Consider the following 57,671-nt stretch of genomic DNA (forward strand, 5'->3'; position numbering starts at 1 on the left):
CTTGGCCTCCGACTTCACCGCGCCCGCCTCCGCGCGTGCCGGCCGCCACCGCGCCCGCCTCCGCGCGTGCCGGCCGCCACCGTGCCCGCCCTGGTACCGTCGCCGCGCGCGCCCTGGCCGCCGCCCGCTAAGCTGTTCGTGCCTGCCCACGCGCGCAGGGGCCTTTAGCTCAGTTGGTAGAGCGCCACGTTTACACCGTGGATGTCATCGGTTCGAGCCCGGTAGGGCCCACAGAGGCGGCGCCGCCCGCCCGGTCGAGCGCCACCCGCCGTCCCGTCCGCTGCACCGGAGTGGGAGGGTGGGGGGATGGGTGCGGAGCGGGTCGTCGTCGTGAGCGGGGCGAGTTCGGGGATCGGGGCCGTCGTGGCCGAGAAGGCCGCCGCGCGGGGCGACCGCGTCGCCGTCGTGGGGCGGGATGCCGGGCGCACGCGGAGCGTAGCCGCGAGGGTGGGCGGCGAGTCGTTCGTCGCCGACTTCGCGCGGCTCGACGAGGTGCGGGGGCTCGCAGAAGCGCTCACCGCCCGGTACGCGCAGATCGACGTGCTGCTCGCCAACGCCGGCGGGCTCGTCTCGAAGCGCGGGGTGACCGTCGACGGCCACGACCTCGGCTTCCAGGTGAATCACCTCGCGCCCTACCTGCTGACGCGCCTGATGCTGCCGGCGCTGCGGAGGGCCGCCGCCGAGGGGCGCGACGCCCGGGTCGTCGCGACGGCGAGTGCCGCGAACCGGTGGGGGCGCATCCGCTTCGACGACCTGGAGGGGCGGCGGCGGCCGTGGCTCGGCGGCTGGCTGCCGTACTGCACCGCGAAGCTGGCGGTGGTGCTGACGGCGAAGGAGCTGGCGCGGCGCGAGAGCGCCGTGCAGGCGTTCAGCGTGCATCCGGGGGCCGTGGTCACGTCGTTCGGCAGCGGCTCGATGCTCATCAGGGTGGGTACGGCGCTCACCGGCGGGCACTGGGGCACCACGCCCGAGGCCGGCGCCGCACCGCTCGACGCGCTGGTCTCCGACGGGCCGGTGCCCGCGCCGAGCGGCACCTACTTCGACGGGCTGAGGGCCGGCGGGCGCACTGCCAGGCAGGCCGACGACGCCGACGTCGCCCGGGAGCTCTGGGAGCGGTCGGCCGCGCTGGTCGGCCTGCCGATCGGCTAGACACGGGGCGGCGCAGAGCGCCCCGGTAGACTCGCAGACGTGCCGACCACGCTTGCCGATCTGAACGCCGCCGTCGAACGGCTGTGGCCCACCGAGTTCGCCGAGGGCTGGGACGCACCCGGCCTGATCAGCGGCGCCCCGGGCGACGAGGTGCGGCGCGTGCTGCTCGCGGTCGACGCCGTGTCCGACACCGTCGACGAGGCGCTCGAGACGAAGGCCGATGCGCTGCTCGTGCACCACCCGCTGCTGCTCCGCGGCGTCACGACCGTCGCCGAGACGGGCTACAAGGGCGCCCTCCTCGCGCGGCTGATCCGAGCGCGCTGCGGTCTCATCGCCGCCCACACCAACGCCGACATCGTCGACGACGGCACCTCGGCCGTCATCGCCACCAAGCTCGGCCTGGTCGACGTCGTGCCCATCGTCGACGGCGCGCGTGCGGGCACCGGTCTCGGCCGGGTGGGGCGGATGCCCGAACCCACCACCCTCGGCCGCCTGGCGTTAGCCCTCGGCGACGTGCTTCCCGCGACGGCCACGGGTGTGCGGGTCGCGGGCGACTACGACCAGCCCGTGTCGACCGTCTCCCTCTGCGGGGGAGCGGGCGACTCGCTGCTCGGCGATCCGGCCGTGCGTGCCTCAGACGTCTACATCACCTCCGACCTGCGGCACCACCCGGCCTCCGAGTCCCGCGAGCAGACGCTGAGCGGCAGCGGCAGCGGCAGCGGCAGCGGCGCCGGTACCGGGCCCGCCCTCGTCGACGTCTCGCACTGGGCCAGCGAGTGGCTCTGGCTCGAGACGGCCGCGGCACAGCTCGCCAAGGCGCTGCCCGACGTCGAGTTCGCTGTGAGCGAACTGCGCACCGACCCGTGGGACTTCGTGGTCACCCAGTGACCGCCACCCTCCCGACCACGGGCCCCAGACGAACCACAGACCCCAGACGAACCACAGACCCCAGACGATCCGCGAAGGACACCCGATGAAGGCTCCCGCCGCCGAACAGCTCAAGCTCCTCGACCTCCAGGCCGCCGACAACCAGGTGGCCCAGCTCGAGCACGCGCTGCGCACCCTGCCGCAGGAGAAGCGCCTCGCCGAGCTGCAGCGCGACTCCGCCGCCGCCCGCGCCGAGTACGCCTCGGTCAGCGGTGAGCTCGAGAGCGCCCAGAACGAGATCAGCCGCGTCGAGGCCGACATCCACACCGTCACGGCCCGCGAGAAGCGCGACAACGAGCGCCTGCAGGCGACCTCGTCCTCGAAGGATATCCAGGGCCTCGAGCGCGAACTGGAGTCGCTGCGCATCCGCCGCCTGACCCTCGAGGACACCGAGCTCGAGGTGATGGAGCGCGTCGAGGAGATCGAGGTGCGGCTCTCCGCCATCACCGCCCGCCGCGACGACATCGCGACCGAGGAGCGGATGCTCGCCGGCGCCCGCGACGAGCAGAAGCAGCGCATCCTGAAGCAGCTCGAGATCGCGCGCTCGGAGCGCGACGCGGTGGCCGGAGGCATCCTGCCCGAACTGCTCGCGCTGTACCAGAAGCTCCGCGAGCGCTACGGCGTCGGTGCGGCCCTGCTGCAGCGCCGGGTCTCGCTCGGCAGCAACGTCGAGCTGACCGGCACCGATCTGGCCGCGATCCGGGCTGCCGCACCCGACGACGTCGTGCTCGATCCCGAGAGCACGTGCATCCTGGTGCGCACCGACGAGTCGGGGCTGTAGGCCGAGCTCGACGAGCACCGGATGCCCGGCGGAGGTCACCCGCCGGTCTGAGGTGAATGGGCCGGCGATACGCCGGGTTCTGTAGGGAGCACGCTCCCTGACGGCCATCTATCTAGGAGCTGCGTCACCGCAGCCCTCGAGCGGTCTACCCGGAAGCTCCGCGAGCAGCCTCAACGCTTCCTGTCTGACCTTGCTCCGGGCGAGGTTTACCGAGCCGACCGTGTCACCACGGCCGCTGGTGGTCTCTTACGCCACCGTTTCACCCTTACCGCGGGCCGGAGCCCGTGGCGGTCTGCTTTCTGTGGCACTTTCTCGCGGGTTGCCCCGGGTGGGTGTTACCCACCGCCCTGCTCTGTGGAGCCCGGACGTTCCTCGGCGCCGTGCCGGACCGGAGGCCCGACGCGGCGACGCGACCGTCTGCCGGCCCATTCACGCTCTCGAGTGTAGCCGCCCGCCCGGAGGCGTCGTACTCCAGGAAGGAGGAGGTCCTACTCCAGGAAGGTCGTGCGCATCGTCGACAGGCTGGCCGCGCCCAGGATGCCCGCGTTGTTGCGCAGCGTTGCCGGAACGATCGGCGTGTCGAGCTTCAGCAGCGGCAGGAACTCCTCGTGGTGCTTCGAGACGCCGCCGCCCACGATGAAGCCGTCGGGGGAGAACAGGGCCTCGAGGCGCTCGTAGTAGACCTGCAGGCGCTCGGCCCACTTCTTCCAGCTGAGGTCCTCGCGCTCCTTGGCCGAGTACGCGGCCCTCGTCTCGTAGTCCACGCCGCCGATCTCGAGGTGGCCGAGCTCGGCGTTCGGGGTGAGCACGCCGTTGTAGATCAGCGCGGTGCCGATGCCGGTGCCGAGGGTGGTCAGGATGATCAGCCCGCTCTTGCCCTTCGCCGCGCCGTAGCGCACCTCCGCGAAGCCCGCGGCATCGGCGTCGTTGACGAAGGTGATGTCGCGGCCGAGCGTCTTCTCGAACAGCTTCTCGGCCTCGAAGCCGATCCACTTCTTCGACACGTTCGCCGCCGACATCGTGACGCCGTGGCGCACGACGGCCGGGAAGCAGATGCCCACGGTGGCCGACGCCGGAATATCGCCGAGCGACTCCATCAGGTCGGTGACCGTCTTGGCGATGTCGTCGGGCTTGCCGCCCTCAGGGGTGGCGAACTTTTTGCGGTCGGTGAGCAGCTCGCCCGTCGTCACGTCGACGATGGCGCCCTTGATGCCGGTTCCGCCGATGTCGATACCGACGGCGACGGTGTCGGGGGTGTTCGCGGTCACCGGTTCTCGTTCGCGTCGTCCTCGGCCCACTTGGCGCTGTTCGCGCGGAGGGTCTCGAGCGCGTGCTCGGCCTCTTCGTGGGTCTCGAACGGCCCGACGCGGTCGACGACCGAGGACTCGTAGCCCTTCTCGACCTGGCCGGTCTTCATGTTGTACCAGTACTGCGTCGACGGGTCGTCGCTCATCGTGTCCTCCGTGGGCTCGGTGTCCAGCTGTGCGTCAGTGTCCAGCTGTGTCAGGGGGAGTTTATTCGTAGCTGTGCTCGGGGCCCGGGTAGGCGCCCTCGGCGACGTCGCCGCGGAACGCGGTCACCGCCTCCGTCAGCGCACCCCGCAGGTCGGCGTACTGCTTGACGAACTTCGGCACGCGGCCGGTCGAGAAGCCGGCGAAGTCGGTCCAGACGAGCAGCTGGCCGTCGACGTGGGGGCCGGCGCCGACACCGATGGTGGGGATGCGCAGCCGCTCGGTGACGCGACGGGCGGCCTCGGCCGGCACCATCTCGAGCACCACGGCGAACGCCCCGGCCTCCTCGACCGCCAGCGCGTCGTCTATCAGGGCCGCCTCGCCCTCGCCCCGGCCCTGGATGATGTGGCCGCCCAGGCCGTGCTCGCTCTGCGGGGTGAAGCCGATGTGCGCCATCACCGGGATGCCCGCGTCGACGATGCGGCGGATCTTGTCGGCGCTGCGCACCCCGCCCTCGAGCTTCACGGCGTGGGCACGGGACTCCTTCATGAAGCGCACCGCGGTGTGCAGGGCCTCCTCGGCGCTGTTCTCGTAGGACCCGAACGGCATGTCGGCCACGACGAAGGCCCGGGAGACGGCGCCCGCCACACCCCGGGCGAGCGGGATGAGCTCGTCGACCGTGACGGGCACGGTGGTGTCGTAGCCGAGCACGTTGTTGCCCGCCGAGTCGCCGACCAGCAGGAAGTCGATGCCCGCCTCGTCGAAGATCTGCGCCGAGAGCATGTCGTAGCTGGTCAGCCCGGTGATGCGGATGCCCGAGTCCTTCGCCGTCTGGAAGTGGCGGGTGCGCACCCGCTTCGCAACGGGCTTCTCCGACGGCGTCGTCTGCTCTGGCATGTCATCAGTCTAGTTCCGCGGGTTCGGCGGACGGATGCGTTAGGTTGAGGGACACGTATCCCGAATGCGTGATCCTGCACCTGGCCGAAGGGGAGACGTGGGCCGTCGAATCACCGTTCCGATCGCGGCGGCCGCCGTTCTGGCCGCCTTCATCCTCTCGGGGCCGGTGCTCGGTCAGCCGCCGGCCGCCCAGGCCGCGACGATCGCCGAGCGCAGCTGCGAGGACGGCCTCCCCGACCGCGCCGTCTGCGGCACGCTGACCGTGCCCGAGACCCGCGGCGACCCGGCGAGCCGGGCGATCGACCTGCCGTACGTGGTCATCCCGGCCGAGACCCAGCCGCCGACCGGCACCCCCGTCGTCACGATGGCGGGCGGCCCCGGCCAGAGCTCCACCGCCATCGCCGAGGCCCTGGCGGCCGACCCGCGCATCGGCGGTGGCCGTGACATCGTCGCCCTCGCGCAGCGCGGCAGCCTCGAGTCGAGCGCACCGCTGGACTGCCCGGCCGCCTCGGCCGCCTACGTCGACACGTTCACCGACGACTCCAGCCCGGCGGCCGAGATGACGACGGTGGCCGCGGAGCTGAAGGAGTGCCTGACGGCCTTCGCCGAACAGGGCGGCAATGTCTCCGCCTACACCCGCACCGACACCGCGGCCGACCTGGTGGAGCTGCGCTCGGTGCTGGCCTACCCGACCTGGACGCTGTTCGGCGACTCGTGGTCGACGAAGGTGATGCAGTCGGTCGCGATGACCGACACCGCCGGCGTGGACGCCGTGGTGCTGAACGCGTTCAGCCCGATCGACCGCGACATCAAGGGCGACGCCTACGCGGCCCTCGAGAACGCGCTGCGCACCCTGTCCGAGCGCAGCGGCGGGGAGTACGCCGATCTGAACACCGATCTCGCCGACACCGCGGCGCTGTTCAGCGACGAGCCGGTGAACGGCCTGCTGACCAACCCGTTCACGAACCGGCAGCGGTACTACTCGCTGACCGGGTCCGACGCGGTCACCATCGTGCAGCAGGCCCTCTACGACCCCGAGACGGCCGCCGCCGTGCCCTACCTGCTGCAGCGACTCGCCGACGGCAAGACCGACGCGCTCAACACGATCGTCGATCCGGTGCTGATGAACCTCTCCCGCACGAGCCTCGCCCAGTACTGGGTGGAGGCCTGCCGCGACGAGCAGCCGTTCTGGTCGCCCGACCCGCTCGAGCCGGTCGCGGAGGGCTCCGACGAGGAGCCGACGCCGAAGCCGGTGCTCACCTACCTGACGGCCGCCGACCAGCTCTGCGGGCCGCTCGGGCTGTCGGCATCCGCGGGGGAGACCCGCACGATCGTGCCCCAGCAGCAGCCGGCGCTGATCTTCGGCAGCGACACCGACCCGCTCATCCCGCTCGCCGTCGTGCAGAGCGGCACGAGCTCGTTCCCGAACAGCCAGGTGGTGACCCTGCAGGGTGCGGGGCGGGCCGGCGTGATCGCCGACCCGTGCGGCATGGACCAGCTGGCCGCCTGGCTGGGCCAGCCCGGCACCCCGGTCGAGACGACCTGCTCCGATCTCGCCGAGGCGAACCCCGCCATCTCGGCCGACGACGTGCATCCGACCTCGCGCTTCGACTCGGTCGTCACGGCCGTCGAGCGCCAGGAGCCCTTCCAGCTGACCATCCCGCTTATCTTCGGCGGCTTCGCCGGGCTGTGGTTCCTCGGCTGGCTCATCACCGTGATCGTGCAGGCGCTGCGCCGGGAGTCGATCGGCCTGCTGATCGCCACCGGCATCGCGCCGGTCACGGGCGTGGCGTTCCTCGCGGCGCTCTGGGTGACGGTCTCGTCGGCGCTGGCGTCGAGCCCCGCGTTCACCCTGGTGGGCGTGCCGACGGTCACCCCGTGGCTCGGCATCCTGCTCGGGGTCGGCTTCCTCGGCATCATCCCGGTCTGGCGCCTCGGCGGCCGGGCGGCGGCGAGCCTGGCGGCGGCGGCCACCATCGTCTGGCTCGGGATGATCGTCTGGTTCGTCTGGGTGGCGGTTCTTCCCAGCTGACCCCGGCTAGAGAGCCGGCCGGTACGTGATCGGCAGGCGCCGGTCGCGGCCGAAGGCCGTGCGCGAGATCTTCGGGCCGATGGCGCTCTGCCGGCGCTTCCACTCGGCCCGGTCAACGAGCGTCGTGATGCGCTGCACCGTCGCCTCGTCGAAGCCCAGGCCGACGATGTCGGCGATGCTGAGGCCGCCGTTGATGTAGGCCTCGAGGATGGCGTCGAGCACCTCGTAGTCGGGCAGCGAGTCCTGGTCGGTCTGCCCGGGGCGCAGCTCGGCCGACGGCGGCTTCGAGATGGAGTTCTCGGGAATCGGCGGGGTCTCGCCGAGCGCCTCGGCGTGCGCGTTGCGCCACCGGGCCAGCTCCCAGACGAGCATCTTCGGAACGTCTTTCAGCGGGGCGAAGCCGCCCACCGAATCGCCGTAGATGGTCGAGTAGCCGACCGCCAGCTCGCTCTTGTTCCCCGTGGTGAGCACGAGGTGCCCCTCCTGGTTCGACAGCCCCATCAGGATGACGCCGCGGGTGCGCGCCTGCAAGTTCTCGGCGGCGATGTCGGTGAGCCCCAGCTGGTTCTCGAACGGGATGACGAGGTCGGCGATCGCCTCGGTGCGGTAGTGCAGCCCTAGCCGCTCGGCGAGGTCGTCGGCGTCGGAGCGCGAGTGGTCGGACGACCAGCGGGAGGGCATCGAGACGCCGAACACCCGGTCGGCTCCGATGGCGTCGGCCGCGAGGGCGGCGCAGACGGCGGAGTCGATGCCTCCGGAGAGGCCGAGGATGACCGACGGAAAGCGGTTCTTCTCGACATAGTCGCGGAGGCCCAGCACGATCGCGTTCCAGATCTGCTGCCGATCATCCGGAAGCGCGGCCACGTCGGCGGCGATCGCCGGCTTCTCGGCCTCGACGGCGCCGGGGGAGAGCTCGATGCGGCGCACGTCGTCGGGCAGCTGGGCGTCGGTGGCGGCCTCGGGCTCGAGGTCGACGACGAGCAGGTGCTCGCGGAACTGGGGAGCCCGGGCCAGGATGCCGCCGTCGCGGTCGACCACGACGCTGTCGCCGTCGAAGACGAGGTCGTCCTGACCGCCCACGAGGTTGACGTAGGCGACGATCGTGTCGGTCTCGGTGGCGCGGCGGGTGACGAGCGGCAGGCGCACCTCGTCTTTGTCGCGCTCGTAGGGCGAACCGTTGATCACGACGAGCAGCCCGGCGTCGGCGCTGAGCACCCGGCCGACCGGCCCGCCGTCGCGCCAGAGGTCTTCGCAGATGAGCAGGGCCACGTCGACGCCCTTCATGCGGATGACCAGCAGCTCGTCGCCCGGGATGAAGATGCGGTACTCGTCGAAAACCGAGTAGTTCGGCAGGTGGTGCTTGGCGTAGCGCGCCACGACACGCCCGCCCTGCAGCACGCTGGCCGCGTTCTGGGCGATGGCGGTGGGGGCGTTCGACGTGCCGAGCAGGCGCGGCTCGAACGGCCCGTCGGGGTGGCCGACGATCACGGGCACGTCGCCGAGGCCGGCCTCGGCCAGCTCCTTCGCGAGGTGGTGCACGCGCTCGTGCGCCGCGCCCAGGAAGCTCGGCCGCAGCGCGAGGTCTTCGATGGGGTACCCCGAGATCGCCATCTCGCCGAACGCGACGAGGTCGCTGCCGGCCGCGGCCGCCTCCCGGGTCAGGCGGATGATCTCTCGGGAGTTCCCCTCGAGGTCTCCCAGCACGGGGTTCGTCTGGGCCAACGCTAAGCGAAGTCTCGGCATAGCCACTAGCCTAATAGGGGCATGCGCTAGTGCCGGAGAGAGGGTCTGTTCGCCAGATGGATAAGCAACGGGACTTCGTTCTTCGAACCATTGAAGAGCGGGGCATCAAGTTCGTTCGACTCTGGTTCACCGACGTGGTCGGCACCCTGAAATCCGTCGCCATCGCCCCGGCCGAGGTCGAGGGCGCGTTCGCCGAGGGCCTCGGTTTCGACGGCTCCGCGATCGAGGGCCTGACCCGGTCGTTCGAGGCCGACGTGCTCGCGCATCCCGACCCCACGACGTTCCAGATCCTGCCCTGGCGGGGCGAGATCGACCCCACCGCCCGCATGTTCTGCGACATCACGACGCCCGACGGCCAGCCCGCCGTCGCCGACCCGCGCAACGTGCTCAAGCGCACGCTGGCGAAGGCGGCCGACCGCGGCTTCACGTTCTACACGCACCCCGAGATCGAGTTCTACCTGCTGAAGTCGTCGCAGTACGGCCCCGACGGGCCCGAGCCGGTCGACTCAGCGGGCTACTTCGACAACGTGCCAGGCGGCACCGCGCACGACTTCCGTCGCCGTTCGGTTCGGATGCTCGAAGACCTCGGCATCTCGGTGGAGTTCAGCCACCACGAGGCGGGCCCGGGCCAGAACGAGATCGACCTCCGGTACGCCGACGCGCTCACCACGGCCGACAACATCATGACCTTCCGCACCGTCATCAAGGAGGTGGCGATCGAGCAGGGCGTGTACGCGACCTTCATGCCGAAGCCGCTGTCCGGGCATCCGGGATCGGGCATGCACACGCACCTGTCGCTGTTCGAGGGCGACGCGAACGCCTTCTACGAGCAGGGCGCCGAGTACCAGCTGTCGAAGATCGGCCGCAACTTCATCGCCGGTCTGCTGAAGCACGCCCCCGAGATCACCGCGGTGACGAACCAGTTCGTCAACTCCTACAAGCGGCTCTGGGGCGGCGACGAGGCCCCGAGCTTCGTCTGCTGGGGTCACAACAACCGCTCGGCGCTCGTGCGCGTGCCGCTGTACAAGCCCAACAAGGGCCAGTCGTCGCGCATCGAGTACCGCGCGATCGACTCGGCGGCGAACCCGTACCTCGCCTACTCGCTGCTCCTCGCCGCGGGGCTCAGGGGCATCGAAGAGGGCTACGAGCTGCCGCCCGAGGCCGAGGACAACGTGTGGAGCCTCACCGACGCGGAGCGCAAGGCCCTCGGCTACGACGCACTGCCGGCCTCGCTCGACCGCGCGATCAGCCTGATGGAGGAGTCGGAGCTCGTCGCCGAGACCCTCGGCGAGCAGGTCTTCAACTACGTGCTGCTGAACAAGCGGCAGGAGTGGAAGGCGTACCGCGCCCAGGTCACCCCCTACGAGCTGCAGTCCAACCTCGAGATCCTGTGAGCCCGGCCGCCCGGCCCCGTGCCGGGCGGCGGCTCCGCTGAGATGCGTCCGATGCCCCGTTCCAAGACAGCGCTCACCGATCTGGCGCGCATCGGCTTCGCCCGACTGAGCTGGGCGGCCGAGGAGCTGCCCGCCCTCGCCGAGGCGAGCTCGGTGCCGGTCGAGGAGCTGCTGTCCGCGTTCCAGGCGGCGGCCGACCCCGATCAGGCGCTCGAGGGGGTGCGGCGCTTCGGTCTGCGCTCGCCCGCCGTGCTGCAGTCGGCGTTCGCGGATGCTCGGCTGCGCGCCCGCGTGATCCGCGTGTTCGGGGCATCCGCCGGTCTCACCGACTTCTTCACCCGGCACCCGCGCGAGCTCGCGGCGCTCGACGTCGACGAGCTGCGGCTGCCCGACGCCGAGGAGGCCAAGCGGTCGCTGCTCGAGTCGGTCGGTGCCGTCGACGGCTTCTCGGCAGTCGTCGGGGAGGACGCGTGGACGGCGCTCCGGGTGCGCTACCGCGTGCTGCTCGCGCTGGTGACGGCCTATGACCTCGAGCAGCGCGACCCCGTGACCGGGCTGCCCGACGTGGCCGCCGCCCTCGCCGACCTCGCCGCCGGAGCGCTCGAGGCCGCTCTGGCCGTCGCCCGCAGCCAGCTCTCGACGAAGGGCAACGGACTCTGGCACTTTCCGGTCGACGACGTACGGGCGACCCGGCTCGCGATCATCGGCATGGGCAAGGCGGGCGCTGGCGAGCTGAACTACGTCAGCGACGTCGACGTCATCTTCGTGGGCGAGGGCTCGGGAGACCTGCCCACCTCGAGCGCCATGGAGATCGCGACCCGTCTGGCGATGGTGACCATGCGCGGCATCGGCGAATCCGGTCTGGAGCCCGGGCTCTGGGAGGTCGACCCCAACCTGCGCCCCGAAGGCAAGGCCGGCGCGCTGGTCCGCTCGCTCGAGTCGCACGCGGCCTACTACGACCGGTGGGCGAAGAACTGGGAGTTCCAGGCGCTGCTGAAGGCGCGCCCGCTCGCCGGTGACCTCGCACTCGGCGAGGAGTACACCCGGCTCGTGGCGCCCCAGGTCTGGTCGAGCGCGTCCCGTGAGAACTTCGTCGAGTCGGTGCAGCGCATGCGCGAGCGGGTCACCGAGCACATCAAGAACGACGACGTCGAGTACCAGCTGAAGCTCGGGCCCGGGGGCCTTCGCGACATCGAGTTCACCGTGCAGCTGCTGCAGCTCGTGCACGGCCAGACCGACGAGACGGTGCGCCAGCGGGGAACCCTGCCCGCCCTCGCCGCCCTCGCCGACGCCGGCTACATCGGCCGCGTCGAGGCGGTGGAGTTCGGGCAGGACTACCGCATCCTGCGGCTGCTCGAGCACCGCCTGCAGCTGCGCCAGCTCAGCCGCACCCACCTGATGCCGCGCGACGAGTCGGAGCAGCGCGTGCTCGCCCGCGGCACCGGGCTCGCCGGCAGCGCGGCCGACCTCGTCACCCGCTGGACCGCCATCAAGGTGCGCGTGCGGAGCCTGCACGAACGGCTCTTCTACCGCCCGCTGCTGGCCGCCGTCGCTGCGCTCTCGCCCGACGAGCAGGCACTGACCAGCGCGCAGGCCGAGGCCAGGCTCGCGGCCATCGGCTTCCAGAACCCGGGCGGCGCACTCGGTCACATCCGCGCCATGACCACGGGGGTGTCGCGGCGGGCGCAGATCCAGCGCACCCTGCTGCCGGTGATGCTGCAGTGGTTCGCGAACGGGGCCGACCCCGACTACGGGCTGCTGGCGTTCCGCCGCCTGTCCGACACGCTGGGGGAGACCTACTGGTTCCTGCGCATGCTCCGCGACTCCTCGGGAGCGGCCGCGCGACTGACCCAGGTGCTCTCGGGATCGCGATTCGTGGGGGAGCTGCTGGAGCGCATCCCGGAGGCCGCCGCGTGGCTCGAGAACGACGAGGAGCTGCGACCCCGCCCCCGCTCGGTGCTCGACGACGAGATGCGCTCGATCGTGGCGCGCCACGACACCCCTGACGCGGCGGCCATGGCCCTGCGCACCGCCCGCCGGCGGGAGGTGCTGCGGCTCGCGATCGCCTCCATCCTCGGCATGGTCACGGTGCAGGAGCTCGGCAAGGGCCTGACCGACGTGACGACCGTGCTGCTCGAGGGCACGCTCGCGGTCATCCGGCAGTCCGCCGCACCCGCCACCGGCGACGGCATCGAGTTCGCGATCATCGGCATGGGGCGCTACGGGGGCGGCGAGCTCGGCTTCGGCTCCGACGCCGACGTGCTCTACGTCTACCGGCCTCGCCGGGTCGACAGCGCGACCGGCCAGTCGGTGGCGCAGTTCATCGTGAACGAGCTGGTGCGTCTGACCGAGGATGCCCGGCTGCCGCTCGACCTCGACATCGACCTGCGTCCCGAGGGCAAGAACGGCCCCGCGGTGCGCTCCTTCGCGTCGTACGCCACCTACTACGAGCGCTGGTCGCTCACCTGGGAGGCGCAGGCTCTGCTGCGCGCCAACGGGGTGGCGGGCGACCGCGAGCTGATCGAGGACTTCCACGCCCTCGCCGACACGGTGCGCTACCCCGCGTCGCTGTCGGAGACCGAGGCCCGCGAGGTCAAGCGCATCAAGGCCCGCGTCGAAAAGGAGCGGCTGCCGCAGGGCGCCGATCCGGCGCGGCACCTCAAGCTCGGCCGCGGATCGCTCAGCGACGTCGAGTGGTACGTGCAGCTGCTGCAGCTGCAGCACGCCTCACCCGTCCCGTCGCTGCGCACGACCTCGACGCTGCTCGCCCTCGCCGCCGAGGAGTCGGCCGGGCTGATCAACCACGACGACGCGCGGAAGCTGCGGGAGGCGTGGCTGTTCGCCTCGCGGGCCCGCTCGGCGATGACGCTGTGGACCAACAAGACCTCCGACGTGCTGCCGTCGGACCGCCGCTCGCTCGAGGGGGTGGCGCGGCTGCTGGAGTACCCTCCGGGCTCGGCGTCGCAGCTCGAGGAGGACTACCTCGGGGTGACGCGGCGGGCGCGCACGGTGTTCGAGCGGCTGTTCTACGGGCAGTGAGGCGTTCGGGCCGGTCTACCGGCTCTTCCCTGTGCGTCCGACGCGCATCCGCCCGCCCGCTACGACGAGAAGGGCCGCACCCTCGTGAGAGGATGCGGCCCTTCATCGTGCGGAGTGCTTACACGCCGTAGTAGAGCTCGAACTCGAAGGGGTGCGGGCGCTGGGCGATGGGCTTGATCTCGTTCTCGCGCTTGTACGAGATCCAGGTCTCGATCAGGTCGGGAGTGAAGACGTTGCCCTTGGTGAGGAACTCGTGGTCGGCCTCGAGCGCGTCGAGCGCGGCGTCGAGGGTCGCGGGAACCTGCGGGATGTTCTTCGCCTCCTCGGGGGGAAGCTCGTACAGGTCCTTGTCGACGGGCTCGTGCGGCTCGATGCGGTTGGCGATGCCGTCGAGGCCCGCCATCAGCTGCGCGGCGAACGCGAGGTACGGGTTGCCCGAGGCGTCGGGCGCACGGAACTCGATGCGCTTGGCCTTCGGGTTCGTGCCCGTGATCGGGATGCGGATCGACGCCGAGCGGTTGCCGGCCGAGTAGACCAGGTTGACGGGGGCCTCGAAGCCGGGCACCAGGCGGTGGTAGGAGTTCACCGTCGGGTTCGTGAAGGCGAGCACCGCGGGGGCGTGCTTCAGCAGACCGCCGATGTACCAGCGCGCGAGGTCGCTGAGCCCGCCGTAGCCGGCCTCGTCGTAGAACAGCGGCTTGCCGTCGCTCCACAGCGACTGGTGGGTGTGCATGCCCGAGCCGTTGTCGCCGAAGAGGGGCTTCGGCATGAACGTCGCGGTCTTGCCCCAGAGGTTCGCCGTGTTCTTCACGATGTACTTGAACTTCAGGATGTCGTCGGCCGCGTGCACCATGGTGTCGAAGCGGTAGTTGATCTCGCCCTGGCCGCCGGTGCCGACCTCGTGGTGCGAGCGCTCGAGGATGAGCCCGGCGTCGATCAGCTTGAGGCAGATGTCGTCGCGCAGGTCGGCGTGCTGGTCGACCGGGCTGACGGGGAAGTAGCCGCCCTTGTAGGGCGTCTTGTTGCCGAGGTTGCCGCCCTCTTCTTCGCGGCCGGAGTTCCAGGCACCCTCGGAGGAGTCGACGGAGTAGAAGCTGGAGTTCTGCTTCACCTCGTAGCGCACGTCGTCGAAGATGTAGAACTCGGCCTCGGGGGCGAAGAACGCGGTGTCGGCGATGCCGGTCGAGGCGAGGTACTTCTCAGCCTTCTTGGCCACCTGGCGCGGGTCGCGCGAATAGATCTCGCCGTTGCGCGGGTTGTAGATGTCGAAGACGATGATCAGCGTGCGCTCGGCGCGGAAGGCGTCGATGTAAGCCGTGGAGACATCAGGGATGAGCTGCATGTCCGACTCGTGGATCGACGCGAAGCCGCGGATCGACGAACCGTCGAAGAGCTGACCGACGGCGAAGAACTCCTCGTCGACGGTGGAGGCGGGGATGTTGAAGTGCTGCTGGACCCCGGGAAGGTCCGTGAAGCGGATGTCGAGGAACTTGACATCCGTGTCCTTGATGAACTTGAGCACCTCGGAAGAATCACTGAACATGTGAGAGATCTCCAAATGGCTTGGTACAGAAACAGCTACAGATGCAGCCACTCGTCAGGATAGGGGCAGGCCGTTGCCCGACTGTGTCGCCATTGTTTCCGGGATGTTACGGCTTCCCCGGATGGGCCCCGGCGTCCGCCCATCCGGCACCGCCTAGGCTTGTGCGGTGATGACTTCCGCACCCCCGCCCGGTGGGGCAGCCCCGAGCGACTGGCCCGGGGAGCGACTCGGCCTGAACCGTGAGGGGCACGGCTCGATCGCCCGCCCCGGGCGTCGGATCGCCGCGCTCCTGATCGACTTCGCGCTCTGCTACGTGATTTATTTCGCGTTCTTCTTCGGCAGCGACTGGGCGAGCCTCTTGATCTTCATGGTCGAGCAGATCGTGCTGCTGATCCTGCTGGGCGGCGGCGTCGGGCATCTGCTGCTGGGGTTGCGACTCGTGCGGCTCGACGGGAGCTGGGCCGGGCGGTGGCGGCCGATCCTGCGCACCGTGCTGCTCGTGCTGGTGATTCCCGCCGTGATCTGGGACTCGGATCAGCGGGGGCTGCACGACGTGTTCGCGGGGACGATGCTCATTCGGCGCTGAGCGGGACGGGCATCCGCTCTCTGCTGTTCTGCTCTTCTGTGGCGGCGCGTCGTTGGTGGCGCGTCTATCTAGCGGCCGCGCTGCGGGCGCATGCGCATCGGGTCGATGCCCTTGGGGATGGGCAGCGGCGACGACGACAGCGACGTCAGCCGGTTCGACACGGCGAGCACCTCGGGCTTGGTGAGCGTGGGCTTGATCTTCCCCAGGGTGCGCGGCACACGGTGCAGCGGCACGGTGCCGGCGTCGGGGCCGACGTTGATGAAGGTGACGGGCACGTTGGGGAGGATGCGCAGCACCTTGCGCCGCTCGTCCTCCTGCATCTTGGTGGTGCGGGTCTTCGAGCCCTCGCCGATCAGCACGACGCCGCCGCGCCCGACCGCGCGGTAGACCGCGTCTTGGGTCTTGCCATTGACGGCGATGGGCATCTCGCTGCCCGTCCAGCTGCGGCGGAGCGAGCTGCGGAGCACCGCGCCCACGGCACCGGGCTGCCCCTCGATCTGCTTGTAGGCGGCGCGCTCGGCACGGCGACCGAGGATGATGAGAGCGGCGAGCAGACCCGCGAGCACGCCCGCCAGAATCCACATAACGATGCCGAAGACGTTGCCGCCCGCGAGCAGGAGCGCGAGCACGACACCGACGACGACCGGCAGGGCGAAGCCGAGCGCCATGATCCACACCGCGTGCGAGTCGTAGCGGCGGGTCATCTTGAAGACCTGCCACATCTGCTTCAGACGGCCGGGTTCTTTGGGCTTCTTGGGGGTCTTCTCGGTGTTGCGTGCCATGACTCCAAGGATACGTGCTGGCACCGACCTCGGGGGCCACGTTCTCTGCGGACGTGCGACGGGTATCGACTCCTCCACAGGGCGCCCCGGATGTTCGTTCCTCCCCAGATCGCCTCCTGACCGTCTGCGGCGCCGCCGAGGCCCGCAGGCTCGTCGCATGACCACTTCACTCGTGCCCGGCTATCTCGTTCCCGGCAACCTCGTTCCCGGCTATCGGCTGACCGAGCTCGTGGCGGTGGGGGAGCGGGCGAACGTCTTCCGGGCGCATCCCGTGAGCGACCCCCGGGCGACGGTGATCGTGAAGGTGTGGGTTCCGGATGCCCGGTCCGCGTGCCGCGCGGAGTGCGAGGTGCTGGCGCGGCGCCCCGTCGCGGCCATGCCGACGCTGCTCGCCTGCCTGCGCACCGCGCACGACGATCCCGTCACGGTGATGTCGGCGGTGGCGGGGCGCCCGGTCGCGCCGCCGGCGTTGGCACCACCCGCCGCCGCCTCGTTGGCGGCCGTCGTGGCGTCGCTGCACGCGATCGGGATCGCGCACGGGGCGCTGGAGCGGGACGCACTGCTGGTCGACGACTCTGGGGCGCTGGGGGTCGTCGGCTTCGGTCGGGCGGTGATGCTCGACGGGCCCGGCGTCGGCCCGGGCCCGGGCCTCGGCCTCGGCCTCGGCGCCTCGCGAGCCGAGTTCGACGCGGCGCGGGCGGCCGACCTGCGTGTGCTGCTGACGGTGTCGCGGGAGGCGGTCGCCTCCGGGCTCGGGCCTGGAGAGCCGCTGCGTCCGGTCGTCCCCGGGCTCGATTCGCCGGAGATCACGGGCGTGGGTCGCCCTGGCCGCGATCCCTGGCAGCCGGTGCTGTCCGAGACGCCGGTGGAGCCCGAACTGCAGTTCGTCGAGACCCTGGAGCCGGCGGCGCTGGCCGTGCGCGAGAGCTGGGTGGCGCTGCGGCGGGCGCTGGGCGGGCAGGGTCGGCGGGCTCTCCAGGGCCGCCATCGCCGGATCGCGATCGCGGGAGGAGCAGCGCTCGTGGTGGGAGTGATCGTCGCGGCGCTCGTCATCCCACCGCCCGATGCCCCCGCGAACGATGGCCGCGCGAACGGTGCCCACGTGAATGGTGAGGCGACGGGCGATGCGTCCAGCACGGTCGCGGCTTCGCTGACTCCCGTCAGCAGCCCGGGCTCGGGTGCGCCGGGCGATGGTGGGCGTTCCGAGGCGGGTCAGGCACATCCATCGCCGAGCGGGGCGGCGGGGGCCGGTCTGTTCGACGATCGGGGGGCGGATCCCGTTGCGGCGGTCGTCGCGCTGCTCGGAGCGCGGGCCCGGTGCATCCAGGGTGGCGGTGATGAGTGCCTGGTCGGGGTCGATCAGCCCGGGTCGCCGGCGTTCCTCGCCGACGCAGCGCTGATCGGAGCGTCGGCCCCAGCGAGCGGAGGTCGAACAGGCGAGACCCATGATCCGCTCGCCGAGGTCAGCGGCATCGAGGTGGTGGACGACTTCGGCGGGCTCATCCTGCTGCGGGCCTCGGCTGCGGTCGGCCGAGCGGAAGCGGACGGTCGCGCGGGCGCGGGTGGGCAGCAGGGCGCAGGTGGTCTCGAGGGCGCGGGTGGGCAGCAGGGCGCAGGTGGTCTCGAGGGCGCGGGTGGGCAGGCGGGTGCGGGTGATCAGCCGGGCGCGGACGGGGTGGGAACGGCGAAGCCGGTCTCGCTCCTCGTGGTGAGGGGCGAGACCGGCTTCAGGCTGCGCTCGTGGGAGCTCGGCGGGGCCGCTGGATCAGATGCCCAGGTCGGCCTGGAAGGCGCCCTCTTCGAGGCGGTTCTTGACCGCGGTGAGGAAGCGGGCGGCGTCCGCGCCGTCGACGATGCGGTGGTCGTAGCTCAGCGCCAGGTAGACCGTCGAGCGCACCGCGATGGCGTCGGCTCCGTCGACCTTCACGATCGCCGGCTTCTTCACGACCGCGCCGGTGCCGAGGATGGCGACCTGGGGGAGGAAGACGAGAGGCGTGTCGAAGAGCGCGCCACGCGAACCGGTGTTGGTGAGGGTGAAGGTGCCGCCGGCCAGCTCGTCGGGCTTCAGCTTGTTGTCGCGGGTGCGGGCGGCGAGGTCGGCGATCTGGGCCGCGAAGCCCGCGATGTCGAGGTCGCCGGCGTTCTTCACCACGGGGGTGAGGAGACCGCGCTCGGTGTCGACCGCGATGCTGATGCTCTCGTGGTCGGGGTAGACGATGCTGTCACCATCGACCGTGGCGTTGATGATCGGGTACGCCTTGAGGGCCTCGGCCGCGGCCAGGGCGAAGAACGGCAGGAACGAGAGCTTCTGACCGGTCTTCTCGAGGAAGCTGCCCTTCACCGAGTCGCGGAACGCCGCGACCTTGGTGACGTCGACCTCGACCACGGTCGTCAGCTGCGCCGACGCCTGCATCGAGGCCACGGCGCGCTCGGCGACGACCTTGCGGAGGCGCGACATCGGCTGCGTGGTGCCCCGGAGCGGCGAGGTCTCGAGCTTGGTGCTCGCAGCCGGCGACTCGGCGGCGGCCGGAGCGGCGGCTGGGGCCTTGGCGGCCTCGGCCGCGGCGAGCACGTCCTCCTTGCGGATGCGGCCGCCGACGCCCGAACCGGTGACGGTCGAGAGGTCGATGCCCTGGTCGTGCGCGAGCTTGCGCACGAGCGGGGTGACGTAGCCGGCGTTGGGGCCCGACTGCGCGGTGGCGTCGGCCGGCGCGGCGGCGGGGGCCGGGGCGGCAGCAGGCGCGGCCGCGGGTGCCGGAGCGGCGGGAGCGGGCGTGGCGACTGGAGCAGGAGCCGCTGCGGGAGCCGGGGCGGCCGGGGCCGGCGCGGGGGTCTCCTGAACGGGCTCGGGAGCCGACGGAGCCGGCTGCTCGGCAGGAGCCGGGGCGTCGACCGAGGGGGTGACGACCTCTTCGGGCTTCTCCTCGGCCGGGGCGGCCGGAGCCGGCTCGGCGGGAGCAGCGGCCTCGGCGGGAGCAGCCTGGGCCTCCTCGGCGGGAGCCTCGGCCGGGGCCGGAGCGGCGTCGCCGCCACCGGAGCCGTCGCCGATGCGCACGAGGGCGGTGCCGACCTCGACGGTCTCGTCCTCCTGCACGAGGATCTCCTCGATCACACCCGAGACGGGCGAGGGGATCTCGGTGTCGACCTTGTCGGTCGAGACCTCGAGAAGCGGCTCATCGACCTCGACGCGATCGCCGACGTTCTTGAGCCACCGGGTGACCGTTCCTTCGGTGACACTCTCACCGAGTGCGGGAAGGTTGACGGATTCGCTCATGACCTTTGTCTCCTTATGGAACGGTTCTTCTTCAGCCTAGTCGGCACGGTGGGTGGGGGCACGGCCCCGGTCGGCGCGGCCCGGAGGCCGGCAGGATCAGATGGCGTGCAAGGGCTTCCCGGCCAGCGCGAGGTGTGCCTCGCCGAGCGCCTCGTTCTGCGTGGGGTGCGCGTGCACGAGCGAGGCCACGTCCTCGGGGTAGGCCTCCCAGTTCACGATCAGCTGGCCTTCGCCGATCAGCTCGCCCACGCGGGCGCCGATCATGTGGATGCCGATGACCGGGCCGTCGTTGACGCGCACGACCTTGACCGAGCCCGTCGTGCCGATGATGTGGCTCTTGCCGTTGCCGGCGAGGTTGTAGTCGTAGGCCGAGATCTTGTCGTCGCCGTACTTCTCCTTGGCCTTCGCCTCGGTGAGTCCGACGGAGGCGACCTCGGGGTCGGAGTAGGTGACCTTGGGGATGTTGACGTCCTCGACGACCTGCGGGTTGAGGCCCGCGATCTCCTCGGCCACGAAGATGCCCTGCTGGAAGCCGCGGTGCGCGAGCTGGAGGCCGGGCACGATGTCGCCGACGGCGTAGACGCCGGGCACGCTGGTCTGCAGGCGGTGGTCGGTGATGACGAAGCCGCGGTCGACCGTCACACCGGCCTCCTCGAAACCGAGCCCGGCGGTCGCCGGGCCACGGCCCACGGCGACGAGCAGAAGGTCGCCTTCGAAGGTCTTGCCGTCTTCCAGCGAGACGACGACGCCGTTCTCGTTCTGCGTGACGCCGGAGAAGCGGGTGCCGAGGTTGAAGGCGATGCCCCTCTTGCGGAAGGCCCGCTCGAACTGCTTCGAGATCGCCTCGTCCTCGTTGGGCACCAGGTGGGGGAGCGCCTCGACGATGGTCACGTCGACGCCGAACGACTTCCAGACGCTCGCGAACTCGACGCCGATCACGCCGCCGCCCAGGATGACGACCTTGTTCGGGATGAAGTCGAGCGCCAGGGCCTGCTCGGAGGTGATGACCCGGCCGCCGATCTCGAGGCCGGGCAGGGTGCGGGAGTAGGAGCCGGTCGCGAGCACGATCTTGCCGCCCGTGATGGTCTGGTCGCCGACCTGCACCGTGGTGGGGGAGGTCAAACGGCCCTCACCGGCGATCGTGGTGATGCCGCGCGCCTTGACGAGCCCCTCGAGGCCCTTGTACTTGGAGGCGACGATGCCCTCGCGGTAGGCGGTGACCGCGGCGATGTCGATGCCGCCGAACGTGGTGTTCACGCCGTACTTCGCCGACTCCCGCGAGACGTCGGCCACCTCGGCCGAGTGGAGGAGCGCCTTGGTCGGGATGCAGCCTCGGTGGAGGCACGTGCCGCCGACCTTGTCCTTCTCGATCATCGCGACCGTGAAGCCCAGCTGGCTGGCCCGCAGGGCGGCTGCATAGCCACCGCTGCCGCCGCCGAGAACCACAATGTCAAAATTCTGTTCCGACACCTAGCAACTCCCTCGTGCATAGAGATTCCAGCCCGCATGCGTGATTGGGCATGGAAGAAGGGCGATGTTCTTTTCGCCCCTACGACCTTACTACGCGCGGGAGAAGGCCTCGGCAAGGCGGAGCAAGGTGCGCACGGTGACTCCGGTCGGGCCCTTCACGGTATAGCCGTAGCCGCCGTCCTTGTTCTGCGCCGGGCCGGCGATGTCGAGGTGCGCCCAGGGGATCGTGACCCCGGCGTCGTCTTTGCCCACGAAGTCCTTGAGGAAGACGCCGGCGACGAGCATCCCGCCCGCGGTGTTGCCGGGCTTGACGTTGGCGATGTCGGCGATGTCGGAAGCGAGGAGCGGTCGCAGCTCCTCGGGCAGCGGCATCGGCCAGATCTTCTCACCGGCCGCGTCGGCGGCCTGGAGCACCTGGTCGACGAGGCCCTCGTCACCCATGGCGGCGGTGTAGCGGTTGCCGAGCGCGACCACGGCGGCCCCGGTGAGGGTGGCCACGTCGATGATGGCGTCGGGTTTCTCCTCGCTGGCGGCGACGAGGCCGTCGGCCATGACGAGCCGGCCCTCGGCGTCGGTGTTGAGCACCTCGACGGTGCGGCCACCGCGGATGGTCAGCACGTCACCGGGCCGGATGGCGACACCCGACGGCATGTTCTCGGCGAGGCAGAGCCACGCGGTCAGACGCACGGGCAGGTCGAGACGGGCGGCAGCCAGCACGGCGGCGAGCACCGTCGCCGAACCCGCCATGTCGTACTTCATGCCGATCATCGAGACCGGCGGTTTCAGCGACAGGCCGCCCGTGTCGAAGGTGATGCCCTTGCCCACGAGCGCGATGTGCTTCTCCGCGGCGGCCGGGTGGTACGAGACCTTCACCAGACGCGGCGGGCGGGTCGAACCCTGACCGACGCCGGCGATGCCGCCGAAGCCCTGGGCCACGAGCTGCTCCTCGTCCCACACCGCGACCTCGACGGGCAGGCCCTCCACGAGGCCCTGCACCCTATCGGCGTAGTTCGACGGGTAGAGGTCGAGCGCCGGCACGTTCACCAGGTCGCGGACGAGCTCGACGGCCTCGACCGAGATGCGGGCCCGCTCGAGCGCGGTCGCCGCGTCCTCGGCGGCGAGCGCCCCGTGCACGACCTCGAGCCGGCGGGGCGTCACGGGCTCCTCCGAGCTCGTGCCGGTGCCCCGGTAGTCGGTGTAGTCGTACGAGCCGAGGCCCGCTCCCTCGGCGACGGCTTCGAGCTCGGCGGGGGTCTCGACTCCGAAGTCGAGCACGACGGGGGCGGAGCCGGTGGCGCGGCGGCCGGCGACACCCGCGGCGTAGCGCAGGGTCTCGAGGTCGGGCTCGGCCGTGCCCAGTCCGACGACCGCCACGGTCTTCGCCGCGACACCGGCCGGGGCGGGCAGACGCACGAACTCGTCCTTCTTGCCACCGAAGCCCACGGCCTCCAGCGACGCCTCGAGCGCGGCCTCGATCTCGGTGCCGAACGAGGCGCCGAGCGATCCGCGCACGGTGACCTCACCGTCGGCGGTCGAGGCGCCGACGACGAGCACCTCCTCCTCGGTGAGCTGCTGGTCGGGGGAGCGGAGGGAGAGCGAGGCCGAAGTCATCCCGCCAGCCTAACCGGGCGGCCCCGGCCCGCCGCGCCCGGTGCTCGGCCGTATTCCCGATCCCTGTTCGCTCTCGGCATGCGACCCGCGCCAGAGGCCCGCGGGCGGCCGCGATTAGAGTTGGAGCATGGACAATCCGAGCGGTCTCTATGACGTCGTGGCCGAACCGGGCCTCGTGCCCGACGGGCTCCAGCTCGTCGCCGCTCTGTCGGGTTTCACCGACGCCGGCGGCGCGGTGGCGCAGTTCGGGGAGTACCTCCTCGACACCCTCGAGTCGACCGTCGTCGCCGAGTTCGACCCCGACATCCTGCTCGACTACCGGGCCCGCCGCCCGATCATCACCTTCGATCAGGATCACATCAGCGACTACCAGCCGCAGGCGCTGCGGCTGCACCTGATGACCGACGAGATCGGCCAGCGCTTCCTCTTCCTCAACGGTTTCGAGCCCGACTTCCAGTGGGAGCGCTTCTCGGCCGCGGTGATCGAGCTCGTGCAGCGCTTCGCGGTCAGCACCACCACGTGGGTGCACGCCATCCCGATGCCGGTGCCGCACACCCGCCCCGTGCGCGTCACGGTCAGCGGCAACCGCAGCGAGTTGACCGACGCGCTCTCGGTATGGAAGCCCACGACGCAGGCGCCGGCGAACGCGCTCCATCTGGTTGAGTACCGCCTGCAGCAGCTCGGGCATCCGATCGCCGGTTTCGTGCTGCTCGTGCCGCACTACCTGGCCGACACCGAGTACCCCACCGCGGCACTCGTCGCGGTCGAGAGCGTCAGCGCGGCGACCAGTCTGATCTTCCCGACCGACCGCCTCCGCGAGGAGGGCCGGGTCTTCGACGGCAAGATCGACGAGCAGGTGCAGTCGAACACCGAGCTGGCCCGTCTGGTGTCCACGCTCGAGGAGCGTCACGACACCTACATGGAGGGCAACGGCGTGCGTTCCCCCCTCACCGACGTCGACGGCGAGCTCCCCTCGGCCGACGAGATCGCCGACGAGCTCGAGCGCTTCCTGGCCGGCAACCGTCTGGGCGACGACGACGGGCGTCAGGCCTGAGGCGCTGAGCACCCGGTAGGGGCTCCCGCCCCGGAGTAGCATTGGCGCAGTGAACTCCCGCCGCTCCTGGATCGTTTTCGCGGTCGGTGTGTTCGCCTACATGGCGGCGGTGCTGCAGCGCTCGACCCTCGGTGTCGCTGGAGTCGACGCAGCCGACCGCTTCGAGACCTCGGCCGCCCTGCTGTCGGCGCTGGCCGTGCTGCAGCTCGTGGTCTACGCGGGGCTGCAGATCCCCATCGGCCTGCTGATCGACCGCGTCGGGCCGAAGCTCCTCATCACCACGGGTTCGGCGATCATGGTCGTCGGCCAGCTCGTGCTCGCCTTCGCGCCGTCGATCGGCGTCGCGATCGCGGGGCGGATGCTCGTGGGCGCCGGCGACGCCGCCGTCTTCATCTCGCTGATCCGCTTGATCAACTCCTGGTTCCAGGGCCGCAGCGTGCCGCTGCTGTCGCAGTGGACGGGGAACATCGGTGCGATCGGCCAGATCCTGAGCGCCCTGCCGTTCGCGTGGGTGCTGCACAACGTGGGCTGGACCCCGGCGTTCGCGGCCGCCGCCTCGCTCTCCTTCGCCGGGTTCGTGCTCGGCGTCGCGTTCCTCGCCGATCGTCCGGCGGGGGTGGCCGAGCAGCCCCGGGTGGCCTCGGTGAAGGATGCGGTGCGCGGCCTGGGTGCGACCCTCAAGCGTCCGGGCACCCAGCTCGGCTTCTGGACGCACTACGTCACCCAGTCGTCCGGAACGGCCTTCGCGCTGTTCTGGGGGTTCCCCTTCCTGGTGTCGGCCGTCGGGATCGAGCAGGGCACCGCATCCGTCGTGCTCGTGCTGATCGTGCTGACCGGGCTCGTCGCCGGGCCGATCCTCGGCATCCTGACCGCACGCTTCCCGCTGCGACGGTCGAATCTCGTGCTCGCCATCACCGCGACGCTCGGAGCGGTCTGGGCCGCCGTGCTGCTGTGGCCCGGCGTGCCGCCGTTCTGGCTGATCGTGCTGCTCGTGGTCGCGATGGGCGTCGGCGGCCCCGGCTCCCTGATCGGCTTCGACTTCGCCCGTTCGTTCAACCCCATCCGCTCCCTGGGATCGGCGAACGGCATCGTCAACGTGGGCGGCTTCACCGCGAGCTTCGTGATCATGTTCCTGATCGGCGTGATCCTCGACGCGCAGTTCGACGCGGGCTGGAGCAGCTCGCTGTACGACCTCGGAGCCTTCCGCCTCGCGTTCTCGGTGCAGTACCTCGTGATCGGGTTCGGCGTCGTCATGCTGCTGCGCGCCCGCCGCCGCACGCGGCGCAAGCTGGAGGAGGACGAGGGAATATCCGTGGGCCCCATCTGGGTTGCACTCCTCAGGACGTGGAAGCGGAGAGGGTGAGTCGTCGGGGGCGCGACGGCGAGCGGTCTTCCGTTTCCGTGTCATAATTGATATGAAGACCCGTTCCTGTGCACGGTTGCAGCGCTCCCCGAGGCTGCGCGAATCCGGCACTTGACATGGGTCTTAGTACTGTCCAAAAACATCTTCACGCAGTGGGCTCTCCGCCCGGAGCCACGAGCTCGATCCGCCCGCCGCGTGGCGTGAAAGGTGAACTAATGGCCACCCCCAAGTCCGCAGACACCCTCGAGAAGGCGACGACGCCCGACGAGGTCGAGACGGCGGCTCCCGCCGCCAAGCGGCCCGCCGCGAAGGCGAAGCCGGCCACCAAGGCCGCCGCCAAGCCGAAGACGGCGGCGAAGGCCGCACCCAAGCGCGCCACGAAGGCCAAGGCCTCCGACGACGAGGGCGAGCCCGACGACGACGCCGAGGGCGAGGTCGAGGTCGACGTCGAGTCCGACACCGAGGTGGTCGCCGAGGGCGACGCCGACGCGACCGACGCCGACGGCGACGGAGACGACGACAAGGCGACCGCTCCGGCCGCGGCCGGCGAGGCCCTTCCCTCCGGCGCGCTCGTGCTGTCGCTCGTCGACGACGAGGACGAGGTGCCGGTCTACTCGAGCACCATCACGGGTGCCACCGCCGACCCGGTCAAGGACTACCTGAAGCAGATCGGCAAGGTCGCGCTGCTCAACGCCGCCGAGGAGGTCGAGCTCGCCATGCGCATCGAGGCGGGCCTGTTCGCCGAGGACAAGCTGGCGAGCACCGAGAACATGACCCCCCAGCTCAAGCGCGAGCTGCAGTGGGTGGCGAAAGACGGCCAGCGCGCGAAGAGCCACCTGCTCGGCGCCAACCTCCGCCTCGTGGTCAGCCTCGCCAAGCGCTACACGGGTCGCGGCATGCAGTTCCTCGACCTGATCCAGGAAGGCAACCTCGGCCTCATCCGTGCGGTCGAGAAGTTCGACTACACCAAGGGCTTCAAGTTCTCGACCTATGCCACGTGGTGGATCCGTCAGGCCATCACCCGCGCCATGGCCGACCAGGCCCGCACCATCCGCATCCCGGTGCACATGGTCGAGGTCATCAACAAGCTGGCCCGCGTGCAGCGTCAGATGCTGCAGGACCTGGGTCGCGAGCCCACGCCCGAGGAGCTCAGCCGCGAGCTCGACATGACGCCCGAGAAGGTCGTCGAGGTGCAGAAGTACGGCCGCGAGCCCATCTCGCTGCACACGCCCCTCGGTGAGGACGGCGACAGCGAGTTCGGCGACCTGATCGAGGACACCGAGGCGGTCGTTCCGGCCGACGCGGTGGGCTTCACCATGCTGCAGAAGCAGCTGGAGTCGCTGCTCGACTCGCTCTCCGAGCGCGAGGCCGGCGTCATCCGGATGCGCTTCGGCCTCGGTGACGGCATGCCGAAGACGCTCGACCAGATCGGCGACACCTTCGGGGTCACGCGCGAGCGCATCCGCCAGATCGAGTCCAAGACCATGGCGAAGCTGCGCCACCCGTCCCGTTCGCAGTCGCTCCGCGACTACCTCGAGTAGGCCGGTGACCGCCCGCACCACGGCCGCCGTCCTCGTCGGACGGGCCGTCCGGGTCGCCGCGCGCCTGCGTGGCGGCGGCTCGGCCATCCCCGGCAACATCGCCCTCCGCATCGACCCCGACTTCCTCGAGCGCACCATCGCGGCCATCCCCGACGGCGTGGTCGCGGTGTCGGGTTCGAACGGCAAGTCCACCACCACGAACATGCTGGCGGCGATCATCCGGGCCCACGGCCTGAAGGTCTTCACCAACCCCTCGGGCGGCAACCTGCCCCAGGGCATCGCGTCGGCGCTGCTCTCCGAGGTCTCGCTGGGCGGGCGGCTCGACGCCGACATCGCCATCCTCGAGGTCGACGAGGGCTACGGCACCCGCCTCGCCGAGCTGCTGAAGCCGAAGACGGTGCTGCTGCTGAACATCCAGATCGACCAGCTGAACCGCTACCACGAGCCCGATCGCGTCGCCGCGATGCTGGCGCGGGTGGCGGCGACGTCGACCGAGGGGCTGATCCTCAACCGGGAGGACAACTTCCTGGTCGACCTCGACACGCGCATCCCCGCGTACTCCGGTCGCGCGGTGTCGTTCTTCGGCGGTGTGCCCGAGCTCGTCGAGCCCGCCGGCCACGGTGTCGCCTCGGCCGACCGCTTCGGCGACGTCGGTGCGAAGCCCGGGTCGCGCCCGGCCGCGGTCGAGGTGGTGGCCCTCACCGGCAACCGTGCGACCCTGGCCATCGAGCCGGACACGCGGATCGAGGTCAAGCTCCCCTCCCGCGGCCTGCACTACGCGCTCGACGCGGCCGGTGCCGCGGCGACCGCCCGCAGCGTGCTCGGCGACCGCTTCCGCCCGGAGCTGGTGAGCCAGGCGCTCGACTCGCTCGCCACCGTGTATGGGCGCGGCGAGCTGCTCGTCGTCGACGGCGAGCAGATCGAGATCATCATGATGAAGAACCCGGCGAGCCTCCAGCTCAACCTCGATTCGCTCGAGTCGGCGCCCGAGCAGGTCTTCCTCGCGGTCGACGAGGGGACCCCCGACCCGTCGTGGATCTGGGACATCGACTTCTCGGCCCTCGACCACGTCGACGGCATCACCGGATCGAAGGCCTGGCAGTTCGCCACGCGTTTCGGCTACCTCGACATCCCCGTCGGCTCGGTCGACCTCGACGTGCGCGCGGCGCTCAAGGCGTTCCTGGCGCTCCCGAAGCCGGCCACCGGACACAAGGTGATGATCCTGAACTACGAGCAGATGATGGGCATCCGCAAGATCCTGGGCTTCAAGGAGCTCGAGGGCGGGGGAGCGGCATGACCGCGGCGACACCGAAGGGGGCCTCGAGAGGCGCTCTCCGCATCCTGCACCTCTTCCCCCGCCTCCTCGGCCTGAACGGCGAGAGCGGCAACGTCGAGATCCTCCGTCTGCGGTCCGAGCGGCGGGGTCTCCCCGTCGAGGTGCTGAGCTACGACGGGCCCGACGACGCGGCGGTGCGCGCCCGGTTCGACGACGCCGACCTGGTGTTCATCGGCAGCGGCCCCGTGTCGGCCGAGCTGATCGCGCATCCGCTCGTCACCGCCGTGGCCGGCGACCTGAGGGCGCTGGCCGCCGACGGCCGGCCGTTCCTCGCGGTGGGCGCCGGGTTCCAGCTGCTCGGGCAGACGGTCACGCTCGAATCGGGCGAGGTGCTCGAAGGCGCCTCCCTGTTCCCCGTCGCCACCCGGCACGGGGGCACCCGTGTAGTGGGCGACTTCGTGCTCGACTCGCCGCGCATCGGCCCGATCGTGGGCTTCGAGAACCGTGGATCCTTCGTCGACGTCGGGCCGCACGGCACGCTCGGTCGCGTCGTCTACGGTCGCGGCAACTCCGAGACCCCGGGCGAGGAGGGCTTCTGGGAGGACAACCTCCTCGGCACCCACATGCACGGGCCGCTGCTCGCGAACAACCCGGCCCTCGCCGACTCGCTGCTCGACACCGCGCGCCTTCGTCGCGGCCTCGAGTACACCGACCCGGCGCCGGAGTCGCTCCGCCTCGTCGACGAGAGTGCCCGCCAGTCCCGCGCCACGATCGCGGCGGCCCCCCTCTCGGAGTAGCCCGCCGACTCGCGAGGAGGTCAGACGTCGATGCGGTCGCGCGAGAGCTTGTCGGAACCCTGGATGATGAATTCCTTGCGAGGGGGGACCTCGTCGCCCATCAGGAGTTCGAACATCCGCTCGGCCACCGCGGCGTCGGCCACGTTGACGCGGCGGAGCGTGCGGTAGCGCTTGTCCATCGTGGTCGAGGAGAGCTGGTCGGCATCCATCTCGCCGAGACCCTTGTAGCGCTGGATCGGGTCTTGATACCGGCGGTTTGACTTCTTCAGCTGCGCCAGCACGCCGTTCAGCTCGGCCTCGGAGTAGGTGTAGATCGTCTCGTTGGGCTTCGAGCCCGGGTTGATCGCGACGACGCGGTGCAGGGGCGGCACCGCCGCGTAGACCCGGCCGTCTTCGATGAGCGGCCGCATGTAGCGGAAGAACAGCGTGAGCAGCAGGGTGCGGATGTGCGCCCCGTCGACGTCGGCGTCGCTCATCAGGATGATCTTGCCGTAGCGCGCGGCCGAGAGGTCGAACGAACGACCCGACCCCGCCCCGATGACCTGGATGATCGACGCGCACTCGGTGTTGGAGAGCATGTCGGCGATCGACGCCTTCTGCACGTTCAGGATCTTGCCGCGGATGGGCAGCAGGGCCTGGAACTCGCTCGAGCGCGCGAGCTTCGCGGTGCCGAGCGCCGAGTCGCCCTCGACGATGAACAGCTCGCTCTGCGCCACGTCGGAGGAGCGGCAGTCGACGAGCTTCGCCGGCAGCGAGGAGGACTCCAGCGCGTTCTTGCGACGCTGGGTCTCCTTGTGCGCCCGGGCCGAGATGCGTGACTTCATCTCGGCGACGACCTTGTCGAGCACGAGGGCGGCCTGCGTCTTGTCGTCGCGCTTGGTGGAGGAGAAGCGCTCGGCGAGCCCCTTGGTCACGACCTGCGAGACGATGTTCCGCACCGCGGGGGTGCCGAGCACCTCCTTGGTCTGCCCCTCGAACTGCGGCTCGGGCAGCCGTACCGTGAGCACGGCGGTGAGCCCGGCGAGCACGTCGTCCTTCTCGAGCTTGTCGGTGCCGACCTTGAGCCGGCGGGCGTTCGCCTCGACGCTCTGGCGCAGGAACTTCAGCAGCCCGGCCTCGAAGCCGGCCTGATGGGTGCCGCCCTTCGGCGTCGAGATGATGTTGACGAAGCTGCGGAAGGCGGTGTCGTAGCCGATGCCCCAGCGCAGGGCCAGGTCGACCTCGCACTCGCGGCGGAGCTCGGTGGGGAGCATGGCCCCCGACTCCGAGAGCACGGGCACCGTCTCGGTGAAGGTGCCGGAGCCCTGGATGCGCCAGACGTCGGTGACGGGGGCGTCGGCGGCGAGGTGCTCCACGAACTCCGAGATGCCGCCCTCGAAGCGGAACGACTCGCGTCGCGGTTCCTCGCCGCGCTCGTCGTCGATCTCGATCGCGAGCCCCGGCACGAGGAAGGCCGTCTGGCGCGCCCGCACGATCAGGTCGTCGGTCTGGAACTCGGCGCCCTTGGTGAAGATCTGCCGGTCGGCCCAGTAGCGCACCCGGGTGCCGGTGACGCCGCGCTTGACCTTGCCGACGACACGCAGCTCGCTCTGCTTCTCGAACGGCGTGAACGGGGCGTCGGGGCTCGGCTCGGCACCGCGATCGTCGAAGACACCCGGCTCGCCGCGGTGGAAGGACATCGCATAGGTCTTGCCGTCGCGGTCGACCTCGACGTCGAGGCGCTCCGACAGGGCGTTCACGACGGAGGCGCCGACGCCGTGCAGTCCGCCGGAGGCCGCGTAGGAGCCGGAGCCGAACTTGCCGCCGGCGTGCAGCTTGGTGAAGACGACCTCGACACCCGAGAGACCCGTCTTCGGCTCGATGTCGACGGGGATGCCCCGGGCGGTGTCGCGCACCTCGACGCTGCCGTCGCCGCGCAGCACGATGTCGATCGAGCTGCCGTGCCCGCCGAGCGCCTCGTCGACGGAGTTGTCGATGATCTCCCAGAGGCAGTGCATGAGCCCGCGCGAGTCGGTGGAGCCGATGTACATGCCGGGGCGCTTGCGCACGGCCTCGAGCCCCTCGAGCACGGACAGATGCCGGGCGGAGTAGTCGGACACAGAGGCCACCGGGTCTCCTTCTGGGGGTCGCGGAGCCGGACCGGCATCCTCGTCAAGGGTAATCGCTGGCGAGGCGCGCCCGGCCGCGCCACACCCGACGCGCGACCGGTCGGTACGCGCAGAGCGAAACACGGTGCATTGGGGCCGACCCCGCAGGGAACAGTGCTTTGATTGCAGATAACCCGATCCGCCCGAGCAGCTTAGGAGCACGATATGCCGTCAATCGCCGACACCGAGGCTGTCTCCGACCTCGAGAACACGTACCAGCTCACCGCAGCCGACCGCTGCGACAGCTGCGGAGCCCAGGCCTACATCCGCGTCGACATGCCGTCGGGTGGCGAGCTGCTGTTCTGCGCCCACCACGGCCGCAAGTACCAGGAGAAGCTCTCCCAGGTCGCGACCGGCTGGCACGACGAGTCGGCCAAGCTGCTCTCGAAGTAGCTGCTGCCGCAGGAGGCAGCCGCAGCCGCGACAGGCAGCAGCCCGTCAGCTCGCCGAGCGCTCCGCTCCGACCGATCCCACGACGCCGCCCAGACCCACTCCCGACGCATCGCGCCGGGCCCCGACCTCGGGGAGGGTCCGGGCGGCGCCGTCGTTGGCGACGGCGAGTGCGGGGGCCGGCCCTGCCCAGGCCGCGGTGAGCACGTCCTCGCCCTTCAGGAATCGGTGGGCCCGCACGCCTCCGGTGGCCCGGCCCTTCGGCGGGAACTCGGCGAAATCCGAGACCTTGCCCGTGCCCGGGTCGGTTCCCGCGAGCGTGGCGGTGCTCCCGGCGATGGTCACGACCACGGCGTCACCCGTGTCGGGCACCGAGCCGAAGAAGATCACCGATGCACCCGCGCCGAGGTTGATGCCCGCCATGCCGCCCGCGGTGACACCCTGGGGCCGCACGCTCGCCTGGAAGAAGCGCAGCAGCTGCGCGTCGGAGGTGATGAAGACGAGCTCGTCCTCCTCGGAGTGCTGAGCGACTCCGACGACGCGATCGCCCGGCTTCAGGGCGATCAGCTCGAAGTCGGGCTTGGCCGGGTAGGCACCCGGAGCGACACGCTTCACGACGCCCTGCGCGGTTCCGAGGGCGATCGGCACCGACGAGGTCAGCGACACCAGTCCGACGATCTTCTCGCGCTTGTCGAGCGCCAGGTAGTCGCTCACCCGCACGCCGGCGCCGAGCTGCACCGAGTTGGCGGGCGCGGCGGGGAGGTCGAGCACGGGCATCCGGACCAATCGGCCCGAGTCGGTGACGGCCCCGACCTCGGAGCGCCGGGTCGTGGTGACCTCGCTGCGGATGGCGTCGTGCTTGCTGCGGCGGGTGCTGACGGCCGGACCCGCCGGGCCGTCCTCGGCCCCCTCCTCCCGGTCGACCCGGAGCACCCGACCCGTCGTGCTGAGGTACACCGTGCAGGGGGAGTCGGCCACCTCGAGCACGGGCTGCGAGCGCCGTGACGCCGGAGCCTGGGGCCGCGCCTCGGTGAGCAGGGTGCGGCGCGGGGTGCCGAACCTCTCGGCCACCTCCTCGAGCTCGTCCGAGACGGCCCGGCGGATGAGCGCCGGGTCGCCGAGCAGGGCCTCGAGCTGCGCGATCTCCTCACGCAGGCGGTCGCGTTCGGCCTCGAGCTCGATCAGCGAGAACTTCGTCAGCCGGCGCAGGCGCAGCTCGAGGATGTAGTCGGCCTGCAGCACGCTGAGCTCGAACACCTCGATCAGCCGGGCGCGGGCGGCCTCGCTGTCGTCGCTCGTGCGGATGACCTGGATCACCTCGTCGATGTCGAGGATGGCGATCAGGAGGCCCTCGACGAGGTGCAACCGCTCGTTGCGCCGAGCCAGCCGGAAGCGGGTGCGACGGGTGACCACGTCGATGCGGTGGTTGATGTAGACGATCAGCAGCTCGCGGAGCCCGAGAGTGAGCGGCCCGCCGTCGACCAGCGCGACGTTGTTGATGTTGAAGCCGTCCTCGAGCGGGGTCAGCTTGTAGAGCTGCTCCAGCACGGCCTCGGGGTTGAAGCCCGTCTTGATGCCGATCACGAGGCGCAGCCCGTGCGTGCGGTCGGTGAGGTCGGTGACGTCGCTGATGCCCTGCAGCTTCTTCGAGGTGACGCCGTCCTTGATCTTGGCGATCACCTTCTCGGGGCCGACCAGGTAGGGCAGCTCGGTGACCACGAGGCCCACCTTGCGGGCGGTGAGGTTCTCGACCGAGACCTTCGCGCGCGTCTTGAAGGCGCCGCGACCGGTCTCGTAGGCGTCACGCACGCCGGCGAGGCCGACGATGGTGCCGCCGCCCGGCAGGTCGGGGCCCGGGATGAACGACATCAGCTCGTCGAGCGAGGCGTCGGGGTGCTCGAGCAGGTAGCGGGCGCCCGCCACGACCTCGATCAGGTTGTGCGGGGCCATGTTGGTGGCCATGCCCACCGCGATGCCGGTGGTGCCGTTGACCAGCAGGTTCGGGATGGCCGCGGGCAGCACGTCGGGCTGGGTGAGCTGGTTGTCGTAGTTCGGCACGAACTCCACGACGTCCTCGTCGAGGTTCTCGACCATCGCCATCGCCGCGGCGTCGAGGCGTGCCTCGGTGTAGCGCGAGGCGGCCGGGCCGTCGTCGAGCGAGCCGAAGTTGCCGTGGCCGTCGACGAGCGGCACGCGCATGGTCCACGACTGCGCCAGGCGCACCAGGGCGTCGTAGATGGCGGTGTCGCCGTGCGGGTGCAGCTTGCCCATCACCTCGCCGACGACGCGGGCGCTCTTGACGTGACCGCGGTCGGGCCTGAGGCCCATGTCGCTCATCATGTACAGGATGCGGCGCTGCACGGGTTTCAGCCCGTCGCGGGCGTCGGGCAGGGCGCGGGAGTAGATGACCGAGTAGGCGTACTCGAGGAACGAGTCCTGCATCTCCGTCGAGACGTCGACGTCGAGGATCTTCTCGACGACGGCTTCGGACGGATCGTTCTTCGCTGCTGTCATTGGATGGTTTCTCGTGGAGCCGCGCACGCCCGGATGCGAGGGCGCGGCAGGAGGTCGTGTGCCAGACTTGGCCGAATGGTCACCATGCTACCGACGCGCGCGGTGGGGGAGCTGACGCTCGCCGACGTGTTGCCGAGTTGCACGCGGGCGCTGGACGGCGAGCCGAACCCGCTCGAGCTGCCGGCGGCCGAGCGCATCCTCGTCGTGCTGGTCGACGGTCTCGGCACCGCTGCGCTCCGCGCCCGCGCGGGTCACGCCCGCACACTGGCCGCCGCGCTGACCAGACGGTCGAGCCTCGTCAGCGGCTTCCCGACCACCACGGCCGCCGCCCTGTCCTCCCTCACGACGGGCACCCGCCCGGGCGAGCACGGCATCGTCGGCTACACCGCGCTCGTGCCCGCGGCCGGTGCGGTCGTGAACCAGCTCTCGGGCTGGTCCGACGACATGCTCCCGGCCACCTGGCAGCGCCGCCCCACCGTCTTCGAGCAGCTCCGCGACGCAGGCATCCCCACGAACACCATCGGGCCGGCCAAGTACGCGAGCTCCGGCCTCACCCAGGCCATCCTGCGCGGCGCCGAGTACGTGCCGGCCGGCTCGATCGCCGAGCGCTTCGCCGCCGCCCGCCGCCTGTTCGATCAGGGCGGCCGGCGCCTGGTGTACCTCTATGTCCCCGAGCTCGACCAGCTGGCCCACGCGAAGGGCTGGGAGTCCGACCGCTGGCTCGCCACCCTCGAGACCCTCGACCAGGTCTACGGCGGCTTCGTCTCGCAGCTGCGCCGGGGCGAGGGGCTGCTGCTCACCGCCGACCACGGCGTCGTCGATGTCCCGGCCACGGGCCACGTGCTCTTCGGCGAGGTGCCGTCGCTCGTCGAGGGTGTGGCCCACGTCGGGGGCGACCCGCGCTGCGTGCAGCTCTACCTCGACCCGAGCCTGTCGGTTCCGGATGCGCGTGCCGCCGCCGACCGCCTCGCCGACGCCTGGCGTGCCGCCGAGGGCTCCCGAGCGTGGATCGCGACGCGCGACGAGGCGATCGCGGCAGGCTGGTTCGGCCCCGAGGTCGACGACGAGGTGCGGCCGCGGATCGGCGACGTGATCGTCGCGGCCCGCAAGCTGGTGGCGTACTATGACGGGCGCGGCGGCGACACCGCGGGGCAGTCGATGATCGGGCAGCACGGCTCGCTCACCGACGAGGAGACGATGGTGCCGCTGCTGCGCGCCGGGGTCTTCGCGCGCTGAGCTGCCGGCGCGCCGACCTGACCGCGCCCCGGCTGGGCGCCGCCGCCGCCTAGGCCGGGTCGTCGTCGCTGCGCGCGCCGAAGACGATCTCGTCCCAGCTCGGCATCGACGCCCGCTGTCGCTTCGCGCGCGGCTGCGGCCCGGTCGCTCCGCGCGCGCCCTTGCCGGCCGGGGCGTCGGCGAGCTCGGCGCCGAGCCCGTCGAGCGGGGTGTCGGTGGCGTCGGGGCCGAACAGGTCGGCGATCTCCTGGGCGTCGTCGCGCTCGGCGATGGCGACCGGCTGGCGCTCGAGCGGGCGGGGCCCGCCGAACACCGGATGCTCGGCGGTCTCCTCGGGCTCGACCGCCGCCGCCTCGCGCTCGCCCCGTCGGCGGCGCAGCGCCTCGAGCAGGTCGGCGGTCTGGTTGTGGTCGGCCGGCTCGTCGTCGGAGCGCTTCACGGCGAAGGCGTCGAAGGGGCGGTTGTCCGAGCGTGCGGCCGCCTCGCGGGAGGGGTCGCGCAGCAGGCGGCTCGCCCCCACCACGGTGGTCGGGGTCTCGGACGGGGCGGGGGTCGCCGCCGCGGGCTCGGGTCGGGCATCCTGAACCGGCTCGGGGCCGGCCGCCGCCTCGAGCGGGTCGAAGGCGCCGCTGTCGAAGCGCTGGCTGTCGTCGACCGACACCGCACGCAGCCGCGGGATGAGCCCCTCGGTCAGCTCGCCGTGCCGGGACAGCGTGGTGGCCTCGTTGTTCAGAGGGGTGAGCACGTGCCGCTTCGGGTCGAACTGCCAGCGGGCGTCGTGCTCGATCTCGCGGGAGGAGAAGGTGAGCTTGACGATCCAGCCCGTCTCGTCCTTCCAGCTGGCCCAGCGCACGTCTTGGGCGGTGAGCCCCTCGAGGCGCTCCTCGAGCGCGTCGCCGAAGGTCGACAGCGGCTCCTCACCGAGCGGGTCGGCGGGGGAGGTGGGCTGCACGGGCACGCGGAGCGCCGAGTCGACCATGAACTGGCGCTCGGCGAGCACCGGACCCTCGAAGCGCTCGACGTACTCCACGTCGGCCCCGGTGAGCTCGGCCACCTCGACGGCCGAGAGACCGGCGCGGATGTGCATCTGGATCTCGCGCGGCGAGACCTTCTTTCCGCCCTGGGCGGACGCGATGCTTGCGCGGAGCCGGGACTGGAGCACGTCGTCGATGACGATGCGGAAACGCTCCCCGCCGTCGCTCGAGACGATCAACGCCCCGTTCTCGACTCCGATTACCGTTAGATCCTGCATGGTGGAAGGCCTCCAGAGGTCACTGTTCGCTGACAGGATGCCACGCGGCACCGCCCGCGACGGGGAATGTTCCGGGCGTGCCGGAAGTTGATGGCCGCGTGAGTATTCATTGCTCATTCGACGGTTTGCTATTCGAGCATCTTTGATGCAAACTAACGCCGCCGATTTGGTTAAACGGCTGTATTCAAGAAGTGGATGGGCATGGCGACTGATTACGACGCACCGCGCAAGACCGATGACGACTCGGACTCGATCGAAGCGCTGAAGGAGCGAGTTCCGGACAAGATGTCCGGCGTCGTAGATGTCGATGACGCCGACAACCCGGGTGGGTTCGAACTGCCCGGAGCCGACCTCTCCGACCTCGACCTGGATGTCGTCGTCCTGCCCCCGCAGGCCGACGAGTTCACCTGCGTGAGCTGCTTCCTGGTGAAGCACCGCTCGCAGATCGACCACGAGGAGAAGCTCGGCGCGATCTGCGTGGAGTGCGCCTCCTAGAGGCCCTTCGCGCGAGGCGCGCCTAGCGCACCGTCACCGCATCGATGAGATCGCCGGGACGCCGGCTCGACACCAGCCAGTAGGGTGTCGGGTCCAGCGGATCGGCGATTCGCATTTTAACGACCGGCTTCACCCAACCCCTGATGCAGAGGTAGGCGCGGGCGTCGAGACGCTGGCCGCGTTCGGCGGTGGCCTCGGCGCCGTCGAAAGCCGTGCATCCGCCGAGAAGATCGAGGGCGATGGATGCTCGGCCGACCCTCAGCCGGCCCCCCGCCACCTCGATCACCGGCGCGGTCGCGATCAGCACGACGAGCACACCGGCGTAGAGCACCAGACCGACGGCCGTGCCGACGACGAGCCCGGGCACCGCGGTCACCGGAGCGAAGACCAGCATGCTCGCCGGGATGACGAGGGCGGTGGCCACGAAGACCCAGAGCGACGGGGTGAGCCGTTCCCGATAGTTCGACATGCCTCTATTCGATCATCCTTTGCACAAGGGGCCCGACAGCCCGGTGGTGGATGCCCTAGCCTCGACTCGTGACTTCCACCACCGAGATCCTCATCACCGCGCCCGAGGTGCCGCAGTACGCCCACCCGGGCGACGCCGGGGCCGACCTCCGCTCGGCCGAGGCGTTCACGCTCGCCCCGGGGGAGCGGCGGCTCGTCGGCACGGGTGTCGCCATCGCGCTGCCCGACGGCTTCGCCGCCTTCGTCGTGCCGCGCTCGGGGCTCGCTGCGAAGCACGGCATCACCATCGTCAACGCACCGGGCACCGTCGACGCGGGCTACCGCGGCGAGATCAAGGTCGCCCTCCTCAACACCGACAGCGCAGTGCCGTACGATATCGCCGTCGGCGACAGAATCGCGCAACTGATCGTGATGCCGGTGACGCGAGCCGTCTTCGTGCCCGTCGAGACGCTCCCCGGGAGCGATCGCGGGCAGGGCGGCTTCGGCTCCACCGGATACTCGTCGCCCACGAACGGAAACCAGTCATGACCGACAACGAACTCGTTCCAGAAGAGCCCACCGAGGGCGAGCTGGCGACCACCGACGACGACGCGGCCGAGGTCGTCGACCGCGACGCCAAGTCGGCGCCCGCCGACCGCTCGACCGAGGGCCCCTTCGACGCCACCGAGGCGAGCCCCGCCCGCCCCTACGTCGACCTCGGCGGTCTCAAGATCCTTCCCCGCGAGGGGCTGCACCTGCGCCTGGAGGTGGAGGAGGGGACCAACCGCGTCGTCGCGGTGGGCCTCGACTACGCCGGATCGACGCTGCAGGTGCAGGCGTTCGCCGCTCCGCGCTCGACCGGGCTGTGGCACGAGATCCGCGAGCAGATCGAGGACCAGATCCTCAAGCAGGGCGGCAAGAGCACGGCGCAGCTCGGTCCGTTCGGGCCCGAGCTCGTCGCCGGGGTGCCGGCCACCGCGCCCGACGGCTCGCAGGGCATGCGCGTCGCGCGCTTCATCGGCGTCGACGGCCCGCGCTGGCTGCTGCGCGGCGTGATCGCGGGCGAGGCCATCCAGAACCCCACGGCCAAGGCCGCCGTCGAGGAGCTGTTCCGCAGCGTCGTCGTCGTGCGCGGCACGCAGCCGATGCCCCCGCGCGACCTGATCCCGCTGAGCATCCCGAAGACCGCGGCCTCCGGCGGCGCCGCGCCGGCCGCCGGCTGACCCCGTGAGCGAGCCGGAGCGTCAGCCCACCTTCCACGAGGCCTTCGCCCAGGCCGCCCGGAACGCCGGCATCGGTCAGGTGAAGCCGGGGGAGACCCCGTCGGGCTCGTCGCTGCTGCGCGCCATCGGCGGCGTGCGCGGCCTGATCGAGTCGATCCTGCCCGGGCTCGCGTTCCTCGTGATCTACACGGTCACGAAAGACCTGGTGCTCGCCGTCGCCGCACCGGTGGCCGTCTCGGTGGTCTTCGTGATCGTGCGCCTGGTCACCCGCAGTGCGCCGATGCCGGCCATCGCGGGTCTCCTCGGGGTCGGCGTCTCGGCGGCGCTGGCGCTGTTCACCGGGCGCGCCGAGGACAACTTCCTCGTCGGCATCGCGATCAACACGGTCTGCCTGATCGTGCTGCTCGTCTCGCTCGTGATCCGCCGGCCGCTGATCGGCGTGATCGTCGGGCTGCTCGCCAACGACCCCGCCGGGTACCGCACCGACCCCGCGAAGGGCCGGGTCGTGCTCGTGGCCACCTGGTGCTGGGTCGGGCTGTTCGCGGCCCGGCTGCTGTTCGAGCTGCCCCTCTACTTCGCGGGCGAGACCACGCTGCTGGGGTCGGTGAAGCTGATCATGGGGGTTCCGCTGTACGCGGGCCTGCTCTGGGTCACCTGGCTGCTCGTGCGGGCGGCGTACTCGAAGCCGGCGGCCGCCGACCCGGTGCCGACGGAGACGGCCGAGTAGTGACCGCGCCGGGGGAGCGTGTCGGTGCGGGGGAGGCGCCGGGGCTGAGCGACGAGGAGGTCGCCGAGCGCGTCGCCCGCGGGCAGACGAACGTGCAGGACTCCTCGCTCTCGCGGTCGGTCTCGAGCATCCTGAGGGAGAACGTGCTGACGTTCTTCAACGGCATCCTCACGGCCTGCTTCATCGCCGTGCTGCTGCTCGGCGACCTCGGCGACGGCCTGTTCTTCGGCATCGTCGTCGTCAACTCGCTGATCGGCATCGTGCAGGAGCTGCGTGCGAAGCGGAGCCTGGAGCGCCTGGCCCTGCTGTCGGCCCCCGAGACCGCGGTGCGCCGCGGCGGAGCGGTCGTCGTCGTGCGCCCCGAGCGCATCGTGCTCGATGACCTCATGCTGTTGCGGCCGGGCGATCAGGTCACGGCCGACGCGACCCTCGGCAGCGCCAGCGACCTCCTCGTCGACGAGTCGATGCTCACCGGCGAGTCCGAGCCAGTCGCCAAGCACTCCGGCGACAAGGTGCTCTCCGGCTCGCTGGTGGTGTCGGGCACGGCCGAGGCGACCGTCACGGCCGTGGGGGCCGACTCCTACGCCAACACGCTGACGCGCGAGATCAAGCGGCACTCCGTGGTGTACTCCGAGCTCAGGGCCGCCACCACGCGCATCCTGGTGTACCTGACCTGGCTGCTGCTGCCGGTCATCGCCATCGTCGTGATCGGGCGGGTGATCGCCTACAGCGGGGACGGCACCACGCCTGAGGACTTCCGGCAGGCCGGGATCGACACCGTGGCCGCGGTGGTGGGCATGATCCCCGAGGGGCTCGTACTGCTGACGAGCCTCGCCTTCGGTGTCGCGGTGATTCAGCTCGGGCGCCAGAAGGTGCTCGTGCAGGAGCTCGCCGCGGTGGAGGTGCTGGCGCGCGTCGACGTGCTCTGCCTCGACAAGACCGGCACCCTGACCACCGGCGAGATCGGCTTCGAGCGGCTCGTCACGATCGAGCAGCCGCCCGGGTCGCCGCCCTTCGGTGACGCCGAGCTCGACGCCGTGCTCGGGCTGATCGCCCACGACGTCGCCGCCAACCAGACCGCGCTGGCGCTGCGCCCGCACTACGGCGACGACGGCGGCACGGTGGTGGAGCGGCTGCCGTTCAACTCGCGTCGCGCCTTCAGCGCCGTCACCTTCGACCGCGACGGCCGTCGCGAGACCTGGCTGCTCGGCGCACCCGAACGGCTGCTCGAGGGGTTCCCGGATGCCCTGGCCGCCGCCCAGGGCATCGCCTCCGGTGGCCGGCGGGCGCTCGCGCTCGGCCGCGGCACGGGCACGGCCTCCGACTACGCCGAGCGGGTCACCCCGGGCGAGGGGTTCCGGCCCGCGGCGATCGCGGTGTTCCACGAGACGGTGCGAACGGATGCGCGGCCGACGCTCGACTACTTCGACGAGCAGGGCGTGCGGGTCGTCGTGCTCTCGGGCGACAACCCGGTCACGGTCGGTGCGATCGCGGGGGAGCTCGGCCTGCCCGGCCAGGCGCAGGACGCCTCGACCCTCGTCTCCGACGAGTCGCTGGTCTCGGCGCTGAGCGGAACCAGCGTCTACGGCCGGGTGGCCCCGGAGCAGAAGCGACGGGTCGTCCATCAGCTGCAGGCCGACGGTCACACCGTCGCCATGACGGGCGACGGGGTCAACGACGCCATGGCGGTCAAGGACGCCGACCTCGGCATCGCCATGGGCAACGCCACTCCGGCGACCCGGGCGGTGTCGCGCATCGTGCTGCTCGAGGGCCGATTCGACCGGCTGCCCACCGTGCTCGACTACGCCCGGCGGGTCATCGCGAACGTCGAGCGGGTGTCGAACCTGTTCCTCACCAAGACGGTCTACGGCATCGTGCTCGCCGTGGTGGTGGCCGTGCTGCTCTGGCGCTTCCCGTTCCTGCCGCGGCAGATGACGCTGGTGTCGACGCTCGCGATCGGCATCCCGTCGTTCTTCCTCGCCCTCGCGCCGAACCGTCGGCGGTATCGGCCCGGCGTGCTGAAGCGCATCCTGAGCTTCTCGATACCGTCGGGCCTGATCGCCTCGGCGGCCGTGATCGCGTCGTACGCGGTGCTGAGCGCGCTGCTGCCGCTCGACGAGACGCGCAGCCTCGTGACGATCACGCTGTTCATCGTGTCGCTCTGGGTGCTGAGCGTGCTCGCCCGGCCGCTGTCGCGCGCACGGCTGGTGCTGATCGGCTCGGTCACGCTGACCTTCGCCGTGTCGTTCGCCGTTCCGCTCGCGCGGGACTTCTTCGCGCTGGAGGTGCCCGGGCTGCCCGGCCTCGCCTACGCGGTCGGCGTCGGCGTGCTGGGCGCGGGCGGCATCGAGCTCTGGTATCGGATCGCCCGCTCGAAGGGGCTCGTGTCCGACCGCGAGTAGCGCGGCGCTGGGGGTATATTTATCTCGACGTCAAGATAAATCGTCTCGACGTGAAGCGGTTCGCGGGGGCCCGTCGTTAGGGTTCCCTTGCTAGCCATCCACCCCTCTCACGCACGAAAATCGACGTGAGTCAGCGAAGGTGAGGTCGACGTGTCGGCAGTCAACAGTTTCGGTTCGAAAGACACCCTGAAGGTCGGTGATGCCTCTTACGAGGTGTTCCGCATCGACCAGGTGCCGGGCCACGAGAAGCTCCCGTTCAGCCTGAAGGTGCTGCTCGAGAACCTCCTCCGCACCGAGGACGGTGCGAACATCACGGCCGAGCACATCTCGGCGCTCGGCGGCTGGGTTCCGACGGCGGAGCCCGACACCGAGATCCAGTTCACGCCCTCGCGCGTGGTCATGCAGGACTTCACGGGTGTGCCCTGCATCGTCGACCTCGCCACCATGCGCGAGGCCGTCAGCGCCCTCGGCGGCGACCCGGCGAAGATCAACCCGCTGGCGCCCGCCGAGCTCGTGATCGACCACTCGGTCATCGCCGACCTGTTCGGCACCGAGAACGCCCTGCAGCGCAACGTCGAGATCGAGTACGAGCGCAACGGCGAGCGGTACCAGTTCTTGCGCTGGGGCCAGACGGCCTTCGACGACTTCAAGGTCGTGCCGCCCGGAACGGGCATCGTGCACCAGGTCAACATCGAGTACCTGGCGCGCGTCACCTACACCCGTGAGGTCGGCGGCGTGCTGCGCGCCTACCCCGACACCTGCGTCGGCACCGACTCGCACACCACCATGGTCAACGGCCTCGGTGTGCTCGGCTGGGGCGTCGGCGGCATCGAGGCCGAGGCGGCCATGCTCGGTCAGCCCGTCTCCATGCTCATCCCCAAGGTCGTCGGCTTCAAGCTCTCGGGCTCCATCCCGCCGGGCGTCACCGCCACCGACGTGGTGCTCACCATCACCGAGATGGTGCGCAAGCACGGCGTCGTCGGCAAGTTCGTCGAGTTCTACGGCGAGGGCGTCGGCCAGGTGCCGCTCGCGAACCGCGCCACCATCGGCAACATGAGCCCTGAGTTCGGCTCGACCGCCGCCATGTTCCCCATCGACGACGTCACCCTCGACTATCTGCGCTTCACCGGCCGCAGCGAGGAGCAGGTCGCGCTGGTCGAGGCGTACTCGAAGCTGCAGAAGCTCTGGCACGACCCGTCGCAGGAGCCCGAGTTCAGCGAGTACCTCGAGCTCGACCTCAGCACCGTCGTGCCGTCCATCTCGGGCCCCAAGCGCCCGCAAGACCGCGTGGAGCTCAGCGTCGCGAAGGAGACCTTCGTGCGCGACCTGGCCGACTACGCCACTCAAGACCTGTCGCGGGTCGACGCCGCGGTGGAGGACACCTTCCCGGCGTCCGACCCCATCGGCTTCACCCCGCAAGACGAGGACACGGCCCACGAGGTCTCGCACTCCCACGTCAGCCACGCCCCGGGCGACCTGTCGAAGCCCACGCGGGTCGAGACGCCGTCCGGCGACAGCTACACGCTCGACCACGGAGCCGTCGCGGTGGCCGCCATCACCTCGTGCACCAACACCTCGAACCCGAGCGTCATGCTCGCCGCAGGCCTCCTGGCGCGCAACGCGAACAAGCTGGGCCTCAAGGCGAAGCCGTGGGTCAAGACCACGCTCGCCCCGGGCTCGAAGGTCGTCACCGACTACTACGCCAAGGCCGGCCTCACCGACGACCTCGAGGCCCTCGGCTTCTACACCGTCGGCTACGGCTGCACGGTCTGCATCGGCAACACCGGTCCGCTGATCGACGAGGTGAGCGCGGCCATCAACGACAACGACCTGGCCGTCACCGCGGTGCTCTCGGGCAACCGCAACTTCGAGGGCCGCATCTCGCCCGACGTGAAGATGAACTACCTCGCGTCGCCGCCGCTCGTCATCGCCTACGCCCTGGCCGGGTCGATGAACTTCGACTTCGAGGTCGACCCGCTGGGTCAGGACTCCTCGGGCAACGACGTGTTCCTGAAGGACATCTGGCCCGACGCGGCCGAGGTGCAGGCGACGATCGACTCGTCGATCGACACCGCGATGTTCGACCACCAGTACTCGAGCGTCTTCGAGGGCGACGAGCGCTGGCGGTCGCTGCCGACGCCCACCGGCCCCACCTTCGAGTGGGACGCGCAGTCGACCTACGTGCGGAAGCCCCCGTACTTCGAGGGCATGACGATCGAGACCACCCCGGTCACCGACATCGTCGGCGCCCGCGTGCTGGCCAAGCTCGGCGACTCGGTCACCACCGACCACATCAGCCCCGCCGGCAACATCAAGGCCGACAGCCCCGCCGGCCGCTACCTCGACGAGCACGGCGTCGACCGCAAGGACTACAACTCCTACGGCTCGCGTCGCGGCAACCACGAGGTGATGATCCGCGGCACCTTCGCGAACATCCGGCTGAAGAACCAGCTGCTCGACGGTGTGGAGGGCGGCTACACCCGCGACTTCACCCAGGAGGGCGGCCCGCAGTCGTTCATCTACGACGCCTCGCAGAACTACCAGGCCGCCGGCACGCCGCTGGTGATCTTCGGTGGCAAGGAGTACGGCTCGGGCTCGTCGCGCGACTGGGCGGCGAAGGGCACGTCGCTGCTCGGCGTCAAGGCCGTCATCGTCGAGAGCTTCGAGCGCATCCACCGCTCGAACCTGATCGGCATGGGCGTCGTGCCGCTGCAGTTCCCGGCCGGAGAGAGCTGGGCGTCGCTCGGCCTCGACGGCACCGAGATCGTCTCGATCGAGGGCATCGAGGAGCTGAACTCGGGCACCACTCCGAAGACGGTGCGCGTCACCGCCGAGCCGAGCGAGGCGTCGGCTCCCGGCAAGGAGACGGTCGCGTTCGACGCCGTGGTGCGCATCGACACCCCCGGTGAGGCCGACTACTACCGCAACGGTGGAATTCTGCAGTACGTGCTGCGCAGCCTGGTCTGATCGGAGCTGGACGTGAGCGGCGGGCGCTTCGGCGCCCGCCGCTCTGCCGTCTCCGGAGCGGCGTTTTTGGGCGGCGTTTCCGGGCCGTGTTGACGGCGAATCCAGCTGGGCGTGGGAAGGTGGTAGCTATGAGCCTGCTCGAACAGATCCGGGGTCCGCGTGACCTCGACGGCCTCTCCGTCGAGGAGCTCGAAGTGCTGGCGGCCGAGGTGCGCGCGTTCCTCGTGGCCGAGGTCTCCAAGACCGGCGGGCACCTGGGGCCGAACCTCGGCGTCGTCGAGACGACCATCGCCATCCATCGGGTCTTCGACTCCCCGCGCGACGCCATCGTGTTCGACACCGGCCACCAGTCCTACGTGCACAAGATGCTCACCGGCCGGCAGGACTTCTCGATGCTGCGCCAGAAGGGCGGCCTCGCCGGCTACCCGCAGCGCTCCGAGAGCCCCCACGACGTCGTCGAGTCCTCGCACGCGTCGAGCTCGCTGTCCTGGGCCGACGGCATCTCCCGCGCCTTCGAGATGACCGGTCAGACCGACCGCCACGTCGTCGCGGTCGTCGGCGACGGGGCGCTCACGGGCGGCATGACCTGGGAGGCGCTGAACAACATCAGCGACGACAACTCCCGCAACCTCGTGATCATCGTGAACGACAACGGCCGCTCGTACGCGCCGACCATCGGCGGCATGGCGCGATACCTCAACGGCGTGCGCACCGCATCCAAGTACCAGCAGCTGCACCAGTCGAGCCGCCGCCTGTTCGACCACTTCGGGTCGCCCGGCCGGGCCATCTACCGTGGCGCGCGTGGTGGCCTGCACGGCTTCCTCAGCCGTCTCACGAACAACGCGGCGCTCTACGCGAACCTCGACATCAAGTACGTCGGGCCGGTCGACGGGCACGACGTCCGCGCGATGGAGGAGGCCCTGCGTCAGGCGAAGGACTACGCGGCTCCGGTGATCGTGCACGCCATCACCGAGAAGGGCCGTGGCTACGAGCCCGCTCTCGCCGACGTGGCCGACCAGTTCCACGCCGTCGGCCAGATCGACCCCGAGACGGGCGAACCGATCGGCTCCTCGGGGGCTCCCTCGTGGACGGGCGTCTTCGCCGACGAGATCGTCGCGCAGGCCGAGAACGACCCGACCATCGTCGGCATCACGGCGGCGATGCTGCGCCCCACCGGGCTGCACAAGTTTGCCGAGCGCTTCCCGTCGCGGGTGCTCGACGTCGGCATCGCCGAGCAGCACGCCGTCACCTCGGCCGCGGGTCTCGCATTCGGCGGCCTGCACCCGGTCGTCGCGCTGTACGCCACGTTCGTGAACCGGGCGTTCGACCAGATCCTGATGGACGTCGGGCTGCACCAGGCCGGCGTCACGTTCGTGCTCGACCGGGCCGGCGTCACCGGGCCCGACGGGGCGAGCCACCACGGCATGTGGGACCTCGCGATCCTCCAGGTCGTGCCGCGCATCCGTCTGGCCGCCCCCCGCGACGCCGAACGCCTGCGCGAGGAGCTGGCCGAGGCCGTCCGGGTCACCGACGCGCCGACGGTCATCCGCTTCCCGAAGGGCTCCGTCGGCCCCGAGCTCGTCGCGCTCCGCCGCACCGGCGACGGGGTCGACGTGCTGCGCGAGGGCGAGTCGAAGGACGTTCTGATCGTGGCCGTCGGCACCATGGCGACCATCGCGCTCGACGTGGCCGAGCTGCTCGCCGAGCAGGGCATCGGTTGCACCGTGGTCGACCCGCGCTGGGTCGTGCCCGTGGCGTGGAGCATCATCGAGCTGTCGGATGCGCACCGCATCGTCGTGACGATCGAGGACGGTGTGCGGGTCGGTGGTATCGGCACGCGCATTCGTCAAGACCTCCGCGAGGCCGGCGTCGACACCGCGGTCACCGAGCTCGGGCTGCCCGACGAGTTCCTCGAGCACGCGACCCGCGAGCAGATCCTCGAGCGCGTCGGCCTCACGCCCGCCCAGATCGCGGAGGACCTCGTCGCCCAGGTGCGCGGCAACAAGATCCCGATCGCGCGCCCCGTCGACTCCCGCCCGGCCTCGACCGGCCCGGCCGACACGGGCTCGACGCCCCTCCACCCCGCCAGCCGCTAGGCGTCGCGAGCGCTGCGTCTCTGCGTAGCAGCGGTCCGGTGGTCCGCGGGGTAACGGTCGTCGGCTGCGGTGGCCCGCTCAGCGGCGGGGCATCGCGTACGTCGTCGTGATCGCGCCACTCGGATGCACGTGCGTGCCCGCGGCCGCCAGGACGCCACTCGTGGCGGCGATGGGCAGCAGCGGGGTGCCCGCTCCGAGCACGACCGGCATCGTCGTCAGCACGATCTCGTCGATCAGCCCCGCGTCGGCCACCTGGGCCGCCACGTGGCCGCCGCCCACGATCCACACGTCGCGCCCGGCCGCCGTCTCGAGCCACTGCGCGTGCAGCGCGGAGACGTCGCCCCGCGCAAACCGCAAGGCGCCCGCCTGCAGCTCGCCGACTTGGGACTCACCGTGCTGCAGCTCGCCCGACTGCCGCTCGCCCGACTGCAGCGCGACAGGTGGCAGCTCGGGGAGCGGGAGCGGGCGACTCGTCAGAACCCACGACACCTGCTCCGGGTAGGCCCAGGGCCCGCCCTCGCCGAGCAGGAACTCGTAGGTGGCCGACCCCATCACGACGACGCCCACCTCGGCGAGGAAGGCGTCGTACTCGGCCTGGAACTCCTCGAACCCGAACTGCAGCAGCCACCTCAGCCCGCCGTCGCGATCGGCGATGAACCCGTCGATCGACGCCGCCACGTAATACCTCGTCTTCCCCATGCCCCGAGAATACGAGCGGCCACCGACACCCGGGGGTGCGGTGGCCGCTTCGTGGGGGAGTGCCGTGGGGCTACTCGACGCCCTTGATGAGGGGGTGGTGGAAGGTGTCGCCGAAGGCGCGCTCCGAGGCCCCGACGCGGTCGAGGTAGGGCGTGAGGCCGCCCATCTGGAACGGGTAGCCGGCGCCGAGGATGAGGCAGAGGTCGATGTCCTCCGCCGCGTGCACGACGTCGTCCTCCAGCATGCGGTGCACCTCGTCGGCCAGGCCGTCCTCGACGCGGCGGGCGATCTCGTCCTCGGTCATCGGCGTGCCGGTGCCCTTCGGCGGGGTGACGATCTTGACCGCGGTCTTGTCGAAGCCCTTGATCTTGCCCTTGTCGTCGCGGTCGAAGATGCGGCCGTGCTCGGCTAGCCGGTGGAGGTTCGCGCTCTCGAAGAAGCGGTCGGGGAATGCCGCGTGGTGCGTGTCGAGCACGTGCGCCCCCACCTTGAGGCCGACCAGCTCGAGCAGCTCGAAGGGGCTCATCGGCAGACCGAAGCGGTCGAGCGCCCGGTTCATCACCTCGAACGAGGTGCCGGTGTCGACCGCGTGCATCGCCTCGCCCAGCACCTTGGCCAGCACGCGGTTGACCACGAAGCCGGGGGTGTCGCGCGTGATGACGGCCGTCTTCTTCAGCTTGGCCGCGACGGCCATGGCGGTCGCCAGGGTCTCGTCGGAGGTGGCCGGGGCGTTCACCACCTCGATCAGCGGCATCACCGCCACCGGGTTGAAGAAGTGGAAGCCGACGAGCCGCTCGGGGTGGGCGAGCTTCGCACCGATCTGCTCCACCGACAGCGACGAGGTGTTGGTGGCGAGCACCGCGGTGTCGGAGATGTGCTTCTCGATCTCGGCGAACACGTCCTGCTTCACGCCGAGCTCCTCGAAGACCGCCTCGATCACCCAGTCGGCGTCGGCGAAGTCGGCCTTGTCGGTGGTGCCCGAGACGAGGGCGTTCAGGCGGTTCGACTCGTCGTGCGAGATGCGGCCCTTCGCCAGCAGCGCGGCGATCTCGTCGCGGATGTACCCGAGACCCTTGTCGACCCGCGACTGGTCGAGGTCGGTGATGACCACGGGTACCTGCAGACGGCGCACGAACAGCAGCGCGAACTGCGAAGCCATCAGCCCGGCCCCGATCACACCCACCTTGGTGACCGGGCGCGCCAGCGCCTTGTCGGGGGCGCCGGCCGGCTTCTTGGCCCGCTTCTGCACCAGGTTGAAGGCGTAGATGCTCGCACGGAACTGGTCGCCGGCGATGAGCTCGGCCAGCGCCTCGTCCTCGCGCTCGAAGCCCTCCTCGGGTGTGCCCGACTTGGCGGCCTTCAGCAGGTCGAGGGCCCGATAGGGCGACTTCGCCACGGTGCCGATGCGCGACTCGAGCATCTTGCGGGCGATGCCGACCGCGGCGTCCCACTTCACCAGGCGCTCGACCTTGCCCGGCTCGTTCGGGCGCTTGACCTTGACGGCGCCGGTGAGCACGCCGTCGGCCCACTTCAGCGAGTCTTCCAGGTAGTTGCCCGGCCCGAAGATGGCGTCGGCGATGCCGAGGTCGAAGGCCTCCTGGCCCTTGAGGGTGCGGTTGTTCTTCAGCGGATTCTCGATCACGACCTTGAGGGCGTTCTCGATGCCGATCAGGTTCGGCAGCAGGTAGGCCCCGCCCCACCCCGGGATGATGCCGAGGAACACCTCGGGAAGCGCGAGCGCCGGCGTCGACGAGTCGATCGTGCGGTAGTCGGCGGCCAGGGCCACCTCCACCCCGCCGCCGAGCGCGAGCCCGTTGATGAACGCGAAGCTCGGCACGCCGATCTTCTTCATCTCACCGAAGGCGTAGTGCCCGAGCTGCGCCATCTTGCGCGCGGCGTCTCTGCTCGGGATCTCGCCGACCTTGCTCAGGTCGGCTCCGGCGGCCAGGATGTAGGGCTTGCCGGTGACCGCGACGGCGTCGATCTCGCCGGCGGAGGCGCGGGCGCGGAGCCCCAGCAGCGTGTGCAGGTACTCCAGCAGCCCGACCGGGCCGAGCGTGTTCGGCCGGGTGTGGTCGCGCCCGTTGTCGAGCGTGATCAGCGCCAGCGTCTTGCCGCTCGGCAGCGGTACGTCGCGCACCAGTGAGTGGGTGACGACCTCGTCGACCGAGAAGGCCTCGAGATCGGAGAAGTCGATGCTTGCGTAGTCGGTCATCGTGCGGCCTTCGCCTTCTTGTTCCAATTCGGGTTCTCCCAGATGACGGTGCCGCCCTGGCCGAGGCCCACGCACATGGCCGTGAGACCGTAGCGCACCTCGGGGTGCTCCTCGAACTGTCGCGCGAGCTGGATCATCAGTCGCACGCCCGACGAGGCGAGCGGATGCCCGAGCGCGATCGCCCCACCGTAGGGGTTCACCCGGGGGTCGTCGTCGTCGATCGCGAAATGGTCGAGGAAGGAGAGCACCTGCACGGCGAACGCCTCGTTCAGCTCGAACAGGCCGATGTCGTCGATCGACAGCCCGGCCTTGCGCAGCGCCTTCTCGGTGGACGGCACCGGGCCGATGCCCATGATCTCGGGCTCGACGCCGGCGAAGGCGAACGAGACCAGACGCATGCGCACGGGCAGGCCGAGCTCGCGGGCCGCGCTCTCGCTGGCGATCAGCGAGGCGGTGGCGCCGTCGTTCAGGCCCGAGGAGTTGCCCGCCGTGACCCGACCGTGCGGCCGGAACGGGGTGCGGAGGCCGGCGAGGCCCTCCATCGTGGTCTCGGGGCGCGGTGCCTCGTCGCGCGTGGCGAGCCCCCAGCCCTCACCGCTGCGGATGGCGACCGGCACCAGGTCGGGCTGGATCTGCCCGGCCTCGTAGGCGGCGGCGACCTTCTGCTGGCTGCGCAGCGCGTAGCGGTCGGAGCGCTCCTTGGTGAGCTGCGGAAAACGGTCGTGGATGCGCTCGGCCGTGTTGCCCATGTTGAGCGCCTCGCCGCTCACGAGCCGCTCCGCGAGGAAGCGCGGATTCGGGTCGGCGTTGAACCCCATGGGGTGGCGACCCATGTGCTCGACGCCGCCCGCGATGGCGAAGTCGTAGGCACCGAAGGCGATCGCCCCCGCCACCGTGGTGACGCTCGTCATGGCGCCGGCGCACATGCGGTCGATGGCATAGCCCGGCACCGAGAGCGGCAGGCCCGCGAGGATGGCGGTGGTGCGGCCGAGGGTGAGCCCCTGGTCGCCCTGCTGGGTGGTCGCCGCGATGGCGACGTCGTCGATGCGGTCTTTGGGGAGCTGCGGGTTGCGCTCCAGCACGCCCGTGATCGCCTTGACCGCGAGGTCGTCGGCGCGGGTCTGCCAGTACATGCCCTTCTCGCCCGCGCGCCCGAAGGGGGTGCGCATTCCATCGACGAAAACGACTTCAGTTCTTTCGGCCACAATGCCTCCTGGTTGGGAACGTCTCGATCGTAGAGCGGGCCCCCGACAGCCAGGAATCGTTTGATTCTTCCTACGAATCGGCTTTCTCGGCCGGATCGGCGCTTTGGTGGGGTTCCACAAAGGCTTGCAGGATCGGCTGTGCAGTCAGTTCAATCTGCCACGGCCGCGCGCCGAGCTCGGCGAGGTCCTCCGAGAGGCTCTCGAGCGTGAGCGGCTCGGGCGGGTTCCACGCGACGCGGCGCAGGAAATCGGGGGTCAGCAGGTTCTCGAGCGGGATGGCGCGCTCGACGGAGAGCTCGGTCAGGGCCGTGCGCGCGGTCTTCAGCCGCGCATCCGCCTCGGGGTTGCGGTCGGCCCAGCTGCGCGGGGGAGGGAGGGTGTCGGTGGCCCGGCGCTGCACGGGGATGTCGTCGCTCGCCAGGGCGCGCTCGATGGCGGCCCACCAGCGGTCGATCTCGCTGCGGCTGGCCCGCCCCGAGAACTGCTTGAGCGAGGCGAGCTCGCGGCGCGAGGTGGGCAGGGCGCGGGCGGCGACCATGAGAGAGGAGTCGGGGACGAGCCGGCCCGGGGCGGTGTCGGTCGCGCGGGCCAGCTCGTCGCGGGCGAGCCAGAGCTCGCGGGCGGCCGCGAGATGGCGGTCGGCCCGCAGCGCCGAGATGCCGGTGAGGCGGCGCCAGGGCTCGGCGAGCGGCGGCTTGTCCTCCTTGGCGACGACGGCGGCGAACTCCTGCGCGGCGATCTCGAGCTTGCCCTGCTCCTTCAGCAGCACGGCCATCGAGTCGCGCAGGTCGATCAGCAGCTCGACGTCGAGGGCGGCGTACTCGAGCCACGAGGCCGGGAGCGGCCGGGTCGACCAGTCGGCGGCCGAGTGCTCCTTCGCGAGATGGATGCCCAGCAGCTCCTCGACCACGGTGCCGAGACCCACCCGGGGGATGCCCAGCAGCCGGGCCGCGAGCTCGGTGTCGAAGACGGTGCTCGGCTCGAGACCGACCTCGCGCAGGCACGGCAGGTCTTGGCTGGCGGCGTGCAGCACCCACTCGACGTCTCCGATGACCGACTGCAGGGGAGCGAACTCCTCGATGGCGGGCGGGTCGATCAGGAAGGTGCCGGAGCCGCGCCGGTAGAGCTGGATCAGGTAGGCCCGCTGGGAGTAGCGGAAGCCGCTCGCGCGCTCGGCGTCGACCGCGACGGGGCCGTGGCCCTCCGCGAGCGCCTCGACCGCGTCGTGGAAGTCGTCGATCGTCGAGATGACGGTGCGCGCCGGAACGGCGATGGGGGATGGTGCCGGTGTTTCGATGGGGTCCTCAGTCACGTCGTGCTCGCCTGGTCTGCAGCATCGTCACCCCGTCGACCACAGGGGGGAGGCCGGCCAGCATGCACAGCAGTTCGCTCCAGCCCTCGACGTGGGCCTGGATGTTGTGGTCGGTGGGGGTCCAGGATGCCCGGAGCTCGATCTGCGCCCCGTCACCCTGCGCCTGCAGCTCGCCGAAGCCGGTCGAGATGATCTTCGTGGCGGTGCCCGAGGCGTTCAGGTAGTTCGCGCCGCGCGCGTCGAGCGCGTCGACGAGCCATGACCAGGCGACGTCGGCGAGGAACGGGTCGAGCCCGATCTCGGTCTCGAGCGGCGCCTGCGCGAAGCAGACCACGCGGAACTCGCCGCCCCACGCCTCCGGCCGCTCCTCGTCGTGGAGCAGGATGAACCGTCCGGTGCCGAGCTCGGAGTCGGCGCCGTGCCGGGCGGGGGTGACGTCGGCGGCGAGCGCCACCGCGTTCGGGGCCAGGTTGCCGGGGGCGGGGATCTCGTGCACGACGAGCTCCTCGCGCGTGTCGGCCCGGCGCAGCGAGTCGAGCGCCGCACCGAAGGCCGCCGGGATGTCCGGGCTGAAGGGGGAATCGGGCACGTCTGCAGACTAGAGTTCTTTGCGTTCCTCCCGGCGACGGCACGCCGGGTGCCGTCCGAAGGGAGAGCCCCGCGTGAGCCCCGTGTCCCCCCGGCCGAACGTGCCCGCGTGGGCCGTCGTCGCCTTGGCCGCCGGAACCGCGGCCACGCTCGTCACCGCGGCCGGCGCCGTGGTGGCCGCCCTGACCTCCCGCGCGATCGTCACGCCGTCGCTCCCGGTCGACGACGTGCGCATCCTGGGCTACGACGAGACCGCCCGCACGGTCGACCTGGCCGTGACGGCCGACTCCATCCTGCCGGGCCTCTACAGCCTGCGCTTCTCGGCCGACACCGGCCACGCCCGCATCGGCGAGGTGCTCTCGGTCGCCGACGGCGTGGTGCGCCGCTCGGTGCTCGCTGTCGACTACGGCGAGCTCTCCCGCGCGAGGAGCGGCCGGATCAGCGGGTGGTACTACATCCACCCGCGCGAGCTCGGTGTCGAGGTCGAGGAGGTGTCGGTGCCGACCGCGGTGGGCCCGGCGCCGGCCTGGTACGTGCCGGCGGCCGATCCCGCCGCTGTGAAGTGGGTCGTGCAGGTGCACGGGCGCGGGGTGCGCCGCGGCGAGACCATCCGCGCGCTGCCCGTCTTCCACGAGCACGGCTACCACGTGCTGCACATCTCCTACCGCAACGACGGCGAGGCGCCGCGCTCGGCCGACGGCCGCTACGCGCTCGGCGACACCGAGTGGGAGGACCTCGACGCGGCCATCGACTGGGCGGTCGACCGGGGCGCCCGCGACGTCGTGCTGATGGGCTGGTCGATGGGCGGCGCGATCGCGCTGCAGGCGATGGGTCGCGCCCGGCACCGCGCGCTCGTCCGCGGGATCGCCCTCGAGTCGCCGGCGGTCGACTGGCGCGAGGTGCTGCGCTACCAGGGGCGGGCGCGACGGGTGCCCGAGCTGGTGGGAGACGCGGCCTTCGCGACCATCACCCACGCGCCGGGCCGCCTGGTGACCGGCCAGGAGCATCCGCTCGACCTCGACCGGCTCGACTTCGTGAAGCGGTCGCACGAGGTCGACGTGCCGGTGCTGCTCATGCACAGCGACGACGACGGCTACGTGCCCTCGGGCGCATCACGGAGGCTCGCCGAGGCGCGGCCCGACCTCGTCACCTTCGTGCCGTTCTCGATCGCCCGGCACACCAAGCTGTGGAACTACGACCGGGTGAAGTGGAACCGCGCGATCAGCGACTGGCTGACCGCCAACGGGCTGTGACCCGAACGCCGACGCGCCTCAGGCCGCGACGCGCTCCCGCAGCTGCCGCTTGGTGCGCCCGAGCATCGCCGTCATGCCGCGGATGCGCAGTAGCGACACCGCCTCGGTGAGCCCGATCGTGTTCGGGAAGTCGTCGGGGATGCCGAGCACCTCGTCGACGGTCAGACCGTCGATGCCCTGCACGAGGATCGACGCGAAGCCGCGCGTGGTGGGCGCCTCGCGCGGAGCCGTCGCGAACAGGTGCACGACTCCGTCGTCGACCTCGACGAAGATGTACACCGGCGACTGGCACTCCTCGACCCGCTCCAGCAGGTCGGGATGCTCGCTGTAGCGCGCGGGCAGCTCGGGGAGCTCGTTCGCGAACTCGAGCAGCATCTCGAGCCGCTCGCGCTGCCCGAGGGCGAGGAAGTCGTCACGGATCTCGGCGAGCGTCGCCGGCAGCTGGTTCTCGGTCATCCCCTCCAGTATGCGCGCCCTCAGCGCGCGGGCACCTCGCCGGGCTCCGAGCCCTTGACGATCGGCACCCGCACGGTGCTGCCCCACTCGGTCCACGAGCCGTCGTAGTTCCGCACGTCGTCGAAGCCGAGGAGGTGGGTGAGCACGAACCAGGTGTGGCTCGACCGCTCGCCGATGCGGCAGTACGCGATCACCGGCTCGCCCTCGGTGAGACCGGCGCCCTCGCGGTAGATGGCGTCGAGCTCGGCCACCGGCTTGAAGGTGCCGTCGTCGGCGGCGGCCTTCGCCCACGGCACGTTCGCGGCACTCGGGATGTGACCGGCGCGCAGGGCGCCCTCCTCGGGGTAGGCCGGGGCGGTGGTGCGCTCTCCGCTGTACTCCTCGGGGGAGCGCACGTCGATCAGCGGGTGCCCGAGGTGCGCGAGCACGTCGTCCTTGAAGGCGCGGATCTCGGCGTCGTGCCGCTCGACGACCGGGTACTCCACCGCCTCCGGGGCCGGTCGCTCGGTGGTGACGGGGCGGCCCTCGGCGATCCACTTGTCGCGGCCGCCGTCGAGCAGGCGCACGTCGTCGTGGCCGAACAGCGAGAACACCCAGAGGGCGTAGGCGGCCCACCAGTTGTTCTTGTCGCCGTAGATCACGACGGTCGAGTCGCGCGAGATGCCCTTGCCGCCGACGAGCGCCGCGAAGGCCTCGCCGTCGATGTAGTCGCGGAGCACCGGGTCGTTCAGGTCGGTGTGCCAGTCGATCTTGACGGCGCCGGGGATGTGCCCGGTCTCGTAGAGCAGCACGTCCTCGTCGGACTCCACCACCACGAGCCCCTCGTCGCCGAGGTGGGCCTCGAGCCAGTCGCCCGACACGAGGCGCTCCGGATGCGCGTACCCGGCGAACTTCGGAGCGGAATCGGTCTCGACAGTCATTTCACAACCTCCAGTTAGGGTAGGGGACGCCCCCTACGAATCTAGGTCCTCCGCGGCCGGCTCTGCACGCCAGGGTCACACTTCGAGACACAGGATGATCCGATGACAGCCGAGCAGCAGGCCGTTGCGCCGCGCCTCACCGAGCGCAGCCCCTCGATGACGGCGGCCGAGCTCGCCGCGACCCTGGTGCCGCCCCGCCAGTTCGACACCGCCTCGTTCGAGAGCTACCGCCCCGACCCCGACTACCCGTCGCAGGCCGAGGCGCTCGAGAAGATCACCGCGTTCGCCGGCAGCTGGGCTCCGGCGAAGTCGGGCGGGTTCTTCAGCCGGGCGAAGAAGGCCCCGGCCGCGAAGCCCGGCATCTACCTCGACGGCGGCTTCGGCGTGGGCAAGACCCACCTGCTCGCCGCCCTCTGGCACGCCGCTCCCGGCCCGAAGTACTTCGGCACCTTCATCGAGTACACGGCCCTCGTCGGCGCCCTCGGCTTCAGCGAGGCCGTGAAGCTGTTCCACGGTGCCCGCTTCATCGCGATCGACGAGTTCGAGCTCGACGACCCGGGTGACACCATGCTGATGACCCGCTTCCTCGGCGAGCTCGTCGCGGGCGGCACGCGCCTCGCCGCCACCTCCAACACCCCGCCGAACGCGCTCGGGGAGGGCCGCTTCGCCGCCGCCGACTTCCTGCGCGAGATCCAGGCCATCGCCGACCGCTTCGACATCGTGCGCATCGACGGCCTCGACTACCGCCGCCGCGACATCGAGGGCCACGCCGTCGCGTTCGGCAGCGACGCCGAGCTCCTCTCCGCCGTCGAGCGCCGGGCCGCGGCGGGGGAGTCGATCACCCTCGACCCGTTCAGCGAGCTCGTCGAGCACCTCGGCAGCATCCACCCCTCGCGCTACATCAAGATGATCGACGGCGTCGACGTGATCGCGCTCAGCGACGTCACGCCCCTCCTGAATCAGACGGATGCGCTGCGACTCGTCGCGTTCGTCGACCGCGTCTACGACGCTCAGATCCGCATCCTCGCCTCCGGCACCCCGCTCGACGAGGTCTTCGCGGGCGACATGCTGAACGGCGGCTACCGCAAGAAGTACCTGCGCGCGACGTCGCGTCTGATCGCCTCGGCCTCGCTCTAGCCCTTCGGGGCACGCCGAGCATCCGCTCGGGACATTCTGCGCACCGCGAAACATCGAATTTACATTCGGCCCCGCCGTGTAACACGGCGTACACAGAACACGTCTCCTCGCGAAACGTGCTGTCGACAGACTTCACGTGCCTGCAATTGCGCCCCCGGCGTCGTGCTCGCCCTCGGCATCACAGCAATTCCAGTTGTACCCGCCCAGCACGTTATAGAGAGGTAACCATTCATATGGAAGAAGTAACCGGCAACCTGAACTCGTTGTGGTTGCTCGTTGCAGCCGCCCTCGTGCTCCTCATGACCCCTGGTGTCGCGTTCTTCTACGGCGGCATGGTCAAGGCGAAGTCCGTCATCTCGATGATGATGATGAGCTTCGGAGCAATGGGCCTCGTGGGCGTCCTCTGGGTGCTCTACGGCTACGGCATGGCCTTCGGCACCCCGCTGATCCCGGGCCTCCTCGGAAACCCGTTCGACGGCTCGATCGGCCTCGGCAGCCTCCTCGGCATCGACGAGTCGGGCGCCATGAGCCCCGACCTCGCCGGCCTGGCCTTCGCCGGCTTCCAGGCGACCTTCGCGATCATCACCGTCGCGCTGATCTCGGGAGCCATCGCCGACCGCGCGAAGTTCGGCGCCTGGATGGTCTTCGCCGGTGTCTGGGTCACCGTCGTCTACTTCCCGGTCGCCTTCTGGGTGTTCAACCTCGCTGAGGGCTGGGCTCCCGTCTGGGGCGTCAACGACTTCGCCGGTGGCACCGCGGTGCACATCAACGCCGGTGCGGCGGCCCTCGCCCTCGCTCTGGTGCTCGGCAAGCGCGTCGGCTTCCAGAAGGGCATCCAGAAGCCGCACAACGTGCCGCTGACCCTCCTCGGCGCCTCGCTGCTGTGGTTCGGCTGGTTCGGCTTCAACGCCGGCTCCGAAGCCGCGGTCGACGGCGTCGCCGCCATCGCCTGGATCAACACCCTCGCCGCCCCGGCCGCCGCCATCATCGGCTGGCTGATCGTCGAGAAGATCAAGGACGGCAAGCCCACCTCGATCGGTGCCGCGTCGGGTGCCGTCGCCGGCCTCGTCGCCATCACCCCGGCCTGCAACATCCTGACCCCGGGTTGGGCGATCGTGCTCGGCGTCATCGCCGGTGCCGTCTGCGCCCTGGCGATCGAGCTGAAGTTCAAGCTCGGCTTCGACGACTCGCTCGACGTCGTGGGCATCCACCTCGTCGGCGGCATCATCGGAACGCTCTACATCGGCATCTTCGGTGCCGGCATCGGCCTGCTGGACACC

Annotated in this window: 45 protein-coding genes, 1 tRNA gene and 1 other RNA gene (1 of these 47 running past the window's edge); 25 read left to right on the forward strand and 22 right to left on the reverse strand. The window is 70.6% G+C overall.

The window, feature by feature from the left end; all coding sequences use genetic code 11:
* The first annotated feature begins 158 nt into the window (after window positions 1-158).
* The 4 genes from NVV95_RS00005 to NVV95_RS00020 all read left to right on the forward strand — a co-directional run bounded on the left by NVV95_RS00005 (window position 159) and on the right by NVV95_RS00020 (window position 2,857).
* A tRNA-Val gene (locus NVV95_RS00005) sits at window positions 159-231 on the forward strand.
* A gap of 75 nt (window positions 232-306) precedes the next feature.
* Window positions 307-1,149, forward strand: coding sequence for an SDR family NAD(P)-dependent oxidoreductase (locus NVV95_RS00010; RefSeq protein ID WP_259484499.1), 843 nt, complete (start codon window positions 307-309; stop codon window positions 1,147-1,149).
* 39 nt (window positions 1,150-1,188) lie between these two features.
* A complete protein-coding gene (locus tag NVV95_RS00015) occupies window positions 1,189-2,037 on the forward strand; it encodes a Nif3-like dinuclear metal center hexameric protein (RefSeq protein WP_259484500.1) in 849 nt (282 codons plus the stop codon).
* A gap of 85 nt (window positions 2,038-2,122) precedes the next feature.
* On the forward strand, window positions 2,123-2,857 hold the full coding sequence (locus tag NVV95_RS00020; protein ID WP_259484501.1) for a zinc ribbon domain-containing protein: 735 nt from the start codon (window positions 2,123-2,125) through the stop codon (window positions 2,855-2,857).
* 52 nt (window positions 2,858-2,909) lie between these two features.
* On the opposite strand, the gene rnpB is transcribed toward NVV95_RS00020, so the two are convergent.
* The 4 genes from rnpB to panB all read right to left on the reverse strand — a co-directional run bounded on the left by rnpB (window position 2,910) and on the right by panB (window position 5,205).
* An RNA gene (rnpB, locus tag NVV95_RS00025) (RNase P RNA component class A) lies at window positions 2,910-3,286 on the reverse strand.
* A gap of 59 nt (window positions 3,287-3,345) precedes the next feature.
* The gene (gene ppgK / locus NVV95_RS00030; protein WP_259484502.1) at window positions 3,346-4,125 is read right to left on the reverse strand and encodes a polyphosphate--glucose phosphotransferase; all 780 of its coding nucleotides are present in this window, start codon (window positions 4,123-4,125) and stop codon (window positions 3,346-3,348) included.
* Entirely contained in the window at window positions 4,122-4,310 is a 189-nt protein-coding gene (locus NVV95_RS00035; RefSeq protein ID WP_259484503.1) for an SPOR domain-containing protein, read from the reverse strand. Before NVV95_RS00035 ends, ppgK begins: the two co-directional genes overlap by 4 nt.
* Window positions 4,311-4,371: 61 nt before the next feature.
* Window positions 4,372-5,205 (reverse strand): 3-methyl-2-oxobutanoate hydroxymethyltransferase, encoded by an 834-nt coding sequence (gene panB, locus NVV95_RS00040; RefSeq protein WP_259484504.1) that lies wholly within the window; start codon window positions 5,203-5,205, stop codon window positions 4,372-4,374.
* A gap of 97 nt (window positions 5,206-5,302) precedes the next feature.
* Here panB and NVV95_RS00045 point away from each other — a divergent pair, with 97 nt between their 5' ends.
* Window positions 5,303-7,237 carry an alpha/beta fold hydrolase gene (locus tag NVV95_RS00045; protein ID WP_259484505.1) on the forward strand — a complete coding sequence of 645 codons (1,935 nt, stop codon included), beginning with the start codon at window positions 5,303-5,305 and terminating at the stop codon, window positions 7,235-7,237.
* 6 nt (window positions 7,238-7,243) lie between these two features.
* Here the strand turns inward: NVV95_RS00045 and NVV95_RS00050 are convergent, their stop codons facing one another.
* A complete protein-coding gene (locus NVV95_RS00050) occupies window positions 7,244-8,980 on the reverse strand; it encodes an NAD+ synthase (protein WP_259484506.1) in 1,737 nt (578 codons plus the stop codon).
* Between the two features lie 56 nt (window positions 8,981-9,036).
* Here NVV95_RS00050 and NVV95_RS00055 point away from each other — a divergent pair, with 56 nt between their 5' ends.
* On the forward strand, window positions 9,037-10,374 hold the full coding sequence (locus NVV95_RS00055; RefSeq protein WP_259484507.1) for a glutamine synthetase family protein: 1,338 nt from the start codon (window positions 9,037-9,039) through the stop codon (window positions 10,372-10,374).
* 51 nt (window positions 10,375-10,425) lie between these two features.
* On the forward strand, window positions 10,426-13,413 hold the full coding sequence (locus NVV95_RS00060) for a bifunctional [glutamine synthetase] adenylyltransferase/[glutamine synthetase]-adenylyl-L-tyrosine phosphorylase (RefSeq protein WP_259484508.1): 2,988 nt from the start codon (window positions 10,426-10,428) through the stop codon (window positions 13,411-13,413).
* A 118-nt stretch (window positions 13,414-13,531) separates the two neighbouring features.
* On the opposite strand, the gene glnA is transcribed toward NVV95_RS00060, so the two are convergent.
* Window positions 13,532-14,956 carry a type I glutamate--ammonia ligase gene (gene glnA / locus NVV95_RS00065; RefSeq protein WP_259484509.1) on the reverse strand — a complete coding sequence of 475 codons (1,425 nt, stop codon included), beginning with the start codon at window positions 14,954-14,956 and terminating at the stop codon, window positions 13,532-13,534.
* A 169-nt stretch (window positions 14,957-15,125) separates the two neighbouring features.
* Here glnA and NVV95_RS00070 point away from each other — a divergent pair, with 169 nt between their 5' ends.
* Window positions 15,126-15,542 carry an RDD family protein gene (locus NVV95_RS00070; RefSeq protein ID WP_259484510.1) on the forward strand — a complete coding sequence of 139 codons (417 nt, stop codon included), beginning with the start codon at window positions 15,126-15,128 and terminating at the stop codon, window positions 15,540-15,542.
* A 68-nt stretch (window positions 15,543-15,610) separates the two neighbouring features.
* Here the strand turns inward: NVV95_RS00070 and NVV95_RS00075 are convergent, their stop codons facing one another.
* The 5 genes from NVV95_RS00075 to NVV95_RS00095 all read right to left on the reverse strand — a co-directional run bounded on the left by NVV95_RS00075 (window position 15,611) and on the right by NVV95_RS00095 (window position 22,679).
* Window positions 15,611-16,324, reverse strand: a complete 714-nt coding sequence (locus NVV95_RS00075; RefSeq protein WP_259484511.1) for a DUF4191 domain-containing protein — start codon at window positions 16,322-16,324, stop codon at window positions 15,611-15,613.
* Window positions 16,325-16,534: 210 nt separating this feature from the next.
* Entirely contained in the window at window positions 16,535-17,134 is a 600-nt protein-coding gene (locus NVV95_RS00080; protein ID WP_259484512.1) for a hypothetical protein, read from the reverse strand.
* Window positions 17,135-18,089: 955 nt separating this feature from the next.
* A complete protein-coding gene (gene sucB, locus NVV95_RS00085; RefSeq protein WP_259484513.1) occupies window positions 18,090-19,598 on the reverse strand; it encodes a 2-oxoglutarate dehydrogenase, E2 component, dihydrolipoamide succinyltransferase in 1,509 nt (502 codons plus the stop codon).
* Between the two features lie 96 nt (window positions 19,599-19,694).
* On the reverse strand, window positions 19,695-21,068 hold the full coding sequence (gene lpdA / locus NVV95_RS00090) for a dihydrolipoyl dehydrogenase (protein ID WP_259484514.1): 1,374 nt from the start codon (window positions 21,066-21,068) through the stop codon (window positions 19,695-19,697).
* Window positions 21,069-21,158: 90 nt separating this feature from the next.
* Window positions 21,159-22,679, reverse strand: coding sequence for a leucyl aminopeptidase (locus tag NVV95_RS00095; RefSeq protein ID WP_259484515.1), 1,521 nt, complete (start codon window positions 22,677-22,679; stop codon window positions 21,159-21,161).
* Between the two features lie 127 nt (window positions 22,680-22,806).
* On the opposite strand from NVV95_RS00095, the gene NVV95_RS00100 reads away from it, so the two are divergent.
* The 5 genes from NVV95_RS00100 (at window position 22,807) to NVV95_RS00120 (ending at window position 28,710) form a co-directional block, all read left to right on the forward strand.
* Window positions 22,807-23,733, forward strand: coding sequence for a proteasome assembly chaperone family protein (locus tag NVV95_RS00100; protein WP_259484516.1), 927 nt, complete (start codon window positions 22,807-22,809; stop codon window positions 23,731-23,733).
* Between the two features lie 49 nt (window positions 23,734-23,782).
* Window positions 23,783-25,096, forward strand: a complete 1,314-nt coding sequence (locus NVV95_RS00105) for an MFS transporter (protein ID WP_259484517.1) — start codon at window positions 23,783-23,785, stop codon at window positions 25,094-25,096.
* 215 nt (window positions 25,097-25,311) lie between these two features.
* A complete protein-coding gene (locus NVV95_RS00110) occupies window positions 25,312-26,637 on the forward strand; it encodes an RNA polymerase sigma factor (protein WP_259484518.1) in 1,326 nt (441 codons plus the stop codon).
* Window positions 26,638-26,641: 4 nt separating this feature from the next.
* Window positions 26,642-27,934: a MurT ligase domain-containing protein gene (locus NVV95_RS00115; RefSeq protein WP_259484519.1), complete on the forward strand. Its 1,293-nt coding sequence runs from the start codon at window positions 26,642-26,644 to the stop codon at window positions 27,932-27,934.
* Window positions 27,931-28,710 carry a type 1 glutamine amidotransferase gene (locus NVV95_RS00120; protein WP_259484520.1) on the forward strand — a complete coding sequence of 260 codons (780 nt, stop codon included), beginning with the start codon at window positions 27,931-27,933 and terminating at the stop codon, window positions 28,708-28,710. The genes NVV95_RS00115 and NVV95_RS00120 overlap by 4 nt, the downstream gene beginning before the upstream one ends.
* A gap of 20 nt (window positions 28,711-28,730) precedes the next feature.
* Here NVV95_RS00120 and NVV95_RS00125 read toward each other — a convergent pair whose 3' ends face one another.
* Window positions 28,731-30,818, reverse strand: coding sequence for a DNA gyrase/topoisomerase IV subunit B (locus NVV95_RS00125; RefSeq protein WP_259484521.1), 2,088 nt, complete (start codon window positions 30,816-30,818; stop codon window positions 28,731-28,733).
* Window positions 30,819-31,022: 204 nt separating this feature from the next.
* Between NVV95_RS00125 and NVV95_RS00130 the strand changes: the two genes are divergently transcribed.
* Complete coding sequence (locus tag NVV95_RS00130; RefSeq protein WP_259484522.1) at window positions 31,023-31,250, forward strand: DUF7455 domain-containing protein; 228 nt, start codon at window positions 31,023-31,025, stop codon at window positions 31,248-31,250.
* 45 nt (window positions 31,251-31,295) lie between these two features.
* On the opposite strand, the gene NVV95_RS00135 is transcribed toward NVV95_RS00130, so the two are convergent.
* Complete coding sequence (locus tag NVV95_RS00135; RefSeq protein WP_259484523.1) at window positions 31,296-33,761, reverse strand: DNA gyrase/topoisomerase IV subunit A; 2,466 nt, start codon at window positions 33,759-33,761, stop codon at window positions 31,296-31,298.
* Window positions 33,762-33,836: 75 nt separating this feature from the next.
* On the opposite strand from NVV95_RS00135, the gene NVV95_RS00140 reads away from it, so the two are divergent.
* On the forward strand, window positions 33,837-34,997 hold the full coding sequence (locus NVV95_RS00140) for an alkaline phosphatase family protein (RefSeq protein ID WP_259484524.1): 1,161 nt from the start codon (window positions 33,837-33,839) through the stop codon (window positions 34,995-34,997).
* 49 nt (window positions 34,998-35,046) lie between these two features.
* Here the strand turns inward: NVV95_RS00140 and sepH are convergent, their stop codons facing one another.
* Window positions 35,047-36,249, reverse strand: coding sequence for a septation protein SepH (sepH, locus tag NVV95_RS00145; RefSeq protein ID WP_259484525.1), 1,203 nt, complete (start codon window positions 36,247-36,249; stop codon window positions 35,047-35,049).
* Window positions 36,250-36,450: 201 nt separating this feature from the next.
* Here sepH and NVV95_RS00150 point away from each other — a divergent pair, with 201 nt between their 5' ends.
* Window positions 36,451-36,744 carry a DUF4193 domain-containing protein gene (locus NVV95_RS00150; protein ID WP_066038695.1) on the forward strand — a complete coding sequence of 98 codons (294 nt, stop codon included), beginning with the start codon at window positions 36,451-36,453 and terminating at the stop codon, window positions 36,742-36,744.
* A 22-nt stretch (window positions 36,745-36,766) separates the two neighbouring features.
* On the opposite strand, the gene NVV95_RS00155 is transcribed toward NVV95_RS00150, so the two are convergent.
* On the reverse strand, window positions 36,767-37,213 hold the full coding sequence (locus NVV95_RS00155) for a DUF3093 domain-containing protein (RefSeq protein ID WP_259484526.1): 447 nt from the start codon (window positions 37,211-37,213) through the stop codon (window positions 36,767-36,769).
* 68 nt (window positions 37,214-37,281) lie between these two features.
* Here NVV95_RS00155 and dut point away from each other — a divergent pair, with 68 nt between their 5' ends.
* The 6 genes from dut to dxs all read left to right on the forward strand — a co-directional run bounded on the left by dut (window position 37,282) and on the right by dxs (window position 46,606).
* Entirely contained in the window at window positions 37,282-37,740 is a 459-nt protein-coding gene (dut, locus tag NVV95_RS00160) for a dUTP diphosphatase (RefSeq protein ID WP_259484527.1), read from the forward strand.
* On the forward strand, window positions 37,737-38,414 hold the full coding sequence (locus tag NVV95_RS00165; RefSeq protein ID WP_259484528.1) for a DUF3710 domain-containing protein: 678 nt from the start codon (window positions 37,737-37,739) through the stop codon (window positions 38,412-38,414). The genes dut and NVV95_RS00165 overlap by 4 nt, the downstream gene beginning before the upstream one ends.
* Before the next feature lie 4 nt (window positions 38,415-38,418).
* Window positions 38,419-39,141 carry a DUF3159 domain-containing protein gene (locus NVV95_RS00170; RefSeq protein WP_259484529.1) on the forward strand — a complete coding sequence of 241 codons (723 nt, stop codon included), beginning with the start codon at window positions 38,419-38,421 and terminating at the stop codon, window positions 39,139-39,141.
* Window positions 39,141-41,543 (forward strand): HAD-IC family P-type ATPase, encoded by a 2,403-nt coding sequence (locus NVV95_RS00175; protein WP_259484530.1) that lies wholly within the window; start codon window positions 39,141-39,143, stop codon window positions 41,541-41,543. The genes NVV95_RS00170 and NVV95_RS00175 overlap by 1 nt, the downstream gene beginning before the upstream one ends.
* A gap of 150 nt (window positions 41,544-41,693) precedes the next feature.
* Window positions 41,694-44,510, forward strand: a complete 2,817-nt coding sequence (acnA, locus tag NVV95_RS00180) for an aconitate hydratase AcnA (RefSeq protein ID WP_259484531.1) — start codon at window positions 41,694-41,696, stop codon at window positions 44,508-44,510.
* Window positions 44,511-44,638: 128 nt separating this feature from the next.
* Window positions 44,639-46,606: a 1-deoxy-D-xylulose-5-phosphate synthase gene (dxs, locus tag NVV95_RS00185; protein WP_259484532.1), complete on the forward strand. Its 1,968-nt coding sequence runs from the start codon at window positions 44,639-44,641 to the stop codon at window positions 46,604-46,606.
* A gap of 78 nt (window positions 46,607-46,684) precedes the next feature.
* Here dxs and NVV95_RS00190 read toward each other — a convergent pair whose 3' ends face one another.
* The 5 genes from NVV95_RS00190 to NVV95_RS00210 form a co-directional block, all read right to left on the reverse strand.
* Window positions 46,685-47,305 carry a dihydrofolate reductase family protein gene (locus tag NVV95_RS00190; RefSeq protein WP_259484533.1) on the reverse strand — a complete coding sequence of 207 codons (621 nt, stop codon included), beginning with the start codon at window positions 47,303-47,305 and terminating at the stop codon, window positions 46,685-46,687.
* 70 nt (window positions 47,306-47,375) lie between these two features.
* A complete protein-coding gene (locus tag NVV95_RS00195; protein WP_259484534.1) occupies window positions 47,376-49,520 on the reverse strand; it encodes a 3-hydroxyacyl-CoA dehydrogenase NAD-binding domain-containing protein in 2,145 nt (714 codons plus the stop codon).
* The gene (locus tag NVV95_RS00200; RefSeq protein ID WP_259484535.1) at window positions 49,517-50,725 is read right to left on the reverse strand and encodes a thiolase family protein; all 1,209 of its coding nucleotides are present in this window, start codon (window positions 50,723-50,725) and stop codon (window positions 49,517-49,519) included. Before NVV95_RS00200 ends, NVV95_RS00195 begins: the two co-directional genes overlap by 4 nt.
* Before the next feature lie 70 nt (window positions 50,726-50,795).
* Entirely contained in the window at window positions 50,796-52,037 is a 1,242-nt protein-coding gene (locus tag NVV95_RS00205; protein WP_259484536.1) for a ribonuclease D, read from the reverse strand.
* A complete protein-coding gene (locus tag NVV95_RS00210; protein ID WP_173181078.1) occupies window positions 52,030-52,626 on the reverse strand; it encodes a DUF3000 domain-containing protein in 597 nt (198 codons plus the stop codon). The genes NVV95_RS00205 and NVV95_RS00210 overlap by 8 nt, the downstream gene beginning before the upstream one ends.
* A 73-nt stretch (window positions 52,627-52,699) precedes the next feature.
* On the opposite strand from NVV95_RS00210, the gene NVV95_RS00215 reads away from it, so the two are divergent.
* Entirely contained in the window at window positions 52,700-53,878 is a 1,179-nt protein-coding gene (locus NVV95_RS00215; protein ID WP_259484537.1) for an alpha/beta hydrolase family protein, read from the forward strand.
* An 18-nt stretch (window positions 53,879-53,896) separates the two neighbouring features.
* Here the strand turns inward: NVV95_RS00215 and NVV95_RS00220 are convergent, their stop codons facing one another.
* The gene (locus NVV95_RS00220) at window positions 53,897-54,334 is read right to left on the reverse strand and encodes a SufE family protein (protein WP_259484538.1); all 438 of its coding nucleotides are present in this window, start codon (window positions 54,332-54,334) and stop codon (window positions 53,897-53,899) included.
* Window positions 54,335-54,354: 20 nt separating this feature from the next.
* Window positions 54,355-55,254, reverse strand: coding sequence for a sulfurtransferase (locus NVV95_RS00225; RefSeq protein WP_259484539.1), 900 nt, complete (start codon window positions 55,252-55,254; stop codon window positions 54,355-54,357).
* A gap of 102 nt (window positions 55,255-55,356) precedes the next feature.
* Between NVV95_RS00225 and zapE the strand changes: the two genes are divergently transcribed.
* Together zapE and NVV95_RS00235 are read left to right on the forward strand one after the other, a co-directional pair.
* A complete protein-coding gene (zapE, locus tag NVV95_RS00230; protein ID WP_259484540.1) occupies window positions 55,357-56,391 on the forward strand; it encodes a cell division protein ZapE in 1,035 nt (344 codons plus the stop codon).
* A gap of 233 nt (window positions 56,392-56,624) precedes the next feature.
* Window positions 56,625-57,671, forward strand: the 5' portion of a protein-coding gene (locus tag NVV95_RS00235) for an ammonium transporter (RefSeq protein ID WP_259484541.1). 192 nt of this gene lie beyond the right edge of the window; only the first 1,047 of its 1,239 coding nucleotides appear in the window; its start codon is at window positions 56,625-56,627; its stop codon lies beyond the right edge, outside the window.

It is taken from the genome of Herbiconiux gentiana, from assembly GCF_024978135.1.
Taxonomy (GTDB): Bacteria; Actinomycetota; Actinomycetes; order Actinomycetales; family Microbacteriaceae; genus Herbiconiux; species Herbiconiux gentiana.

What these genes read in the sequence shown, in the direction of transcription:
- NVV95_RS00010 (WP_259484499.1), top strand. Translation starts at nt 307, where the DNA reads ATGGGTGCGGAGCGGGTCGTCGTCGTGAGCGGGGCGAGTTCGGGGATC.
- NVV95_RS00020 (WP_259484501.1), top strand. Translation starts at nt 2,123, where the DNA reads ATGAAGGCTCCCGCCGCCGAACAGCTCAAGCTCCTCGACCTCCAGGCC.
- NVV95_RS00035 (WP_259484503.1), bottom strand. Translation starts at nt 4,310, where the DNA reads ATGAGCGACGACCCGTCGACGCAGTACTGGTACAACATGAAGACCGGC.
- panB (WP_259484504.1), bottom strand. Translation starts at nt 5,205, where the DNA reads ATGCCAGAGCAGACGACGCCGTCGGAGAAGCCCGTTGCGAAGCGGGTG.
- NVV95_RS00050 (WP_259484506.1), bottom strand. Translation starts at nt 8,980, where the DNA reads ATGCCGAGACTTCGCTTAGCGTTGGCCCAGACGAACCCCGTGCTGGGA.
- NVV95_RS00055 (WP_259484507.1), top strand. Translation starts at nt 9,037, where the DNA reads ATGGATAAGCAACGGGACTTCGTTCTTCGAACCATTGAAGAGCGGGGC.
- NVV95_RS00060 (WP_259484508.1), top strand. Translation starts at nt 10,426, where the DNA reads ATGCCCCGTTCCAAGACAGCGCTCACCGATCTGGCGCGCATCGGCTTC.
- glnA (WP_259484509.1), bottom strand. Translation starts at nt 14,956, where the DNA reads ATGTTCAGTGATTCTTCCGAGGTGCTCAAGTTCATCAAGGACACGGAT.
- NVV95_RS00070 (WP_259484510.1), top strand. Translation starts at nt 15,126, where the DNA reads ATGACTTCCGCACCCCCGCCCGGTGGGGCAGCCCCGAGCGACTGGCCC.
- NVV95_RS00075 (WP_259484511.1), bottom strand. Translation starts at nt 16,324, where the DNA reads ATGGCACGCAACACCGAGAAGACCCCCAAGAAGCCCAAAGAACCCGGC.
- sucB (WP_259484513.1), bottom strand. Translation starts at nt 19,598, where the DNA reads ATGAGCGAATCCGTCAACCTTCCCGCACTCGGTGAGAGTGTCACCGAA.
- NVV95_RS00095 (WP_259484515.1), bottom strand. Translation starts at nt 22,679, where the DNA reads ATGACTTCGGCCTCGCTCTCCCTCCGCTCCCCCGACCAGCAGCTCACC.
- NVV95_RS00100 (WP_259484516.1), top strand. Translation starts at nt 22,807, where the DNA reads ATGGACAATCCGAGCGGTCTCTATGACGTCGTGGCCGAACCGGGCCTC.
- NVV95_RS00110 (WP_259484518.1), top strand. Translation starts at nt 25,312, where the DNA reads ATGGCCACCCCCAAGTCCGCAGACACCCTCGAGAAGGCGACGACGCCC.
- NVV95_RS00120 (WP_259484520.1), top strand. Translation starts at nt 27,931, where the DNA reads ATGACCGCGGCGACACCGAAGGGGGCCTCGAGAGGCGCTCTCCGCATC.
- NVV95_RS00130 (WP_259484522.1), top strand. Translation starts at nt 31,023, where the DNA reads ATGCCGTCAATCGCCGACACCGAGGCTGTCTCCGACCTCGAGAACACG.
- NVV95_RS00135 (WP_259484523.1), bottom strand. Translation starts at nt 33,761, where the DNA reads ATGACAGCAGCGAAGAACGATCCGTCCGAAGCCGTCGTCGAGAAGATC.
- NVV95_RS00140 (WP_259484524.1), top strand. Translation starts at nt 33,837, where the DNA reads ATGGTCACCATGCTACCGACGCGCGCGGTGGGGGAGCTGACGCTCGCC.
- sepH (WP_259484525.1), bottom strand. Translation starts at nt 36,249, where the DNA reads ATGCAGGATCTAACGGTAATCGGAGTCGAGAACGGGGCGTTGATCGTC.
- NVV95_RS00150 (WP_066038695.1), top strand. Translation starts at nt 36,451, where the DNA reads ATGGCGACTGATTACGACGCACCGCGCAAGACCGATGACGACTCGGAC.
- NVV95_RS00155 (WP_259484526.1), bottom strand. Translation starts at nt 37,213, where the DNA reads ATGTCGAACTATCGGGAACGGCTCACCCCGTCGCTCTGGGTCTTCGTG.
- NVV95_RS00165 (WP_259484528.1), top strand. Translation starts at nt 37,737, where the DNA reads ATGACCGACAACGAACTCGTTCCAGAAGAGCCCACCGAGGGCGAGCTG.
- dxs (WP_259484532.1), top strand. Translation starts at nt 44,639, where the DNA reads ATGAGCCTGCTCGAACAGATCCGGGGTCCGCGTGACCTCGACGGCCTC.
- NVV95_RS00190 (WP_259484533.1), bottom strand. Translation starts at nt 47,305, where the DNA reads ATGGGGAAGACGAGGTATTACGTGGCGGCGTCGATCGACGGGTTCATC.
- NVV95_RS00195 (WP_259484534.1), bottom strand. Translation starts at nt 49,520, where the DNA reads ATGACCGACTACGCAAGCATCGACTTCTCCGATCTCGAGGCCTTCTCG.
- NVV95_RS00220 (WP_259484538.1), bottom strand. Translation starts at nt 54,334, where the DNA reads ATGACCGAGAACCAGCTGCCGGCGACGCTCGCCGAGATCCGTGACGAC.
- NVV95_RS00225 (WP_259484539.1), bottom strand. Translation starts at nt 55,254, where the DNA reads ATGACTGTCGAGACCGATTCCGCTCCGAAGTTCGCCGGGTACGCGCAT.
- zapE (WP_259484540.1), top strand. Translation starts at nt 55,357, where the DNA reads ATGACAGCCGAGCAGCAGGCCGTTGCGCCGCGCCTCACCGAGCGCAGC.